Origin of the sequence: Streptomyces sp. NBC_01622, from assembly GCF_045209635.1 — a bacterium.
Classification (GTDB): domain Bacteria; phylum Actinomycetota; class Actinomycetes; order Streptomycetales; family Streptomycetaceae; genus Streptomyces.
On sequence record NZ_CP109293.1, the window covers coordinates 8,749,082 to 8,806,752 of the forward strand.

General features: G+C 71.1%; 50 protein-coding genes and 2 pseudogenes (2 of these 52 running past the window's edge). 37 read left to right on the forward strand and 15 right to left on the reverse strand.

The features are described from left to right. Window positions 1–1,068, reverse strand: the 5' portion of a protein-coding gene (locus tag OH768_RS40555; RefSeq protein ID WP_406465655.1) for a glycoside hydrolase family 15 protein. Its footprint begins 735 nt before the window's first position; 1,068 of the gene's 1,803 nt are visible here — the first part of the coding sequence; the start codon lies at window positions 1,066–1,068; its stop codon lies off the left edge, out of view. Window positions 1,069–1,526: 458 nt separating this feature from the next. Between OH768_RS40555 and OH768_RS40560 the strand changes: the two genes are divergently transcribed. The 12 genes and pseudogenes from OH768_RS40560 to OH768_RS40615 all read left to right on the forward strand — a co-directional run bounded on the left by OH768_RS40560 (window position 1,527) and on the right by OH768_RS40615 (window position 14,978). Continuing rightward, the gene (locus OH768_RS40560) at window positions 1,527–3,176 is read left to right on the forward strand and encodes a CTP synthase (RefSeq protein WP_406461353.1); all 1,650 of its coding nucleotides are present in this window, start codon (window positions 1,527–1,529) and stop codon (window positions 3,174–3,176) included. Between the two features lie 94 nt (window positions 3,177–3,270). Beyond that, complete coding sequence (locus OH768_RS40565) at window positions 3,271–3,897, forward strand: NUDIX domain-containing protein (protein ID WP_406461355.1); 627 nt, start codon at window positions 3,271–3,273, stop codon at window positions 3,895–3,897. Between the two features lie 177 nt (window positions 3,898–4,074). Further along, window positions 4,075–6,141 (forward strand): tetratricopeptide repeat protein, encoded by a 2,067-nt coding sequence (locus tag OH768_RS40570; protein ID WP_406461357.1) that lies wholly within the window; start codon window positions 4,075–4,077, stop codon window positions 6,139–6,141. 142 nt (window positions 6,142–6,283) lie between these two features. Continuing rightward, the gene (gene ald / locus OH768_RS40575; RefSeq protein WP_388106197.1) at window positions 6,284–7,399 is read left to right on the forward strand and encodes an alanine dehydrogenase; all 1,116 of its coding nucleotides are present in this window, start codon (window positions 6,284–6,286) and stop codon (window positions 7,397–7,399) included. A gap of 402 nt (window positions 7,400–7,801) precedes the next feature. Beyond that, window positions 7,802–8,938 (forward strand): ParA family protein, encoded by a 1,137-nt coding sequence (locus OH768_RS40580; RefSeq protein ID WP_406461359.1) that lies wholly within the window; start codon window positions 7,802–7,804, stop codon window positions 8,936–8,938. Then, window positions 8,923–9,477 carry a hypothetical protein gene (locus OH768_RS40585; protein WP_406461361.1) on the forward strand — a complete coding sequence of 185 codons (555 nt, stop codon included), beginning with the start codon at window positions 8,923–8,925 and terminating at the stop codon, window positions 9,475–9,477. The genes OH768_RS40580 and OH768_RS40585 overlap by 16 nt, the downstream gene beginning before the upstream one ends. Before the next feature lie 18 nt (window positions 9,478–9,495). Continuing rightward, window positions 9,496–10,479 (forward strand): segregation and condensation protein A, encoded by a 984-nt coding sequence (locus OH768_RS40590; protein WP_406461363.1) that lies wholly within the window; start codon window positions 9,496–9,498, stop codon window positions 10,477–10,479. Continuing rightward, complete coding sequence (scpB, locus tag OH768_RS40595; protein ID WP_406461365.1) at window positions 10,476–11,132, forward strand: SMC-Scp complex subunit ScpB; 657 nt, start codon at window positions 10,476–10,478, stop codon at window positions 11,130–11,132. The genes OH768_RS40590 and scpB overlap by 4 nt, the downstream gene beginning before the upstream one ends. Then, window positions 11,132–12,310 (forward strand): pseudouridine synthase, encoded by a 1,179-nt coding sequence (locus tag OH768_RS40600; RefSeq protein ID WP_406461367.1) that lies wholly within the window; start codon window positions 11,132–11,134, stop codon window positions 12,308–12,310. Before scpB ends, OH768_RS40600 begins: the two co-directional genes overlap by 1 nt. A gap of 144 nt (window positions 12,311–12,454) precedes the next feature. Beyond that, window positions 12,455–13,183: an NUDIX hydrolase gene (locus tag OH768_RS40605; protein ID WP_406461369.1), complete on the forward strand. Its 729-nt coding sequence runs from the start codon at window positions 12,455–12,457 to the stop codon at window positions 13,181–13,183. Then, on the forward strand, window positions 13,180–14,202 hold the full coding sequence (locus OH768_RS40610; protein ID WP_406461371.1) for an ADP-ribosylglycohydrolase family protein: 1,023 nt from the start codon (window positions 13,180–13,182) through the stop codon (window positions 14,200–14,202). The genes OH768_RS40605 and OH768_RS40610 overlap by 4 nt, the downstream gene beginning before the upstream one ends. Window positions 14,203–14,205: 3 nt before the next feature. Then, a pseudogene (locus OH768_RS40615) lies at window positions 14,206–14,978 on the forward strand (DNA polymerase beta superfamily protein). On the opposite strand, the gene OH768_RS40620 reads toward OH768_RS40615, so the two are convergent. The 4 genes from OH768_RS40620 to OH768_RS40635 are packed head-to-tail and all read right to left on the reverse strand — an operon-like array spanning window position 14,904 to window position 17,362. After that, window positions 14,904–15,647 (reverse strand): DNA polymerase beta superfamily protein, encoded by a 744-nt coding sequence (locus OH768_RS40620; protein ID WP_406461372.1) that lies wholly within the window; start codon window positions 15,645–15,647, stop codon window positions 14,904–14,906. The pseudogene OH768_RS40615 and the gene OH768_RS40620 overlap by 75 nt on opposite strands. Before the next feature lie 21 nt (window positions 15,648–15,668). After that, window positions 15,669–16,082 (reverse strand): Rieske (2Fe-2S) protein, encoded by a 414-nt coding sequence (locus tag OH768_RS40625; RefSeq protein ID WP_406461373.1) that lies wholly within the window; start codon window positions 16,080–16,082, stop codon window positions 15,669–15,671. Then, on the reverse strand, window positions 16,079–16,654 hold the full coding sequence (locus OH768_RS40630; protein WP_406461374.1) for a DUF6529 family protein: 576 nt from the start codon (window positions 16,652–16,654) through the stop codon (window positions 16,079–16,081). Before OH768_RS40630 ends, OH768_RS40625 begins: the two co-directional genes overlap by 4 nt. A 27-nt stretch (window positions 16,655–16,681) precedes the next feature. Then, the gene (locus OH768_RS40635) at window positions 16,682–17,362 is read right to left on the reverse strand and encodes a hypothetical protein (RefSeq protein WP_406461375.1); all 681 of its coding nucleotides are present in this window, start codon (window positions 17,360–17,362) and stop codon (window positions 16,682–16,684) included. A gap of 242 nt (window positions 17,363–17,604) precedes the next feature. On the opposite strand from OH768_RS40635, the gene aroH reads away from it, so the two are divergent. The 5 genes from aroH to der all read left to right on the forward strand — a co-directional run bounded on the left by aroH (window position 17,605) and on the right by der (window position 22,104). Then, window positions 17,605–17,973: a chorismate mutase gene (gene aroH, locus OH768_RS40640; protein ID WP_406461376.1), complete on the forward strand. Its 369-nt coding sequence runs from the start codon at window positions 17,605–17,607 to the stop codon at window positions 17,971–17,973. Next, window positions 17,970–19,055 (forward strand): prephenate dehydrogenase, encoded by a 1,086-nt coding sequence (locus OH768_RS40645; RefSeq protein ID WP_406461377.1) that lies wholly within the window; start codon window positions 17,970–17,972, stop codon window positions 19,053–19,055. The genes aroH and OH768_RS40645 overlap by 4 nt, the downstream gene beginning before the upstream one ends. A gap of 141 nt (window positions 19,056–19,196) precedes the next feature. Continuing rightward, window positions 19,197–19,892: a (d)CMP kinase gene (gene cmk, locus OH768_RS40650; protein WP_406461378.1), complete on the forward strand. Its 696-nt coding sequence runs from the start codon at window positions 19,197–19,199 to the stop codon at window positions 19,890–19,892. Continuing rightward, window positions 19,850–20,551, forward strand: coding sequence for a lysophospholipid acyltransferase family protein (locus OH768_RS40655; RefSeq protein WP_406461380.1), 702 nt, complete (start codon window positions 19,850–19,852; stop codon window positions 20,549–20,551). Before cmk ends, OH768_RS40655 begins: the two co-directional genes overlap by 43 nt. A 74-nt stretch (window positions 20,552–20,625) precedes the next feature. Further along, window positions 20,626–22,104, forward strand: coding sequence for a ribosome biogenesis GTPase Der (gene der / locus OH768_RS40660; protein WP_406461382.1), 1,479 nt, complete (start codon window positions 20,626–20,628; stop codon window positions 22,102–22,104). A 77-nt stretch (window positions 22,105–22,181) separates the two neighbouring features. Here the strand turns inward: der and OH768_RS40665 are convergent, their stop codons facing one another. Both OH768_RS40665 and OH768_RS40670 read right to left on the reverse strand, forming a co-directional pair. After that, window positions 22,182–22,577, reverse strand: a complete 396-nt coding sequence (locus tag OH768_RS40665) for a hypothetical protein (protein ID WP_406461383.1) — start codon at window positions 22,575–22,577, stop codon at window positions 22,182–22,184. A gap of 37 nt (window positions 22,578–22,614) precedes the next feature. Beyond that, complete coding sequence (locus OH768_RS40670; RefSeq protein WP_406461384.1) at window positions 22,615–23,403, reverse strand: hypothetical protein; 789 nt, start codon at window positions 23,401–23,403, stop codon at window positions 22,615–22,617. Between the two features lie 504 nt (window positions 23,404–23,907). Between OH768_RS40670 and OH768_RS40675 the strand changes: the two genes are divergently transcribed. After that, window positions 23,908–24,630 carry a transglycosylase family protein gene (locus OH768_RS40675; protein WP_406461385.1) on the forward strand — a complete coding sequence of 241 codons (723 nt, stop codon included), beginning with the start codon at window positions 23,908–23,910 and terminating at the stop codon, window positions 24,628–24,630. 58 nt (window positions 24,631–24,688) lie between these two features. On the opposite strand, the gene OH768_RS40680 is transcribed toward OH768_RS40675, so the two are convergent. The 3 genes from OH768_RS40680 to OH768_RS40690 are packed head-to-tail and all read right to left on the reverse strand — an operon-like array spanning window position 24,689 to window position 28,757. Next, window positions 24,689–25,327: an ATP-binding cassette domain-containing protein gene (locus tag OH768_RS40680; protein WP_406461386.1), complete on the reverse strand. Its 639-nt coding sequence runs from the start codon at window positions 25,325–25,327 to the stop codon at window positions 24,689–24,691. After that, window positions 25,324–28,281, reverse strand: a complete 2,958-nt coding sequence (locus OH768_RS40685; protein ID WP_406461388.1) for an ABC transporter permease subunit — start codon at window positions 28,279–28,281, stop codon at window positions 25,324–25,326. The genes OH768_RS40680 and OH768_RS40685 overlap by 4 nt, the downstream gene beginning before the upstream one ends. After that, a complete protein-coding gene (locus tag OH768_RS40690) occupies window positions 28,281–28,757 on the reverse strand; it encodes a hypothetical protein (protein WP_406461390.1) in 477 nt (158 codons plus the stop codon). The genes OH768_RS40685 and OH768_RS40690 overlap by 1 nt, the downstream gene beginning before the upstream one ends. Before the next feature lie 122 nt (window positions 28,758–28,879). On the opposite strand from OH768_RS40690, the gene OH768_RS40695 reads away from it, so the two are divergent. From OH768_RS40695 to OH768_RS40710, 4 genes are all read left to right on the forward strand, one after another. Beyond that, on the forward strand, window positions 28,880–29,437 hold the full coding sequence (locus OH768_RS40695; protein ID WP_406461392.1) for a hypothetical protein: 558 nt from the start codon (window positions 28,880–28,882) through the stop codon (window positions 29,435–29,437). Then, window positions 29,406–30,713, forward strand: coding sequence for an ABC transporter substrate-binding protein (locus OH768_RS40700; RefSeq protein WP_406461394.1), 1,308 nt, complete (start codon window positions 29,406–29,408; stop codon window positions 30,711–30,713). The genes OH768_RS40695 and OH768_RS40700 overlap by 32 nt, the downstream gene beginning before the upstream one ends. 30 nt (window positions 30,714–30,743) lie before the next feature. Then, window positions 30,744–31,745: a helix-turn-helix transcriptional regulator gene (locus OH768_RS40705; protein ID WP_406461395.1), complete on the forward strand. Its 1,002-nt coding sequence runs from the start codon at window positions 30,744–30,746 to the stop codon at window positions 31,743–31,745. Between the two features lie 285 nt (window positions 31,746–32,030). Beyond that, a complete protein-coding gene (locus tag OH768_RS40710) occupies window positions 32,031–32,246 on the forward strand; it encodes an I78 family peptidase inhibitor (protein ID WP_317888130.1) in 216 nt (71 codons plus the stop codon). A 95-nt stretch (window positions 32,247–32,341) separates the two neighbouring features. Here the strand turns inward: OH768_RS40710 and OH768_RS40715 are convergent, their stop codons facing one another. Both OH768_RS40715 and OH768_RS40720 read right to left on the reverse strand, forming a co-directional pair. Continuing rightward, window positions 32,342–33,379 (reverse strand): phosphatase PAP2 family protein, encoded by a 1,038-nt coding sequence (locus OH768_RS40715; RefSeq protein WP_406461397.1) that lies wholly within the window; start codon window positions 33,377–33,379, stop codon window positions 32,342–32,344. Window positions 33,380–33,616: 237 nt separating this feature from the next. After that, entirely contained in the window at window positions 33,617–34,759 is a 1,143-nt protein-coding gene (locus tag OH768_RS40720; RefSeq protein WP_406461398.1) for a hypothetical protein, read from the reverse strand. Between the two features lie 259 nt (window positions 34,760–35,018). On the opposite strand from OH768_RS40720, the gene OH768_RS40725 reads away from it, so the two are divergent. Both OH768_RS40725 and OH768_RS40730 read left to right on the forward strand, forming a co-directional pair. After that, window positions 35,019–36,626, forward strand: coding sequence for an MFS transporter (locus OH768_RS40725; RefSeq protein WP_406461399.1), 1,608 nt, complete (start codon window positions 35,019–35,021; stop codon window positions 36,624–36,626). Window positions 36,627–36,772: 146 nt separating this feature from the next. Next, on the forward strand, window positions 36,773–37,969 hold the full coding sequence (locus tag OH768_RS40730) for an acyl-CoA dehydrogenase family protein (protein WP_406461401.1): 1,197 nt from the start codon (window positions 36,773–36,775) through the stop codon (window positions 37,967–37,969). Window positions 37,970–38,020: 51 nt separating this feature from the next. Here OH768_RS40730 and OH768_RS40735 read toward each other — a convergent pair whose 3' ends face one another. Continuing rightward, window positions 38,021–38,461, reverse strand: a complete 441-nt coding sequence (locus OH768_RS40735) for a cell division protein SepF (protein WP_019074897.1) — start codon at window positions 38,459–38,461, stop codon at window positions 38,021–38,023. 325 nt (window positions 38,462–38,786) lie between these two features. Here OH768_RS40735 and OH768_RS40740 point away from each other — a divergent pair, with 325 nt between their 5' ends. From OH768_RS40740 to OH768_RS40795, 12 genes and pseudogenes are all read left to right on the forward strand, one after another. Next, a complete protein-coding gene (locus OH768_RS40740) occupies window positions 38,787–39,965 on the forward strand; it encodes a DUF5685 family protein (RefSeq protein WP_406465656.1) in 1,179 nt (392 codons plus the stop codon). A gap of 205 nt (window positions 39,966–40,170) precedes the next feature. Beyond that, complete coding sequence (locus tag OH768_RS40745) at window positions 40,171–42,402, forward strand: nitrate- and nitrite sensing domain-containing protein (protein ID WP_406461403.1); 2,232 nt, start codon at window positions 40,171–40,173, stop codon at window positions 42,400–42,402. Beyond that, window positions 42,399–42,827, forward strand: a complete 429-nt coding sequence (locus tag OH768_RS40750; RefSeq protein ID WP_406461404.1) for a roadblock/LC7 domain-containing protein — start codon at window positions 42,399–42,401, stop codon at window positions 42,825–42,827. Before OH768_RS40745 ends, OH768_RS40750 begins: the two co-directional genes overlap by 4 nt. Continuing rightward, window positions 42,824–43,180, forward strand: coding sequence for a DUF742 domain-containing protein (locus tag OH768_RS40755; protein WP_329246806.1), 357 nt, complete (start codon window positions 42,824–42,826; stop codon window positions 43,178–43,180). Before OH768_RS40750 ends, OH768_RS40755 begins: the two co-directional genes overlap by 4 nt. After that, window positions 43,164–43,763 carry a GTP-binding protein gene (locus tag OH768_RS40760; protein ID WP_406461406.1) on the forward strand — a complete coding sequence of 200 codons (600 nt, stop codon included), beginning with the start codon at window positions 43,164–43,166 and terminating at the stop codon, window positions 43,761–43,763. The genes OH768_RS40755 and OH768_RS40760 overlap by 17 nt, the downstream gene beginning before the upstream one ends. Window positions 43,764–44,258: 495 nt before the next feature. Next, window positions 44,259–46,040, forward strand: a complete 1,782-nt coding sequence (locus OH768_RS40765) for an FAD/NAD(P)-binding protein (protein WP_406461407.1) — start codon at window positions 44,259–44,261, stop codon at window positions 46,038–46,040. A gap of 145 nt (window positions 46,041–46,185) precedes the next feature. Beyond that, window positions 46,186–47,262: an LLM class flavin-dependent oxidoreductase gene (locus tag OH768_RS40770; RefSeq protein ID WP_406461408.1), complete on the forward strand. Its 1,077-nt coding sequence runs from the start codon at window positions 46,186–46,188 to the stop codon at window positions 47,260–47,262. Next, the gene (locus OH768_RS40775) at window positions 47,259–48,599 is read left to right on the forward strand and encodes an NtaA/DmoA family FMN-dependent monooxygenase (RefSeq protein ID WP_406461409.1); all 1,341 of its coding nucleotides are present in this window, start codon (window positions 47,259–47,261) and stop codon (window positions 48,597–48,599) included. The genes OH768_RS40770 and OH768_RS40775 overlap by 4 nt, the downstream gene beginning before the upstream one ends. 5 nt (window positions 48,600–48,604) lie before the next feature. Further along, window positions 48,605–49,383, forward strand: a pseudogene (locus tag OH768_RS40780) (DUF1684 domain-containing protein). A 252-nt stretch (window positions 49,384–49,635) separates the two neighbouring features. Beyond that, window positions 49,636–50,535 (forward strand): S1 family peptidase, encoded by a 900-nt coding sequence (locus tag OH768_RS40785; protein ID WP_406461411.1) that lies wholly within the window; start codon window positions 49,636–49,638, stop codon window positions 50,533–50,535. A gap of 158 nt (window positions 50,536–50,693) precedes the next feature. Continuing rightward, window positions 50,694–51,596 carry a slipin family protein gene (locus tag OH768_RS40790; RefSeq protein WP_406465658.1) on the forward strand — a complete coding sequence of 301 codons (903 nt, stop codon included), beginning with the start codon at window positions 50,694–50,696 and terminating at the stop codon, window positions 51,594–51,596. 230 nt (window positions 51,597–51,826) lie between these two features. Next, window positions 51,827–52,909: a S1 family peptidase gene (locus OH768_RS40795; protein ID WP_406461413.1), complete on the forward strand. Its 1,083-nt coding sequence runs from the start codon at window positions 51,827–51,829 to the stop codon at window positions 52,907–52,909. A 72-nt stretch (window positions 52,910–52,981) separates the two neighbouring features. Here the strand turns inward: OH768_RS40795 and OH768_RS40800 are convergent, their stop codons facing one another. Further along, on the reverse strand, window positions 52,982–54,181 hold the full coding sequence (locus OH768_RS40800; protein WP_406461414.1) for an AAA family ATPase: 1,200 nt from the start codon (window positions 54,179–54,181) through the stop codon (window positions 52,982–52,984). Then, window positions 54,178–55,248, reverse strand: coding sequence for a DUF3533 domain-containing protein (locus tag OH768_RS40805; RefSeq protein WP_406461416.1), 1,071 nt, complete (start codon window positions 55,246–55,248; stop codon window positions 54,178–54,180). The genes OH768_RS40800 and OH768_RS40805 overlap by 4 nt, the downstream gene beginning before the upstream one ends. Window positions 55,249–55,526: 278 nt before the next feature. On the opposite strand from OH768_RS40805, the gene OH768_RS40810 reads away from it, so the two are divergent. Then, window positions 55,527–57,671 carry the 5' portion of a DNA polymerase III subunit alpha gene (locus tag OH768_RS40810; RefSeq protein ID WP_406461418.1) on the forward strand. The gene runs 1,308 nt beyond the window's last position, so only the first 2,145 of its 3,453 coding nucleotides appear in the window; the start codon lies at window positions 55,527–55,529; its stop codon lies off the right edge, out of view.

The following is a 57,671-nucleotide window of genomic DNA, read 5'->3' on the forward strand; positions in this document are numbered from 1 at the left end:
CAGGGCCTCGGTGACCTCGCCGTAGACGTCGAGCTGGAGCTGGTGCGCGGCGCCGTTGCCGACCCGGACCGGGCCGGAGTTCTCGTAGCCGGGCAGCCAGTCGAGCTCCGCCTCGCCGAGCTCGCGCTCGCCGGCGATGCCGTACATGATCTGCAGGTTCTCCGGGTCGCCGGCGACCGCGCGCAGCAGCCACTCGCGCCAGGCGCGGGCCTCCTCGCGATAGCCGGTGCGCAGGAGGGAGGAGAGGGTGATGGCCGCGTCGCGGAGCCAGGTGTAGCGGTAGTCCCAGTTGCGGACGCCGCCGATCTCCTCCGGGAGGGAGGTGGTGGGCGCGGCGACGATGCCGCCGGTCGGGGCGTACGTGAGGGCCTTGAGGGTGATCAGGGAGCGGACGACGGCCTCGCGGTACGGGCCGTGGTACGTGCACTGGTCGACCCAGTCGCGCCAGAAGTCCTCCGTGGCCTCCAGCGACTGCTCCGGCTCCGGGAGCGGCGGCGGCTGCTTGTGCGAGGGCTCCCAGGAGATCGTGAACGCGATGCGGTCACCGGGCGCGACGGTGAAGTCGGCGTACGTCGTGAGCTGCTTGCCGTAGGTCTCCGCGGATGTGTCGAACCACACGGAGTCGGGGCCCGCGACGGCGACCGTGCGGCCCTCGTGCTTGTGCACCCAGGGGACGACCCGGCCGTAGGAGAAACGCATCCGGAGGGCCGAGCGCATCGGGACGCGGCCCGAGATGCCTTCCACGATGCGGATCAGCTGGGGGGCGCCGTCGCGAGGGGGCATGAAATCGGTCACGCGGACCGTGCCTCGCGGGGTGTCCCACTCCGACTCCAGGATCAGCGAGTCGCCGCGGTAGCCGCGCCGGGCCGCGGTGGGCGGCGGCGCGTCGGAGGCGTGGGCCGGGCCCAGCCGCCAGAAGCCGTGTTCCTCGGTGCCCAGCAGACCGGCGAAGATGGCATGGGAGTCGAATCGGGGCAGGCACAGCCAGTCCACCGTGCCGTCCCGGCAGACCAGGGCAGCGGTCTGCATGTCTCCGATGAGTGCGTAATCTTCGATGCGCCCGGCCACGTGCAACTCCAGTCGAACGGCCACGTCGCCCCACGGAAAGGGGGCGGTCGCTGTGTGCGGTCAAGGGATCGTTTGTAGTGCGTCGTTGAGCCATGAAGCAAATGGGGGTCGTTGCCCAAGGGGCTGACGAGCTCTCGTTGTTCCGGGATGTACGGGCGGGGGTGGTGCCGTGTTCCGGACCGGCTCGGCAGCGAGTGTCCGAGCAGGATACGACGCACGTAGATGATCTGTGTGCCGCTCTCGCCAACGGACCTGGGCCGAACGGGTGAGCAACGGGTGAGAAGCAGGTAACCAGGGCGCGTCTGTGTCGACGCGAGTGACCTGTGTGGCGAGGCGAGTGCGGAGGGTGGCCGGAAGCCATCTCGTCCGGGCGCTGATACCCTGGTAGCCCGTGGACCGGTGGGCACAAAACCCCCGACCGCAACTCGAACCGCGACCACGGGAGCCCCCTCTTGGCCATGCCGCCCAAATCCACGACGACCAAGCACATCTTCGTCACCGGGGGTGTCGCCTCCTCACTCGGCAAGGGCCTCACCGCCTCCAGCCTCGGCATGCTCCTCAAGGCGCGGGGCCTGCGCGTCGTGATGCAGAAGCTCGACCCGTATCTGAACGTCGACCCCGGCACGATGAACCCCTTCCAGCACGGTGAGGTGTTCGTCACCAACGACGGCGCCGAGACCGACCTGGACATCGGCCACTACGAGCGTTTCCTCGACCGCGACCTGGACGGCAGCGCCAACGTCACCACCGGCCAGGTCTACTCGACGGTCATCGCCAAGGAGCGTCGCGGCGAGTACCTGGGCGACACCGTGCAGGTCATCCCGCACATCACCAACGAGATCAAGCACCGCATCCGGCGGATGGCGACCGACGAGGTCGACGTCGTCATCACCGAGGTCGGCGGCACGGTCGGCGACATCGAGTCGCTGCCGTTCCTGGAGACGGTCCGCCAGGTCCGCCACGAGGTCGGCCGGGACAACGTGTTCGTTGTGCACATCTCGCTCCTGCCGTACATCGGCCCCTCGGGAGAGCTGAAGACGAAACCGACCCAGCACTCGGTTGCGGCCCTGCGGAACATCGGTATCCAGCCGGACGCGATCGTGCTGCGCTCGGACCGTGAGGTGCCGACCGCGATCAAGCGCAAGATCTCGCTGATGTGCGACGTCGACGAGGCCGCCGTGGTCGCCTGCCCCGACGCCCGCTCGATCTACGACATCCCCAAGACCGTGCACAGCGAGGGCCTGGACGCCTATGTCGTCCGCAAGCTGGACCTGCCGTTCCGTGATGTGGACTGGCGGACCTGGGACGACCTGCTCGACCGCGTCCACAACCCGCTGCACGAGATCAACCTCGCGTTGGTCGGCAAGTACATCGACCTGCCCGACGCCTACCTCTCGGTCACCGAGGCCCTGCGCGCCGGCGGCTTCGCCAACAAGGCCCGCGTGAAGATCAAATGGGTCACCTCGGACGACTGCAAGACCCCGGCCGGCGCCGCCAAGCAGCTCGCCGACGTCGACGCGATCTGCATCCCCGGCGGCTTCGGCGACCGCGGTGTCTCCGGCAAGGTCGGCGCCATCCAGTACGCCCGCGAGCACAAGATCCCGCTGCTCGGCCTCTGCCTGGGCCTGCAGTGCATCGTCATCGAGGCCGCGCGCAACCTGGCCGGCATCGCGGACGCCAACTCCACCGAGTTCGACGCGGCCACCGGCCACCCCGTCATCTCCACCATGGCCGAGCAGCTCGACATCGTCGCCGGCGAGGGCGACATGGGCGGCACCATGCGCCTGGGCATGTACCCGGCCAAGCTCGCCGAGGGCTCGATCGTGCGCGAGGTGTACGACGGCAAGGAGTACGTCGAGGAGCGGCACCGTCACCGCTACGAGGTCAACAACGCCTACCGCGCCGAGCTGGAGAAGAAGGCCGGGCTCCAGTTCTCCGGCACCTCCCCGGACGGCAAGCTCGTCGAGTACGTCGAGTACCCGCGCGAGGCGCACCCCTACCTCGTCGCCACCCAGGCCCACCCCGAGCTCCGCTCCCGCCCGACCCGGCCGCACCCGCTCTTCGCGGGCCTGGTCAAGGCGGCCGTGGCACGCAAGACGGGCAAGTAGTACGAGGGTTGTACGGTGACCGGGGTGCGCGCCTTCAAGAGGTGTGCACCCCGGTTTCTTTTGTAATGCAGGCACGTGCGCGGGAGGACAGGGCATGACCATCAAGGACACCCCGGAGGAGTGGGAGATCCGGGCGACCGCGACCCCCTTCGTCGGCAACAAGACCTCTGTGCGCACCGACGAGGTGGTCATGCCCGGCGGCGCGGTCGTGCACCGCGACTACCAGGTCCACCCCGGCTCCGTGGGCGTCCTCGCCCTCGACGAGGAGGACCGGGTGCTGCTCATCAAGCAGTACCGCCACCCCGTGCGGCAGAAGCTGTGGGAGATCCCGGCCGGACTGCTCGACGTCTCCGGGGAGAACCCGCTGCACGCCGCACAGCGCGAGCTGTACGAGGAGGCGCACGTCAAGGCCGGGGACTGGCGGGTGCTGACCGACGTCTACACCACGCCCGGCGGCTGCGACGAGGCCATCCGCATCTTCCTCGCCCGCGATCTCTCCGAGGCCGATGGACAGCGCTTCGAGGTCGAGGACGAGGAGGCCGACATGGAGCACGCGCGCGTGCCCCTCGACGAGTTGGTCCGCGGGGTGCTCGCGGGCGACCTGCACAACAACTGCCTCGTCGTCGGCGTCCTCTCCCTGGTCGCCGCCCGGCACGGCGACGGCGTCGACGCCCTCCGCCCCGCCGAGGCGCCGTGGCCCGCGCGTCCTTTCGAGTCCTGAAGCCAATCCAACCCTCTTCTCCCTTCGGCCCTTTGGTGTGACGATCGGCTGATCCGATCGGGGGATGCGCCCGCCGCGCTCCGCACGGTTCGTCGCAGAGCGTGAACTAGGCTCTGGAATTGCCCGATCCGGAGTCCCGGCGGGCTATGCGCGTGCAGTGGGACGGGAGTGTGGCCCGTGACGGATCAGGCGGTGGACACAGATGGCGTGAAGCTGTCCGAGGACACTTCTGCCGAGGGCCAATTCCTGGGCCGCGCAAGAGAGTTGAAGGAGCTGCGGGCCGACATCGAGCGCGCGGGCCTGGACACCATCGCCGGCCGGAAGGCGCCCCGCGCGCGCGTCCTGCTCATCGCGGGCAAGCCCGGCTCAGGACGTACCGCCCTCGCCCGTGAACTCGTCCGGCAGGTCGCTGACCGTTACGACCACGGTGTGCTCCGGGCCCGGCTCAGCGAGCCCGACGGCACCCCTGTCCCCACCGAGCGCACCGCCCGCGAACTGCTCACCGCCCTGGAACTGCCCACCCCGGCCGGCGCCTCCGAGGACGACCTCTCGGACATCCTGCGCGCCGCCCTCGCCGACCGGCGGGCGCTGCTCCTGCTCGACGACGCGGCCGACGCCGAACAGGTCGACGCGCTCCTTCCGGACACCCCGGACTGCCTGGTCGTCGCCGTCTCCGGCGGCCCGCTCACCGGCATCGCCGACGTCCGCCCCTGCACCCTGGGCGGCCTCGACATCAAGTCCGCCCTGGAACTGCTCACCCGCTACACCGGCGCGGTCCGCATCACCGTCGACCCGCTCGCGGCCGAGGGCCTGGTCGAGGTCTGCCGGGCCCAGCCCGCCGCGCTGACCCTGGCAGGCGGCTGGCTCGCCGCCCGCCCGCAGGCCGCCGTGGCGGACCTCGCCAAGCACCTGCACGCCGAGAGCGACGAGGGCACCCCGCTGAGCCGCGTCTTCCGGCTCGTCTACGGCTCGCTGCCCAACCCCGCCGCCCGGATACTGCGACTGCTCTCCCTCGCCCCGGCCGGCCTGGTCGACCCGCAGACCGCCTCCGCGCTCGCCGGCTGCTCCGTCAACGGCGCCCGCGCCGCCCTGGACGACTTCGTCACCGCGGGCCTGCTGCGCGCCCTGGACTCCCCGCTGCCGCAGTACGAGGTCCCCGGCTGCCTCCAGCCCCTGCTGCGCGCCCTCGCCGAGACCCAGGACCGCCCGGCCGAACTCCAGCTCGCCCGCGCCCGCATGCTGGAGCGGACCGTACGGCTGCTCCAGTCCTGCCGTGCCATCACCGAGACCGACAGCCCCCAGGCCCGCGAAAAACTCCTCGGCATGCCCAGCGCGCTGCGCTTCCCGACCCCCAGGGCCGCCGCCGACTGGCTGCGCGTCCGCCGGCCCGCCCTGCTGGCCTCCGCCCGGCTCGCGGTCGCCGACGGCGAACTGGACACGCTGGCCCGCCGGTTGATGTCCCAGCTGGTGCGGGCGATGGTCGCCCACTTCGGCACGCAGGCCGCCGCCCCCGAGCTCTACGGCATCCACCGCCTCGTCCTCGACGTGGCCGAGCGGCGCGACCTGCCCCGAGAGAAGGCCGCCGCGCTGCTGAACCTCGCCGATCTGGACGCGCAGACCGGCCGTACGACCGAGGCGCTGGCCCGCTACCGGGCCGCGCTGGACGCCGGACGGGAAGCAAATGACCCGTATGCGACCGGCCGCGCGATGGAATCCGTAGGCGGCGCGCACCAGGAGCTCGGCGACTACGACCGGGCCGCCGACTGGTTCGGCCGCGCGCTGGCCCAGCGGCTCGCCCGGGACGAGCGCGCGGAGGCCGCCCGGCTGTACGGCCGGATCGCCGCCGCGCACACCTACGCGGGCCGCTACGGCGAGGCGCTGAGGAACTGGCGGGCGGCCGTCGCCGGGTACCGCAAGAACGGCGATGTGCCCGCCCAGGCACGGACGTTGAGCGAGCTGGCGCGGGTCCAGGAGTACGCGGGCCGCCCCGAGGAGTCGCTGCTCACCTGCCACGAGGCCGTCGAGTGGGCGCGCCGCGCCGAGGACGTACGGCTGCAGGCGGCGCTGCAGCTGCGGCTGGCCGACACCCTCGACCGGCTGGGGGACCCGGCGTCCGCCGCGCTGCACCGCGGCACGGCCGAACGGATGCTCGGCGAGGAGCTCCCGGAGGGTGATCCCGCCCCCGAATCCCTGGAACATGACGCTAACGCCTGCGAAATCCGTAGTACATCCGCTGAAGATTGATGCATTGAAAGGCTAGACACCGAGAACGCCTTCATTAAACTGGCTCTGCCGCACCTTCTCCTGCGGTCTCCCGGTGCGCTCACGCATGTCCGGGTATGAGATGCATTGCCCCACACCCTCTGAGCCAAGGACCGTGATCGACGTGAAGGTCGGCATCCCCCGCGAGGTCAAGAACAACGAGTTCCGGGTGGCCATCACACCCGCCGGCGTGCACGAGCTGGTGCGCCACGGCCACCAGGTCCTCATCGAGCAGAACGCCGGCGTCGGCTCCTCGATCCCGGACGACGAGTACGTGGCGGCGGGTGCGAAGATCCTCGCCACCGCCGACGAGGTCTGGGCCACCGCCGACCTGCTGCTCAAGGTCAAGGAGCCCATCGCCGAGGAGTACCACCGCCTCCGCAAGGACCAGACGCTCTTCACCTACCTGCACCTGGCCGCCTCCAAGGAGTGCACCGACGCGCTCATTGAGTCCGGCACCACCGCGATCGCCTACGAGACCGTCGAGCTGCCCGGCCGCGCTCTCCCGCTGCTCGCCCCGATGTCCGAGGTCGCGGGCCGCCTCGCCCCGCAGGTCGGCGCCTACCACCTGATGCGCTCGGTCGGCGGCCGTGGCGTGCTCCCCGGCGGCGTCCCCGGCACACAGCCCGCGCGGGCCGTCGTCATCGGCGGCGGTGTCTCCGGCTGGAACGCCACGCAGATCGCCGTCGGCATGGGCTTCCACGTCACGCTGCTCGACCGCGACATCAACAAGCTCCGCGAGGCCGACAAGGTCTTCGGTACCAAGGTCCGGGCGATCATGTCCAACTCCTTCGAGCTGGAGAAGGCCGTCCTGGACGCCGACCTCGTCATCGGCGCGGTGCTCATCCCGGGCGCCAAGGCCCCGAAACTGGTCACCAACGAACTCGTGTCGCGCATGAAGCCCGGAAGTGTGCTTGTCGACATCGCGATCGACCAGGGCGGCTGCTTCGAGGACTCGCGTCCGACCACCCACGCCGAGCCGACCTTCCCGGTCCACAACTCGGTCTTCTACTGCGTCGCCAACATGCCCGGCGCGGTGCCGAACACGTCCACCTACGCGCTCACCAACGCCACGCTCCCGTACATCGTGGAGCTCGCCAACCGCGGCTGGGTCGAGGCGCTGCGACGTGATCCTGCTCTCGCCAAGGGCCTCAACACCCATGACGGCAAGGTGATTTACCGCGAGGTCGCGGAGGCGCACGGACTGGAGCATGTCGAGCTGGAATCGCTGCTCGGCTGACTCTGTCGACTAAGTCACCGTTCAGCAAAAGGCGATACCTCAACACAGGTCGTCAACACCGCACGCCCGGCCGGACCTTGCTCGACAGGTCCGGCCGGAAGTGTGTGTATGGTCACTTTGCGGCACTCGGTCAACTCGCGCTGAACGTAACCCTTGAACCGATTCGTGCACCGGTGAAACCTGTCGTGCGACTGCCGTACGCCCTTGACAGAGGGATGTTTCATTGCCGACACATCGGGCCGGGTCCGGCGGATTGTGTTGCTGCGAACACCCGACACGCCATAGAGTCGCCGAACGTCGGCATGGTGCCACGCTGACCTATCGAGAAATTCCCTGGTCACCAAGGAGGTAAGACGACTTGTGAATGAGTCGACATTTTCTCCCGGGGGTGGTCAACCAGGAATGCCTGCAAAGGGCCAGGAGCCCGCGGGGTTCGAGGCTGTCGGCTCCGTCGCGGTGCGTACCTTCGCAGCCCACCAGGGTCACCACAAGTCAGGGGTGACCCAGCCAGCACACCAGAGCATGGATGGCCATCACGTGAACGCCACGGCCGGCGACGGAAGGGGCGCGCCCCGCAACCAGTTCGCCGACTTCGACGAACTGCCCGACGGGCACTTCTACGACCCCGACGCCGAGTACGAGCCCGATCCCGAGTACGCGGCCACACTCGCGCCCGACGCCGCCCGCCAGCGCCGTGAGCGCGTGGGCCCGACCGGACGCCCACTGCCCTACTTCCCGATCCCGGGTCCGCTGACCAGTCACGGCCCCGCGACGATCGTCGCGATGTGCAACCAGAAGGGCGGCGTCGGCAAGACCACGTCGACCATCAACCTGGGTGCCGCGCTCGCGGAGTACGGCCGGCGCGTGCTGCTCGTCGACTTCGACCCGCAGGGCGCGCTGTCGGTCGGACTGGGCGTCAATCCCATGGAGTTGGACCTCACCGTCTACAACCTGCTCATGGAGCGGGGCATGTCGGCCGACGAGGTGCTTCTCAAGACAGCTGTCCCGAACATGGACTTGCTGCCCAGCAACATCGACTTGTCGGCCGCCGAAGTGCAGTTGGTTAGCGAGGTCGCGCGCGAGTCCACCCTGCAGCGGGCGTTGAAGCCGCTGATGGCCGACTACGACTACATCGTGATCGACTGCCAGCCCTCACTCGGCCTGCTCACCGTGAACGCCCTGACGGCGGCTCACAAGGTGATAGTGCCGCTGGAGTGCGAGTTCTTCGCGCTGCGTGGTGTCGCGCTGCTGACGGAGACCATCGAGAAGGTCCAGGAGCGGCTCAACCCGGAGTTGGAACTCGACGGCATCCTCGCCACGATGTACGACTCCCGCACCGTGCACAGCCGTGAGGTGCTCGCCCGAGTGGTCGAGGCGTTCGACGATCACGTCTACCACACGGTCATCGGGCGCACGGTGCGCTTCCCGGAGACCACGGTCGCCGGTGAGCCGATCACCACGTACGCCTCCAACTCCGTCGGTGCCGCCGCCTATCGCCAGCTCGCCAGGGAGGTGCTCGCCCGGTGTCACGCCGAGTGAGTCTGCCGGGGGCCGACGAACTGTTCCGTACGACAGGGGGGATGGCGCTCCAGGCGTCCAGCCCCAGGCGCCAGTCCAACGGCGAGGCACGGGTGCCGGCTCCGGCGGGGGAGAGCGACGGTACCGCCGCCGGGGAGGACGCCCCGCAGTCCGTACCCGCGCAGGGCGGTGACGGCGAGGGCGCGGAGCATGTCGCGGCCGACGCCGACGCGGGCGAGTCCCGCAGCCGGGCCGTGGACGGCTCCGTACGACGTCAGGAGGCGCAGGAAGGTTCTGCCGCCGGACAGCCCCGCAAACGCGGCCGACAGCCCGCCCAGCGGCGTCCCAGCGGGCGGGAGCGGCACGACGAGAAAATCACCGTGTACGTCTCCGCCGAGGAACTGATGGACCTGGAGCACGCCCGTCTGGTGCTCCGGGGCGAGCACGGCCTCGCGATCGACCGCGGCCGGATCGTCCGCGAGGCGGTCGCCGTCGTCCTGGCCGATCTGGAGTCCCGGGGGGACGCGAGCATTCTCGTCCGCCGGCTTCGCGGGCGGTAGCGGTAGCCTGCGGGGGCCATGACCTCGAACGACGCTCCCGCCGCCGGCGCACCCGCCGGACGTCGGCGTGCGCTCGGGAAAGGGCCGGGTGCGGCTCCGGAGCCGGAGCCCGAGGTCGTCGTAGCAGAAGTGATTGTCGACGAAGTCGCGGACGAAGTCGCTGAAGAACCCGACGACGGGGTCTTCAAGGTGCGGCTCGCCAACTTCGAGGGGCCCTTCGATCTGCTGCTCCAGCTGATCTCGAAGCACAAGCTCGATGTCACCGAGGTGGCGCTGTCCAAGGTCACCGACGAGTTCATGGCGCACATCAGGGCGATGGGGCCTGATTGGGATCTCGATCAGACGACAGAGTTCCTTGTCGTCGCGGCGACCCTGCTGGACCTGAAGGCGGCCCGGCTGCTGCCCGCCGCCGAGGTCGAGGACGAGGCCGACCTGGCGCTGCTGGAGGCCCGGGACCTGCTGTTCGCGCGGCTGCTGCAGTACCGGGCGTACAAGCAGATCGCCGAGATCTTCAACCGGCGCCTCGACGAGGAGGCCCGGCGCTACCCCCGTACCGTCGGGCTCGAACCGCACCACGCCGAGCTGCTGCCCGAGGTGGTCATCAGGATCGGCCCGGAGGGCTTCGCCAGGCTCGCCGTGAAGGCGATGCAGCCCAAGCCCAAGCCGCAGGTTTACGTCGACCACATCCATGCGCCGCTGGTCAGCGTGCAGGAGCAGGCCGGGATCGTGGTGGCTCGGCTGCGGGAGCTCGGCGAGGCCAGCTTCAGCGTGCTCGTCGACGACACCGACGACACCCTGACCGTCGTGGCGAGGTTCCTGGCGCTGCTGGAGCTGTACCGGGAGAAGGCCGTCGCCCTCGACCAGGAGACCGCGCTCGGTGATCTGATCGTGCGCTGGACGGGCGGGGAGGGGGAGGCCGAGCCCGTGGTCACGGACGAGTTCGACCGGCCGCCCGAGGTGCCCAAGGAGACCCCCAAGGAGACCAAGGAGGAGTCGGCGTGAGCGAGGAGACCACGGGAGTACCGGCGAGCCCGTCCGCCGTCGCGGATCTCGACCTCAAGCCCGCCCTGGAGGCCGTCCTGATGGTCGTGGACGAGCCCGCGACCGTGGAGCACCTCGCGAAAATACTCCAGCGGCCCAAACGGCGGATCGCGGACGCGTTGCGCGAGCTGGCCGACGAGTACACCGTCCAGGGGCGCGGTTTCGAGCTGCGGCTGATCGCCGGGGGCTGGCGTTTCTACTCCCGGCCGGAGTACGCGCCGGCCGTAGAGGGCTTCGTCCTGGACGGCCAGCAGGCCCGGCTCACCCAGGCGGCGCTGGAGACCCTGGCGGTCGTCGCGTACCGCCAGCCGGTCAGCCGCAGCAGGGTCTCGATGGTCCGCGGAGTCAACTGCGACGGTGTGATGCGCACCCTGTTGCAGCGGGGTCTGGTCGAGGAGGCGGGCACGGAACCCGAAACAGGTGCGATCCTGTACACGACGACGAACTACTTTCTGGAGCGGATGGGCCTGCGAGGCCTGGACGAGCTCCCGGAGCTCGCGCCCTTCCTCCCTGAGGCCGAGGCGATCGAGGCGGAGACGCTGGAAGGGGTCCCGTCGTTCGATCCGGATGCACCGGATGCAGATGCAGACGACACGACGACGACGGAACTTTGATGCGAAGCAGTGGCAGTGGCAGCGGTAGTGGCAGGAACAGCGGGCGCGGCAACCCCCGCGGGACCGGTGGGGGCGGCAATCCCCGGGGTTCCGGCGCGGGTGGCAGCTCCCGGGGTTCCGGTGCGGGCAGCTCCCGTGGGGGCGGCTCCCAGCCGAGGGGCGCGGGCGGCGCGGGAGGCCGCGACGACAAGCCGAAGCGCGCCGGCAAGCCGCGTCCTGAGGAGCGGCGCTACGACGTAGGCCCCACGGGGTCCCACGAAGGCCCCAAGTCAGGGCGCGGTGCCGCCGCGCGCGGCGGTGCCAAGGGCGGCCCCAAGCAGGGCCAGAGCACCGGGCGCGGGCGCTGGGCGCCGGCGACCTCGCGTGAGTACGACGCGCGGGCCGAGGAGCGCAACCGGGAGCGGTACGCGGGCAAGAAGGACGTGAAGCTGCCCAAGACCTTCCCGGGCGCCGAGCAGGAGGGCGAGCGGCTGCAGAAGGTCCTCGCGCGCGCGGGCTACGGCTCCCGGCGCTCCTGCGAGGAGCTGATCGAGCAGTCCCGCGTCGAGGTCAACGGCGAGATCGTGGTCGAGCAGGGGCTGCGGGTCGATCCCGAGCACGACGAGATCAAGGTCGACGGGCTGACGGTGGCGACGCAGTCGTACCAGTTCTTCTCGCTGAACAAGCCCGCCGGTGTCGTCGCGACGATGGAGGACCCCGAGGGCCGGCAGTGCCTCGGCGACTACGTCACCAACCGGGAGACGCGCCTCTTCCACGTCGGGCGGCTCGACACCGAGACCGAGGGTGTGATCCTGCTCACCAACCACGGCGAGCTGGCGCACCGGCTGACCCACCCCAAGTACGGCGTGAAGAAGACCTACCTCGCGCACATCGTGGGCCCGATCCCGCGCGATCTGGGCAAGCAGCTGAAGGACGGCATCCAGCTGGAGGACGGGTACGCGCGTGCGGACCACTTCCGGGTCGTCGAGCAGACCGGCAAGAACTACCTGGTCGAGGTGACCCTCCACGAGGGCCGCAAGCACATCGTCCGCCGCATGCTCGCCGAGGCCGGCTTCCCGGTCGACAAGCTGGTGCGGGTCTCCTTCGGCCCGATCACCCTGGGCGACCAGAAGTCGGGCTGGCTGCGACGGCTGTCGAACACCGAGGTCGGCATGCTGATGCAGGAAGTCGATCTGTAGAGCGTGGGTCGAGTGCGGCCGGTTCCGGGTTCTCCGGGGCCGGCCGTTCCGTTTTCCTCGTCTCGTTTTCGTGGGGTGCGGGGGGTTGTGCGGGGCGACGATCGCTCTTTATAGTCGAACTGACTATTAACGGGGTGGATCACCATGACCGCAACACCGGCCTACGACAAGTACGCCTTCGAACCCTTCGCCGTCACCGCCGACCTCGCCGTCCTCACGATCCGCGCGGGCGCCCTGCACGTCCTGCTCGTCGAGCGCGGACAGGAGCCCTACGCCGGACACTGGGCGCTGCCCGGTGGCTTTGTGGCGCCCGACGAGTCCGCCGAGACGGCCGCCCGGCGTGAACTCGCCGAGGAGACCGGCCTGTCGGACGTCTCCGGGCTGCATCTGGAGCAGCTGCGCACCTACAGCGAGCCCGACCGCGACCCCCGGATGCGGGTCGTCACCGTCGCCTTCGCCGCACTGCTGCCCGACCCGCCCGAGCCGCGTGCGGGCAGCGACGCGGCGCAGGCCCGCTGGCTGCCGTACGACTCGCTCGGGCCGCTCGCCTTCGACCACGACCGGATCCTGGCCGACGCGCACGAACGGGTGGGCGCCAAGCTGGAGTACAGCTCCCTCGCCACCGCCTTCTGCCCGCCCGAGTTCACGCTCGGGGAGCTGCAGCAGGTCTACGAGACCGTGTGGGGCGCCGAGTTGGACCGCCCCAACTTCCGCCGCAAGGTGCTCGCCACGCCCGGTTTCGTCGAACCGGTGCCGGGCGGCGCCAAGTTGACCGGCGGTCGCGGCAAGCCGGCCGCGCTGTACCGCGCCGGGACCGCCACCACCCTGTACCCGCCGCTGCTCCGCCCGACCCGGGAAGGAAACCCCGCATGACCACGACCAGTGTCCGCAAGCGTGCCGCCACCGGAGCCCTGACGGGCCTCGCTCTCGGGGACGCGCTCGGCTTCCCGACCGAGTTCAACGCCGTACCCGAGATCCTCGCCAAGTGCGGTCCCTGGCGGCAGATGGAACTGCCGAGGCCGGCGATCGTCACCGACGACACGCAGATGACCCTGGCGTTGGGGCGCGGGCTGCGAACCGCCATGGACCGGGGGCTGCTTGGGCCCAAGCGGATGGAACGGCCGGTGCGCGAGGAGTTCGTGGACTGGTACCTGTCGCCGGACAACAACCGTGCCCCCGGCCGGACTTGCCTCGTCGCCTGCAACCTGCTGAAGGCCGAGGACCGGCTCTGGCAGGACGCCAGCCAGATCGGTTCGAAGGGCTGCGGGGCCAACATGCGCGTCGCGCCGGTCGGGCTCGTCCCGGGGCTGAGCGACGAACAGCGGTCCGGCGCCGCCCAGTTGCAGTCCGCGCTCACCCACGGCCACCCGACCGCACTCGCCGCCTCCGACCTCACCGCGCACGCCGTACGGCTGCTCGCGCAGGGCGCCGAGCCGACCGGACTGGTCGGGCTGCTGCGGTCGTACGCCCTGGAGAACCGCACCCGCTACCACCACCGCTGGCTCGGCGACCTGTGGACCCGGAGCCAGGACCCCACGCCCGAGCGCTTCATCGCGCGCGGCTGGGACGACTGCCTGGAGATCCTGGACCGCCTCCAGGACGCCGTACGCGCCAACTCCCCGGAGACCGACCCGTGTCTGGCCACCGGCGCGGGCTGGATCGCCGAAGAGGCCCTGGCGACCGGCCTGTTGTGCTTCCTCCTCTTCGTCGAGGAGCCCGTGACAGCCCTGCGCCGGGCCGCCTGCACCTCTGGCGACTCCGACTCGATCGCCTGTCTCACAGGGGCCTTCGCGGGCGCGCACCTCGGCGCGGACGCCTGGCCCGGGGAGTGGGCGGAGCGGATCGAGTACCGGGGCGACCTGCTGGCACTCGGGGCGCTCTGGGACGCTTGACCGGTGATCGACGTTCTGGACATCGACCTCAAACCCGTGGTGGCGGAGCAGCCCGGCCCGCTGCTCTTCGCCACGGTCTCCGGCGCGCACCTCTACGGCTTCCCGTCCCGCGACTCGGACGTGGACCTCAGGGGTGTGCACCTGCTGCCGACCGCCGAACTCGTCGGTCTGCGCGAGCCGGACGAGACCCGGTCGAAGATGTGGCTGCGGGACGGCGTCGGGATGGACCTCGTCACCCACGACCTGCGCAAGTTCGTACGGCTGATGCTGCGGCGCAACGGCTATGTGCTGGAGCAGCTGTTGTCGCCGCTCGTCGTGCACACCACCGACGCCCACCGGGAGCTGGCGGCGCTCGCGCCGGGTGTCCTCACCAGTCATCACGCCCATCACTACCGGGCCCGCCGCGGAGCGGCTGATGTCAACGCGCCACCACCCAGTGGCGGCGCTTCGAGAAGACCGGCGAACTCAAGCCGCTGCTCTACACGTTCCGGGTACTGCTCACCGGCATCCATCTGATGCGCAGCGGCGAGGTGCAGGCCCATCTGCCCACGCTCGTCGGGGAGGTCGAGGCTCCGTCGTATGTGACGGAGCTGATCGCGGTGAAGGCCGAGCGTGAGCACGGGGCCGCCGAGGTCGACCACGCGCGGGTGCGGGCCGACATCGAGCGTCTGCACGGCGAACTGGACGCGGCCCAGGGGGCGTCAGCGCTCCCGGACGCCCCGAGTACGTACGACGCCCTGCACGAGTTCGTCGTCCGGGTCCGGCTGGAGGGCTGAGGCGCGGCGGACCCGGATCAGGAAGTCCTCCACCCGGCGCCGGTCCGGTTCCGGTGGGAGGGGGGTGCGGGCCGCCGCCTCGTCCGTCTCCGTCGCCAGCCGGGTCATCCACGACTCGACCTCCGGCCACGGGAGTTCGCCGCGTTTGACGGCCAGCAGGGGGTCGCGCTGGTCGCCCACATCGATCGTGAGGTTGCCCGTGCGGAGCAGGTCGCGGGCGCTCATCAGCAGGCGCAGCAGATGCATCGCGTGTTTCCAGCGGGGCGCGCCGTGCAGGCGGATGTCCGCCTCCAGCTTCCTGCGCTGGCCCAACGCATAGCGCGTGAAGGTCTCGTGGACCCGACGGGAGAGGAACGCGCCGCGCAGGGCGAGGAGTTCACGGCCCGTGTCGTCGACGTGCTCGACGTGCGGGGAGTGGAGGCACTCCAGGACGTTGGGGTTCGCGCGCAGGGCCAGTTCGCAGAAGCGCTCCAGCTCCCAGCTGAACTGCTCCTCCGCCGGGCCCTCCACATGCGTCGGCGGCTTCTCGAAGCGCCAGAACAGGGGAGTGGGGGCGAGGAACACGCCCCGGCGGTCGGTGTCGCTGCCCTCCGTCGCCAGGCCGAAGGCGCGCGACCCCATCACGCAGGCGTAGATCGTGTGGTCGCGGACCAGGGACTCGGGGTGCATTCCGGGAGCGTACGCGGCAGGTCAGGCCAGGCGGATCGAATTTCCCTCCAGCGTGATCTGCTCCGCCGGCAGCGGCTTCGGTGCCGGGCCGCCCGCGACCGAACCGTCCGCGATGTCGAACTTGCTGCCGTGGCAGGGGCAGTCGATGGTGCCGTTCGCGATGGCGCTCACCGTGCAGCCCTGGTGGGTGCAGATCGCCGAGAAGGCCTTGAACTCGTCCTTCTTCGGCTGGGTCACCACGACCTTCTGGGCCTTGAGGATCTTGCCGCCGCCGACCGGGATGTCGGAGGTTTTCGCCAACTCCTGGCCGCCGGAGGCTTTTACGGACGACGAGCCCGAGGAGTTGTTGCTGTCGCCGTACTTGCTGCATCCGGCGGCGAGCGTGGCGGCCGCACCCGTCACGAGAACCGTGCGGCGCGTTGAGCTGTCGGTCATGTACTCACTCCGAAGGTGCGGAAGAACCAGAGGGCGGATGTCAGCCAGAGCAGGGTGAGGCCGGTGAAGACCAGCCCGCCGACGAGCGGCAGCAGCCAGCCGGGGAGGCGCTCCGAGCGGAGCAGCAGCATCTTGGCACTGAAGGCACCGAAGAACAGGCACCCCAGGGCGGAATGCCACATCACGCGTGTCGAGTACGTCTGGTAGCCGAACGCGTAGAGGCAGTGCACCGCGACCGGCACCGCCACGAGGAACGCGATCCGCCCCGACCAGCGGTGCAGGGTCGCCGACCAGCTGGGGCCGGGCAGTTTGCCGTAGACCATGAAGGCCGAGACGACCTGGACGAGGGCGAAGAAGAACGCGGTCGTCGCGAGCCAGGACTTCACCGCGCCCGTGCTGCTGAAGCCGGCGAGGTTGAAGGCGGTGCCGGCCGGGTCGTGGACCTTGCCGTAGACGCCGAGTCCGACGGCCACGGCCGCGGCCACCAGGGCCGGGACCAGATAGCGCGCGGGGCTGTCGCGACGGTGCGGCGGTGGGAAGGCCTGGGTGGCGGCGTTCGGGTCGGCGGTCATGATCGGCTCCCTGAGGCGGATGGTGGGTCAGGGGGTGACGGGTTCTGCCGTGAGCTGCTGTCCGTCGACCGTGACCGCGCCGGTCTCCGGGTCGATACGGGGTGCGGCGGCGGCCTTGCCGTCGCGGGTGACGATGCCGGTCTGGCGGCCGTTGGGCAGGACGATCCAGCCGCCGTCGATCTTGGCGCCGCGCACCTTGGCCGTGGCACGCCACAGTCCGGACGGCTTGACGGCCTTGTCGGCGGTGAACGCGTACTTCCGGCCCTCGTCCTTGACGGTGCCGCGGATCTTCGTGCCCTGCTGGAGCTTTCCGTCGAGTACGGCGCCGTTCGGTGCGGTGAGTTTCATCGTGCCGTCGTCCGCGACCGGGCCGCGCAGCCAGGCCTCCTTGTAGCGGCCGTCGCAGAAGTACGCGACCGCCTTGCCGTCGCGGATCGTCACGGCGACCGAGGCGGCGTCGTCGTCGGTGCGGCCGGCGTAACTGGCGTTCGGCACGGCCGACTTGGACGGTGTCGGGCTGGGCGTGACGGTCGGAGTCGGCGTCGGTGACGCGGGCGCCGATTTCTTCGTGGACGGCGACGCCGACGGCGATGCCTCGCTGTACGAGGACGACGCGGTCTTCGTTCCCGACGTCGCGTTGAGTGTGAGCATGAACAGGCCCAGCACCAGGCCCGCCAGAAGTGTGAGCAGTGGTCCAGGACGCTTCATTACTGTCCTCCCCCGAGGCGAGCTACCTGCCCATGAGAGCGGACTCGGGGCCGTGGGTAAAGAGGCATACCGGGATGATCTCACCCCAAGTAGCGGAACAGAATGATTCAGGTGACATTGGCAGGGTTCGCGAGGCCCGCTCCGGCCCGTCTCAGGGGGCGGGCGCCGGGCACCCGTACCGGACGGGCTGACTAGGCTGGATGTGCGGAGAGCCGGGTTGTACATCAGCGAGGAGCAGAGCAGTGGCGGTACGAGCGGTCCGGGGCGCCGTCCAACTGGACAGGGACGAGGCCGGCCACATGGACGAGCGGGTCGGCGAGCTGCTCACCGCCGTCCTGGAGCGCAACGGCCTCACCGCCGACGACCTGATCAGCGTCTGGTTCACGGCCACGCCCGACCTGCACAGCGACTTCCCGGCCGCCGCCGCCCGCAAGCTCGGCAGCGCCTTCGCCGACGTACCGCTGATCTGCGCGCAGGAACTCGACATCGCGGGTGCCATGCCCCGCGTGGTCCGCGTACTCGCGCACATCGAGTCCGACAAGCCCCGCGCCGGCATCGCGCACGTCTACCTCGGTGCCGCCGCCGCCCTCCGCAAGGACATCGCCCAGTGAGAACCGCGCTCGTCATCGGCACCGGCCTCATCGGCACCTCCGCCGCGCTCGCCCTCGCCTCCCGGGGCGTCGTCGTCCACCTCGCCGACCACGACCCTGAGCAGGCCCGTACGGCCGCCGCGCTCGGCGCCGGCACCGACGAGGCGCCGGAGGGACCCGTCGACCTCGCGATCGTCGCCGCCCCGCCCGCGCTGGTGGCCGGGGTGCTCGCCGACGCGATGCGCCGGGGCGTGGCCCGCGGCTACCTCGACGTGGCCAGCGTCAAGGGCGGCCCGCGCCGCGAACTGGAGGCGCTCGGCCTCGACCTGTCGTCGTACATCGGCTCGCACCCCATGTCCGGCCGCGAGAAGTCCGGCCCGCTGGCCGCGACCGCCGACCTCTTCGAGGGCCGCCCCTGGGTGCTGACGCCCACCCGCGACACCGACACCGAGGTGCTGAACCTCGCCCTGGAACTGGTCTCGCACTGCCGTGCCGTGCCGGTCGTCATGGACGCCGACGCCCACGACCGTGCCGTGGCGCTGGTCTCCCACATGCCCCACCTGGTGTCCAGCATGGTCGCCGCAAGGCTGGAGAACGCCGAGGAGGCCGCCGTACGGCTGTGCGGGCAGGGCATCCGGGACGTGACCCGGATCGCCGCCTCCGACCCCCGCATGTGGATCGACATCCTCTCCGCGAACCCGGGGCCGGTCGCCGACCTGCTCACCGATGTCGCCGGGGACCTGGAGGAGACGGTGCGGGCACTGCGCTCCCTGCAGTCCGCCGACGAGGACAAGCGCCGCGAGGGCGTCGACGGCATCGAGGACGTGCTGCGGCGCGGCAACGCGGGGCAGGTCCGCGTCCCCGGCAAGCACGGGTCCGCTCCGCGGGTGTACGAGGTCGTGGCCGTGCTGATCGACGACCAGCCGGGTCAGCTGGCCCGGATCTTCGCGGACGCGGGGATGGCGGGGGTCAACATCGAGGACGTCCGCATCGAGCACGCGACCGGGCAGCAGGCGGGTTACGTGCAGCTGATGGTGGAGCCGAAGGCGGCACCCGTGCTCAGCGCTGCGCTGCGTGAGCGGGGCTGGGCGATCCGGCAGTAGGGGGTGCCCGGTGGATGGTGGGGGCCTGCGTCAAAGCAGTGACCGTCCGGCCGGACGAGTGACGCGCACCCAGTAACCTTGTGCGGGGCGCACTCGCGTGCCCATCCCGCCCACCACCCTTCACCAGGAAGGTGTCCTCCCGTGGAAAACGGCGCCGCCCGGACCGCCCCGGCAGTGATTGTCGCCATCGACGGCCCCTCCGGCACGGGCAAGTCGAGCACGTCGAAGGCCGTGGCCGCGCAGCTCGGGCTGAGCTATCTGGACACCGGCGCCCAGTACCGGGCGATCACCTGGTGGATGGTGAACAACGGGATCGACCTCAACGACCCCACCGCGATCGCCGACGCGGCGGGCAAGGCGGAGATCGTCTCGGGCACCGACCCGGCGCACCCGACGATCAGCGTCGACGGCGTGGACGTGGCCGGCCCGATCCGCACCCAGGAGGTCACCTCCAAGGTCAGCGCGGTCAGCGCGGTGCCCGAGGTGCGGGCCCGGATCACCGAGCTGCAGCGGTCGCTGGCCGCCGACGCGGAGCACGGGATCGTGGTGGAGGGGCGGGACATCGGTACGACCGTGCTGCCCGACGCCGACCTGAAGATCTTCCTCACCGCCTCCCCGGAGGCACGTGCCGCCCGCCGCAGCGGTGAGCTGAAGGGCGCCGACGTACAGGCCACCCGCGAGGCGCTGCTGAAGCGGGACGCGGCCGACTCCTCGCGCAAGACCTCGCCGCTCGCGAAGGCGGACGACGCGATCGAGGTGGACACCTCCGGCCTCACGCTCCAGCAGGTCATCGAGTGCGTGGTCACCCTGGTCGGGGAGAAGCGGGCCGCCAAGTGACAGCTCCAACAGCTCCAACCGCCGCATCGGAGCGGGGCGCCGAGGTCGGGCGGCGCATCGGCGTCGGCCTGATGTACGGGCTGTGGAAGCCGCGCGTGCTGGGCTCCTGGAAGGTGCCCGCCACCGGCCCGGTGATCCTCGCCGTCAACCACTCCCACGGCGTCGACGGCCCCATGGTCATGGGCGTGGCACCCCGGCCGACACACTTCCTGATCAAGAAGGAGGCGTTCGTCGGCCCGCTGGACCCCTTCCTGCTGCGCATCGGCCAGCTGAAGGTGGATCGTTCGGTCGCCGACCGCACGGCGATCACCGGGGCGCTGGACGTCCTGGCGGCCGGCGGCGTCCTCGGGATCTTCCCCGAGGGCACCCGGGGCGAGGGCGACTTCGCCTCGCTGCGCGCGGGGCTCGCCTACTTCGCGGTCCGCAGCGGCGCCCCGATCGTGCCGGTGGCCGTACTGGGCACCGCCGAGAAGAGCGGACGACTGATAAAGGCGCTGCCTCCGCTGCGCTCCCGCGTCGACGTCGTCTTCGGCGACCCGTTCGACGCGGGCGACGGCTCCGGCCGCCGTACGCGCAAGGCACTGGACGAGGCGACCGAGCGGATCCAGAAGCAGCTGGCCGCCCACCTGGACGATGCCAGGCGCCTCACCGGGCGCTAAGAGACACTTGAGTAGTGGATCACCCGAAATCCGGGGGCTCCACCGATCACCACGATGAACGAGGTACCGACTTCATGAACGACCAGATCCAGCCCGACGGCTCCGGCGAGGAGCACGAGCACGGGGCGCTCGGCGACGCCGAGTACGCGGAGTTCATGGAGCTCGCCGCCGTAGAGGGCTTCGACATCGAGGACGTCGAGGGCGCCATCGGCGAGGCCGGTCACGGACCGCTGCCCGTCCTCGCCGTCGTCGGCCGGCCGAATGTCGGCAAGTCGACTCTCGTCAACCGCATCATCGGGCGGCGGGAAGCTGTCGTAGAGGACAAGCCGGGCGTCACCCGCGACCGCGTGACCTACGAGGCCGAGTGGGCGGGCCGCCGCTTCAAGGTCGTCGACACCGGCGGCTGGGAGCAGGACGTCCTCGGCATCGACGCCTCCGTGGCAGCCCAGGCCGAGTACGCGATCGAGGCCGCCGACGCGGTCGTCTTCGTCGTCGACGCGAAGGTCGGCGCCACCGACACCGACGAGGCGGTCGTACGACTGCTGCGCAAGGCCGGCAAGCCCGTCGTGCTGGCCGCCAACAAGGTCGACGGCCTCAGCGGCGAGTCCGACGCGTCCTACCTGTGGTCCCTGGGCCTCGGCGAGCCGCACCCCGTCTCCGCGCTGCACGGCCGCGGCACCGGCGACATGCTGGACGCCGTCCTGGAGGCCCTGCCGGAGGCGCCCGAGCAGACCTTCGGCGTCGCGGTCGGCGGTCCCCGTCGGATCGCCCTGATCGGCCGCCCGAACGTCGGCAAGTCCTCGCTGCTGAACAAGGTCGCGGGCGAGGAGCGCGTCGTCGTCAACGAGATCGCCGGCACCACCCGCGACCCGGTCGACGAGCTCATCGAACTCGGCGGCGTCACCTGGAAGTTCGTCGACACCGCCGGTATCCGCAAGCGCGTCCACCTCCAGCAGGGCGCCGACTACTACGCCTCGCTCCGCACCGCCGCCGCCGTCGAGAAGGCGGAGGTCGCGGTCATCCTGATCGACGCCTCCGAGTCCATCTCGGTGCAGGACCAGCGCATCGTCACCATGGCCGTCGAGGCGGGCCGCGCGATCGTCCTCGCCTTCAACAAGTGGGACACCCTCGACGAGGAGCGCCGCTACTACCTGGAGCGCGAGATCGAGACCGAGCTCGCCCAGGTCGCGTGGGCGCCCCGGGTGAACATCTCGGCGCGCACCGGCCGCCACATGGAGAAGCTGGTCCCGGGCATCGAGACCGCCCTCGCCGGCTGGGAGACCCGCGTCCCGACGGGCCGGCTGAACGCCTTCCTCGGCGAGCTGGTCGCCGCCCACCCGCACCCGGTCCGCGGCGGCAAGCAGCCCCGCATCCTCTTCGGCACCCAGGCCGGCACCAAGCCCCCGCGCTTCGTGCTCTTCGCCTCCGGCTTCATCGAGGCGGGCTACCGCCGCTTCATCGAACGCCGTCTGCGCGAGGAGTTCAGCTTCGACGGCACCCCGATCCACATCTCGGTACGGGTGCGCGAGAAGCGCGGTAACAAGAAGAAGTAGCAGCCGTACGGCAGTTGTACGACGAGGAGGGCGGCCCCTGTTGAAACAGGGGCCGCCCTCCTCGTGTGCGTGCCGCGTCAGATGCCTTGGCGTGGGCCGGGCGGCAGGGCCGGGATGTGGTGCATCCCGGTGTGGCCCTGCTGCTGGCCGACGTGACCGAGCTGTCCCACGCGCTGCCACTGCGACTGCTGCCGGGCGCTGTAGGCCCCCGCGCTGTACGCGCTGTACGAACTCCCGCCGAACGAACCGCCGCCGAACGAGCCCGTGCTGTGCGGACTGTGCCCGAAGGCCGTGAAGCCCAGCTCCTCCTCGCCGCTGCGGTCACCCGGCAGCGAGCGGAAGTTCTTGACCCACTCCGAGTAGAGCCGGTCGTAGATCGGCGTGGCCGACGGGCCGCCGGGGCTGTCCCGGTCCGATCGCGAGGACGGGATCGGCTGGTAGGTCCGGCTGCGGGGAACATCGTATGCGTGCACGTATGTCCAAACGACGCGTGACCTGAAGGGATGCGGCTCAGGTGCCCGCGAGCGGGAGCGTGGAGCCGACCAGCTTGCCGTTCGCCGCCGCCCTGTCGAGCGCGCTGCGCAGCAGGTCCTCGCGGGGCTGGCGGCCGATCGAGCCCACCGGCGCCGCGAACATCAGCACCTGCTGGTGCTTGTTGGCGGCGGCGCGCCAGCTGTCGGTGACCTGGAGCGGCTGGTGCGCCTGCCACCAGGCCACCGGGGAACCGCCGTTGCTGCTCGGCTGGAGCACCGCGTGCAGCTGGCCCGCGGCGAGCAGCACCGACCAGCCGTGCAGCACCGGCGGCACGGTGGTGATCTCGCTGAGCGGCATGAAGCCCTGCTCGATCAGCAGCGGCAGGAAGTCGTCGCCGGTACCGGTCGAGCCGGGCCGCACGATGGCCGCGGTCGGCTCCACCACCAGGGCGGGGTGCAACTCCCCGGAGATCAGGACGAGTCCGCTGGTCACGCCGAGCACGGCCTGCTCGGGTACGGCCTTCTCCGGTTCGCCGGCCGGGGCGTGCGCGTTGCCGCTGATGGAGCGGACGGCGCCCTGCAACTGCTCCTCGGTGACCTGGACGATCTGGGAGGGCAGGCAGGTGGCGTGGGCGAAGGCGAGGACGGCGGTCTCGTCGCCGATGAACAGGACGGTGCTGGTGCGCTCCTGATCGGAGTCGCCCTGGGTGCGGCACGACGTGCAGTCGTAACTGCCCGGGGCGTTGTCTCCGGCGAGCAGCCGGTCGGCTTCTTCGTCGCCGATCTCGGCGCGTACGTCGTCGCTGACGTCGAGCATGCGCGGCACGGGTGGCTCCCTCGGAATGCGGTGCCCGGTGGGTCCCGGGCTCATGAAGAAGACAACGGACGATCTGTGGCGGGAGTCACGCTCCAGAGCGAACCGAATCCAACCAACCTAAGCACAGCGTCACACCGGGTACGGAATCGGACACTCCCTGTCAACTGCGTGGAAATGCAAGGGAGTTGGTTGCGTGAACCGAGTCACAGATCGGTAAGACCGTTGGTCGAAAAATCAGTAAATGGGGGAATGTAGTGGGTGTCCGGAAAATGCCGCTACCTTCGGTAACAGTCAACTGGCCTGGCACAACGGGCCCTTGGTCGACACCGGCTCGTCCACGTCCGTACATTCCTCCGCCGTGTGCAACGAGCACCGCTCGGGAACGTCCGCAGGCCGATCAAGCCAGTTCAACAGCACAGCCGCCGGCGGACGGGGAGGAGCGCGAGGACCGCGTCGATGCGTGGGAGCCGCGAACCGCCTTGGGGGACCCCGGGTTGTTGGAGAGGGAACTACATGTCCGAATGTGCCGATACCACTCGCGACAACACGCCTGAGACCCACCGCAAGGGTCAGGCGCGGACGACGGCGGTCCTCGCCGGAGCGGCCCTGCTCGCCCCCCTGGGCGTGCTGGCGGCCACCGGCAACGCCGCAGCGGCCGACAGTGGAGTGTGGGACCGCATCGCCCAGTGCGAGAGCGGCGGCAACTGGCACATCAACACCGGCAACGGCTACTACGGAGGACTCCAGTTCTCCGCCGGCACCTGGCGCGCCTACGGCGGCTCGGCCTACGCGGCCACCGCCGACCAGGCCTCCCGGTCCGCGCAGATCACCGTGGCCACCAAGGTCCAGCACGCCCAGGGCTGGGGCGCCTGGCCGGTCTGTTCGGTACGGGCCGGAGCGAGCGGCAGCGCACCCGCGGCCTCCTCCGGCAAGGTCACCGAGCAGTCGACCAAGGCGAAGACGCCGAAGACGACCAAGAAGTCGTCCACCGAGTCGACGGTCAAGTCGGCCAAGAAGGCGGCCCCGTCGAAGCCGGCGGCGAAGACGCCGGACCGCGGCACGAACAACGTCTCGCGCGGCACGTCCCGCGGCGACTACACCGTCCGCAAGGGCGACACCCTCAGCGGCATCGCCGCCGAGCACGGGACCACCTGGCGGAAGATCTACGCCGCCAACAAGGCCGTCATCGGCGGCGACCCCGACCTGATCGTCCCCGGCCAGCAGCTCGACCTCTGAGCCGGACCGCTCCCGCCGCGCCCCCGCCAGGTCCGTCGACCGGGCGGGGGCCCGCCCTTTACGCCAGTTCGGCCGCCTCGCCGCTGAACACGACCGCGCCGCGCCGCAGTTCGTACACGAGCGCGGCGGCCCGGCCGCGCAGCACGGGCGGCAGCCGCTGCTCGGCGACGACCACGCAGGCGTCCAGCCCGCCCAGCAGTTCGTACGTGCGGTCCGCGACCGCCGGTGACATGCCCTGCGCCGGTTCGTCGACGAGCACCACGCGCGCGTGTGCCAGCAGGGCACGGGACAGGGCCAGCATGCGCTGCTCGCCCCCGGAGAGGGTGCCGGCCCGGCGGGGGAGCAGCGGGCTCAGCTGTGGGTACGCGTCAAGGGCCACGGAGTAGTCCCACGCCGCGAGTTCGAGGTTCTCGTGGACGGTGAGGGACCCGAACACGGCCCGCCGCTCCGGCACCAGACACAGTCCCCGGCGAGCTCGTTCGTAGGCCGGCATACGGGTCACATCGGCGCCGTCCCACACCACCGCGCCGCCCGACAGCGCGACCGTACCGGCGAGGGCGCGCAGCGCGGTCGTACGGCCGGAGCCGTTGCGGCCGAGCAGGACGGTGAGCCCGTGGGCCGGGGCGGCGAGGGTGACGCCGTGCAGGGCTTCGAGGGGGCCGTAGCGCACGCGCGCGTGGCGCAGGGAGATGGTCATGCCGGGGTCTCCCAGGTGCCGGGTGCGTCGAGGACACGGTCCGGCGGTCCGGAGGCGACGACGCGGCCCGCCGTCATCACATGGACCACGTCGGCGAGGTCGGCGACCAGATCGAGGTCGTGCTCCACGACGAGCAGCGCGGTGCCCTCGGCGGCCAGCGCCCGCAACACCAGGGTCAGCGCGGCCACTTCGGCGGTGTCGAGTCCGGCGGCGGGCTCGTCGAGCAGCAGCACGCGCGGGCCGCCCGCGAACGCCCTCGCCAGTTCGACCCGGCGCAGCGTCCCGGTGGGCAGCCCGGCGGCGGGCAGCGACTGCAGGTCCCCGTCGAGCCCGAAGAGCCGCAACGCCCGCTCCACGGAACCGGGTTCGGGGGCCCGCCCCTGCTCGGCGCCCACGCGCACGTTCTCGGCGACGGTCAACGAGGGGAAGACGGCGAGCTGTTGAAAGGTCCGCGCGACCCCGAGCCGGGTCCGGGCGTGCGCGGCCAGCCGGGTGACGTCCCGCCCACCGAGCCGGACCCGCCCGCGCACGGGCCGCAGGGTCCCGGCCAGACAGTGGAACAGGGTGCTTTTTCCAGCCCCGTTGGGCCCGACGACGGCGGTCACCTGACCCGCCCGCACGACGAGATCGACTCCGTCGAGCGCGGTGAAGCTGCCGTAACGGGCGTACAGGGCATGGGCGGTGAGGGCGGGCGGGGTCCGCGTCGGGGCCGTGCGTCTCCGCGGGGCCCGGGGCCTGGGCGTCCGTCCGGGGTCGGCTTCCGCTGGGCGTGCAGCGCGCCTGCGGGTGGCTGCTGTTGGGCTGATCTCGCTCCTGCGGGGAGCTGCCGTCGAGCCTGTTCCGCCCGGCTGCGCCGCTCCGGCGTCGCGGCCTCGCGGATCCTGTGCGCCGCCGGATGTCCGCTCGGTGTCGGCTTCCGCTGGGCGTGCAACGTCCCTGCGGGTTGCCGCCGTTGAGCCCGTCCCGCCCTGCTGTCCGGGTCCGGCGTCGCGACCTCGCAGGTCCCGGGTGCCGCCCGACACTCGTCCGGAACCGAGTTCCGCGCGGCGTGCGACAGCCGCGTGCCCGGCTGCCGTTGAGCCCGCCCGTACCGGTACGCCCACCATCCGCAACCTCCGCCGCACGCCCAGCCCCAACGGTGTGAGCCGCGCCCGGCGTTGGGGCCGCAGGCGTCCGACCGCCGTCCGCAGCGCCTCGTACGGGCCCCCGGGAAACCGCCCCACGCACACCGCCAGCACCCCGATCAGTGCCGCCGCCACCCCGCCGCGCGCGCCCGCGTCGAGGCCCACCAGGAGGGCCGCGGCCGTCAGTGCGCCCAGTGTGCTGTCGGCGCCCAGGACGACCACCGCGGCGAACCACAACAGGCCCCGGACGGGGTCGTAGGCCGAGGGGTCGAAGGCGCGCAGGCCCATGCCGAGCATGCCGCCGCCGAGGGCGGCCAGCGCGGCGCCCGCGACGAAGGCCAGGAGTTTCAGGGAGGGAACCCGGACGCCCGCGGCCGACGCGCCCGCCTCGTGGTCGCGCATCGCGGCGAGGGCACGGCCCGTGCGGCCCCGGCGCAAGGCGTGGGTCGCCAGCAACGCGCCCGTCAGGAGGGCGAGTTCGAGGACGTAGTAGGCGCGGTCCCCGTCGAAGCCGGACGGGCGGCCCAGCGACAGGCCCGACGTGGCGTACGGCTGGGCGAAGACGAAGCGGCTGACCCCGACGCCGACCGCGAAGGTCGCGAGGGCCAGGGACAGGCCGTGGCGGCCGATCGCGGGCCAGCCGGTGAGCAGGCCCAGGGGAGCGACCAGGAGGACGGCGACCGCCAGCGCGGCCAGTTCGGGCAGGCGGGGCAGTCCCGGGAAGCGGCCCGCCGCCAGCAGCGCCGTGAACAGGGCGCCCAGGCCCGCGTACGCGGCCTGCCCCAGCGAGAGCTGGCCGCCGCGGCCGGTGACCACCACCAGGGACAGCAACACCACGCCCAGCGCCGGGACTTGGACCGAGGTGTGCAGGTCCGAGCCCGCGAAGCCGAGGGGGAGCAGGAACAGCACCGCGGCCACGATCCAGGCACCGGGAGGCGTCGCGACCCGTGCCGTCGCCGTACGGGGGAGCGCGTCCCTCGCACCAAGACCCGGCAGGACCAGCGCCGCGACCAACAGGGCGGCCACGAACAGGTTCGCGCCCACCGCCTGCACCAACTGCCCGCCCCAGCCGGACAGATGGACCCTGGTCAACTGGCTCTGCCCGACCCCGATCCCCAGCGCCACCACCACGGCGACCGGCAGACTCCGCATCCGCGCGGCCACCGCGACCGCCACCACCTCCATGACGAGCAGGGGCAGGCCGTACGGGTCCAGGCGCACGTAGGGGGCGAGGAGCACGCCCGTCAGCCCCGCCGTGAAGGACCCGAACGCCCAGCCCGCCGCCGCCACCCGGTCCGCGTCCACGCCGCCCAGCACCGCGAGCTGCCGGTCGTCCACCACGGCCCGCAGTTCCCGCCCGAAACGTGTCCAGCGAATCACCGACCCGACGCCCGCCGCGAGCACGAGCACCACCGCCAACTGCCCCCAGGGATCGGCCGAGACCAGCTCCGGCGCGTCGTCCCGGGCGCCCTGCCCCCACACCAGCGCCGCCCCGCCGACCAGCAGCACGAACACGCCGATGGACGCGACCAGGGTCTGCGCCGGATCGCCGCCCAGGACCGACAGCGGCCGGAAGACGAAGCGTTCCAGCGCGACTCCAATGGCGGGCGCGAGGAACAACAACGTCACCACCGCACCCAGCCACAACGGCCGGCCCCACCCCACCACGCACTGCCGCAGCGCGTACGCGCAGACCATCGCGACCGCACCGTGCGCGAGGTTGAGGACGCCGGTCGCCCGGTACGTCACGATCAGGCCGATCCCGGTGAGCGCGGCGGCGCTGCCGACGGACAGTCCGGCGAGGATGAGGTCGTAGCTCAGCGAGGACATCAGTCGTCGGCTTCGGCGGGTTCGCAGATCGGGCAGGGGCTCAACTCGCCGTTCGCCACCAACTTCGCGTCGACCGGCACCGCTTCCGGCTTCCCGGCGACCAACGGGCAGTCCGCGCGGTGCCACAAGGTGCCGCCCGGCACCATCAACAGGTCCCCGCTGACCGCCAGGGGCGCGGCGGCGGCCTCCGCCGACTCCCCGGCGTCGTCGGCCTCCGCGGCCACGAGAAGGGCGTACAGCTCCTCCACGCGCGCGGTGGCGAGGGCGCCGCGGCCATGGGTGAGCAGGATCGCTCCGGCGACGATCAGCGCGGCGCCGGGGATCGTGCAGGAGGCCAGGTAGGGGAGTTGCCGTTCGGCGTAGCGCTCGCCGGAGACGCCGTACCAGCCGAGCACGCACAGCACCGCACCCGCGGCGAGCGCGGCCCAGGCGGCCCACAGGACGGGACGCACGGTCCGCAGTCGGGCTGTCCGCATTTACGGCTCCCACATGTCATGTGTCTGTCCATGCCGGCCAATGGCTTGCACTATGCCTTCTGACACCCGACCTGAAAACACCGGGCGCGCACGGCCCGGACCGACACCCGGCGGTGAGCCAGATGGTTCTCGGGAGCGACCTCAGGCGAAGGAACACAAGGCGTGGACGGGGCACGGCAGTTACGGCCGCCGCCCTGGTGCTCGCGCTCGGCCCCGCGCTGGCGGCCTGCAGCGACGACAGCGGGGGCGGCAGCGGCGCGCCACCGCCCACCCCGTCCGTCGAGCGGACCACGACCGCACCGGCGACCGCGCCCGCCGACCCGACCGCTGCCACCACCCAGATCAAGGCCAACTGGAAGAAGTTCTTCGACCCGGCCACCTCCACCCAGGACAAACAGGCCGTCCTGGAGAACGGCGACAAGATGGGCCCGGTCCTGAAGGCCTTCAACGGCGACAAACGCGGCGGGCAGGTACAGGCGGAGGTCACCAAGGTCGAGTTCACCAAGGCGGACAAGGCGACCGTGACCTACACGCTGACCCTCAACGGCGCCACCGCCCTCCCGGACGCCTCCGGGACCTCCGTCGAGCAGGGCGGCACCTGGAAGGTGTCCGTCAACACCCTGTGCGCGCTGGTGGCGTTGAGCGGCGATGCCTCGCCGTCGCCCGGGTCGGGCTGCTGAGGCCGCTGCCGCGGTACTGCTGCTCCTCCTCGGGAGCACGGCCTGCGGCAGCCGTCTCCCGGAGAGCGACTTCGAGCACGGCGACACCCGTACGCCCGCGGCGAGCACCGGCACGCCGATCCGGGTCGGGATCATCACCAGCGCGACCAGCCCAGTAGGCGGCGACACCTTCACCGGTCCCCGCGACGGCGCCGAGGCGTACTTCGACCGCGTCAACGCGCGCGGGGGCATCGCCGGGCGCCGGGTCGAGGTGCGGCTGTGCGACGACGGCGGCAGCGGGGTCGGCAACAACGAGTGCGTGCACAAGCTGATCGACGGGGCCGATGGGGACGCCGTCGTCGCCCTGGTCGCCACCACCGCCCTCGACTACGCGGGCGCCTCCCGCGTCTCCCACGCGCGCGTGCCCGACATCGGCGGCCAGCCCATCGGCGCCGCCTACGACACCTGGCCGCACCTGTACGGCATCTACGGCAGCCTCGCACCGCGCGCGGGCACCCCGGGCTGGGGCGGCAAGCTGTACGGCGGCACGGAGGTCTACCGCTACTTCAAGCGCGAGCAGGGCGCCCGTACCGCCGCCGTCGTCTCGTACAACCAGGCCGCGTCCGCCGCCTACGCCCGGCTCGTCGAGCAGGGGCTGAAGGCCGAGGGCTACAAGGTCGTCCCCGAGCAGGTCGACTTCGCGCTGCCCAACTTCCGCGCCGCCGCGGCCGATCTGAAGCAGCAGGGCGCCGACCTCGTCTTCGACGCCCTCGACACGCACGGGAACGCCCAGTTGTGCGCGGCGATGGACCAGGTCGGCGCGCATGTCGTCGCCAAGGTGACGAACGTACAGAATTGGACAACCACCGTCCCGGAGGACTACAAGAACTCCCCGCGCTGCCGCAACGCCCTGTGGGCGACCGGGTCCAGCCGGGACTTCGACGACGTGTCGCAGCCGGCCGTGCGGGAGTTCCGGGAGGCGACCAAAGGGCTGAAGACGCATTCCCAGTGGCAGTTGGAGGGCTGGGCGGCGGCGATGTGGTTCACGGACGCGGCGAAGGGATGCGCGAAAACGGGCGTCACGCGCGCGTGCGTCGACGGGTTCATGAACCGGAGCGAGCACTACACCGCCGACGGCCTCCTGGTTCCCGTCTCCTTCGAGCGGCTCGCCGCACCGCCGAGGACACGCAGGACGTGTCTGTCGGTGGCCCGCTGGCAGGACGGCAAGGGGTGGGTTCCGCAAGGGGACATGAACAGCACCTGTTTCGAGGTGCCGCAACTGCCGTACAGCCCTTGATCCGGACCACCCTTGATACAGACTTCGACCATGTTGGAGACTTCGGCACGACTCCTGCGGCTGCTCTCGCTGCTCCAGGCCCACCGCGAGTGGTCCGGCGCCGACCTGGCCGACCGGCTCGGGGTCACCCCGCGTACCGTGCGCCGGGATGTCGACCGGCTGCGCGAGCTGGGCTACCCCGTCAACGCCAGCCGCGGCACGGGAGGCGGCTACCAGCTGGGCGCGGGCGCCGAGTTGCCGCCGCTGCTCCTGGACGACGACGAGGCGGTGGCCGTGGCGGTCGGCCTGCGCACGGCCGCCGGGCAGGGCATCGAGGGCATCGGCGAGACCTCCGTACGCGCCCTCACCAAGCTGGAACAGGTCCTCCCGAACCGGCTGCGCCGCCGGGTGGGCGCCCTCAACGCCTTCACCGTGCCGATGCTGCGCAACACCCTGCCGTCCGCCGTGGACCCCGCCGTGCTGACCGAGCTGGCCGCCCTCTGCCGGGACGCCGAGCGGCTGCGCTTCGAGTACCGGAGCCACGACGGCGCCCCCACCCGCCGTACCGTCGAACCGCACCGCCTGGTGTGCACCGAGCGCCGCTGGTACCTGGTCGCCTGGGACCTGGACCGCGAGGACTGGCGCACCTTCCGCGTCGACCGCGTCACGCCCAGGCCGCCGCACGGGCCGCGCTTCACCCCGCGCGAGCCACCGGCGGAGGACCTCGCCGCGTATGTCTCGAAAGGGGTCTCCACGCGCGCGTACGCCTCGCAGGCCGTTGTCCGGCTGCTCGTGCCCTTGGAGCGGGCCGCCGAGCGGATCTCACCGTCCGCCGGGACGCTGGAGGCCGACGGGCCGGACGCCTGCCTTCTGCGCACCGGGGCCCCGAACCTCGATGTGATGGTGATCCACGTGATGATGACGGGCTTCGAGTTCGAGGTCCTGGAGCCTGGGGAGCTGACCGAGACGATCAGGACGGCGCGGGACCGGCTGACCCGCGCGCTGGACCGGGACGGCCGGGGGCCGCACGGCGATTCTGTGCCGGAACGGTGAAACTCTTATGTGGCATCAGCTCCCGCCGTACGGCACGGAAGCGGAATGGAATGGGGCGCCCGGCCGGTTCTCGCGGAACTTTCCGCCGGGCTATTCGACGGGCCGCACCGACACGCGGGAATTACGTTCGAATACCCGCGTAAGGCGTCCGGAACCGCTCATACGAGTGAGGCCCGCTGCGGCAGCAGCTGGTGTTAGGGGGAACAAAACACACGTCCTGATCCTGTGACAGAAGTGTGACCGGAGAGGGTCATGGAGAGCTGGAGAGGGGCTAGCGTGGCGCGCATGGCACCCATTCCGACTCCACCGGCGGAGCCCCAGGACAGCCCCAACACCTACGTCGGCCTCGACGCGCCAGAGGCCGAGCGGCTCGCGCGGGAACGGGGGTGGTCGACCGTGCGGTCGCTGCCGCCGGGGGCGATCATCACCATGGAGTACCGCGCGGGCCGGCTCAACTTCGAGGTGAAGGACGGCACGGTGGCGCGCGCCTGGAAGGGCTGAACGCGCACGTCACGAAGGCCCCGGTTCCGCAGGAGGAACCGGGGCCTTCGTCGTGCGGGGATGGGTTGTGCGTACCGGCCCCGCGGTTCGGTGGGTCAGCCGCCCGCCGCCGGACGGGCCGTCGCCGCGGTGGTGCCACGTGCCACCCGGTCCGGGTGCGGCGGGCGGCGGCTGCCGATCGGGGTGACCGGGGTGCGCTCCGAGCGGGTCGTGTGCGGGCTCGGCGCGAGATGGGCGGGAGGCCGCGCCGCACGGCTCGCGGTGACCGTCTCGCGGGCCGCCGGGACCTCGTCGCCCGAGGCGGAGGCGCGTGGCTTGAGCAGCACGGGCGCGGTGACCGGGGACGCAGGCGCGGGGGCCGGCGCCGTACGGCCGCGGCGGGCGCGCCAGCGGTCGCGGTAGTCGAAGATGCGGGTCTCGGCCAGCGCGATCAGCGGCTCGCACCACGGGAGGGCGAGCAGCACCAGCAGACCGGCGGCCCAGCCGAGCAGTACGTCGCTCAGCCAGTGCGTACCGAGGTAGACCGTGGCGAGACCGACGCCGAGCGAGGTCACGGCGGACGCGGCGGACAACCAGCGGCGGGCTCTCGGCGTGGAGGCCAGATACGCCAGAATCCCCCAGGTCACGACCGCGTTGGCGGTGTGGCCGCTGGGAAATATATCGCCGCCGAGGCCCATCTCGTTCGAGCCGATGACGGTGGCGTAGTGCGGGCCGAGACGGCCCATGCCGAGCTTGGCGGCGCCGACCGTGATGTTCAGCAGCAGCAGCAGGGTGCCCAGGGTCAGCAGCGGGCGCAGCGTGTGCTGCCGCCACGAGCGCCAGCCCAGCCAGGCCGCGACCATCACCGCGGTCGGGCCGCGCTGGCCCAGCACCACGTAGTAGTCGACGAACCAGTGGATGCCGGCCCACTGCTGGTACGGCCGGAAGAACATGACCTGCCAGTCGAACCGGACCAGCCAGGAGGTGGTCACGACAAGCCACACGATCGCCAGATAGAAGGCCAGGGTCGCCGCGAACAGCACGACCCTGTGCCGGCTCATCTTCGGCACATCGATGTTGGCCGGCCGTTCCGGTTCCCGGTCCAGCCTCGCGAACACCCGGTCCAGACGGGTGAGGTTTCGTTCGGTACGCACCCAATCGACGTTACAGCGAGTGAGTGTGGATGCCTGTCGAATCAGCGGCTTTGTGATGACGATGTGATGTGGGAAAGCTCTCAGGGGCAGGTTTATTTTCGAGGATTCCGCAATCCCCGACGGCTCCGTCCTTCAATTCCTTTGATCATGCCGGGCCCCAGTTTTATGGCACTTATGAATTAGTTCACCAAATGCTGGGGTGAAATTAGCCGAGCGCTCACCGCTCCCCGGGGTGGATCATGGCGGACCGGTGCCGTTCAGCCAGAACGCCCCGTACACGGCCGACGCCACCGCGACACCGCCCACCACCCACGCTGACCTGGAGATACGCAGCCGCGCCAGGGCGAGCGCGAGGGGGAACAACAGAGGGAATGCGGGAATCAGCAGGCGCGGTTTCGAGCCGAAGTAGCTCGACGCGCACAGCGCGAGCGCGGTGACGACCCCGGTGTACACCAGGAGCGGCAGCGGCTGGCCCTGCCGGATGCCCACGACGTACAGCCAGACCACCAGCCCGACCCCGACGATCAGCCCGACCCCGGCCAGGGCCGACGGGAACGAGGTGAACTTCTCGCCGACGAAACGGGCGAAGGCGGCGCCGCCGTCGAAACCGTTGCGCCAGCCCGCCTGTACGTCGAGATAGCCCAGCGGACCCTTGCCGGTGCGGTGGCCGACCCACAGGACGTATCCGGCGGCGCCGAGGGGCGCGAGCACCAGACCGAGGGCGCATCGCCAATTCCGCGCGCCGTGCGCGGGCGCCGTGCTGCGGTCCTGCACGAAAGAGGCGATCCCCGCGACCCACACCGCGGCGACCACCGCGAGCCCCACAGGCCGCGTCAGACCGGCCAACAGGGCCAGCGTGCCCGCCGTCAGCCAGCGGCCGGTCGACGCGGCGTACAGCGACCAGGCGGCGAGCGCCGTGAACAGCGACTCGCTGTACGCCATCGACTGCACGATCCCCACCGGCAGCATGGCCCACAGCAGCACGGCACACAGGGCCGCCCTACGGCCGTACACATGCTCCGCGACCGCGAAGATCCCCCAGGCCGCCGCGAGCGAGGCGAGCAGGCTCACCGCGAGGCCGCCGTCGGCGTACGACAGGGGGGAGACCGCGTGCATGAACCGTTCCAGCCAGGGCAGCAGTGGGAAGAAGGCGAGGTTCGAGTGGACGTCGCCGTTCGGGAGCCGTACCTCGTAGCCGTAGCCGAGGTCGGCGACCCGGGTGTACCAGAGGGCGTCCCACCGGGCTGTCAGCAAGGTGTGGGCGCTCTTGCCGCGCGCCGCGCTCCACACCGCGAGCACCACCAGGCCCAGGGCGCGGACGGCGGCGTACCCGAGGAGGGCCGGGGCCGCCCGGCGCAGGGGTGCTTCAAGATCGGTCACGGACCCGATTATCGAGGGCGCGCGGAACCGGCAGGCCCGCCGGGGCGTGGTCCACAGGAGGGGGAGTGGTGTACGCCACACTTGTTGTCCGGGGAGTGTGAGAGGTCCGCCACGTGGCATTGGCGTGAACTCGCGTACGCTAACGGCTCACTCGCCTTCGTTGCGCGGGTCGGAGACACCGCTCCTCTCCGGCCGCAGTCACGGGGAGTCCCCACCCCGTGAGCCCGCCGAACGCGAGGGAACATCTGGGAGGTAGTACATGTCCGGGACGACCACGGCCGCCGCAGCGCTGCGCCGTCGGGCGGCCGGGGCCGGTGCCAACCGCTGGGTCGTCCTCGTCGTCCTCTGCGTCAGCCTGCTGCTCGTCGCGCTCGACGCCACCGTGCTCCATGTCGCGGTGCCCGCCGTCACCGAGGACCTCAAACCCGGCGCGATAGAGCTGCTCTGGATCGTCGACGTCTATCCGCTGGTCTGCGCCTCGCTCCTCATCCTCTTCGGCACGCTCGGCGACCGCGTCGGCCGCAGAAGGATCCTGCTCCTCGGCTACGGCCTCTTCGGCATCGCCTCCGGCCTGGCCGCCTGCGCCCATGACGCCCAGGTCCTGATCCTCGCGCGGGCACTGCTCGGCGTCGGCGGCGCGATGATCATGCCGGCCACGCTGTCGATCCTCCGCCAGGTCTTCCCCGACCGGCGCGAGCGCGCGGTGGCGATCGGTGTGTGGAGCGCGGTGGCGGCGGTGGGCGCGGCGGTGGGCCCGCTGCTCGGCGGGTTCCTCCTCGAACACTTCTGGTGGGGCTCGGTCTTCCTGGTCAACATCCCCCTGATGCTGATCAGTCTGCCGATCGGCCGCCTCCTGCTCCCCGAGTCCCGCGGCGACCGCAACGGCCCGTGGGACGTCGTCGGCGCGCTGATGGCCGCCGGCGGCCTCTTCGGAGTCGTCCTGGGCGTCAAGCGGCTCGGCGGCGGGGAGCCGGTCGAGAGCGTGTGGACCGTGGCCCCGCTGATCGTGGGCGCGGTGCTGATGGTTCTTTTCGTACGACGGCAACGGCGCCGTACCCATCCGCTGGTGGACCTGAGCATGTTCCGCAGGCCGGCGTTCAGCACGTCGGTCGGCTGCATCGTGCTGGCGATGCTGGCCCTGGTGGGCCTGGAACTGATCGCCGCCCAGTACCTGCAACTGGTGCTGGGCCTGTCGCCCCTCCAGACGGGTCTACGGCTGCTGCCGCTGACGTTCGCGGCGATGGCGGCGGGGCTGTTCGGGGCGCGGATGCTCCGGCGTTTCGGCCCGCGCCGGATGGTGTGCTCGGGCTTCTGCCTGACCGCGGTCTCGGTGCTGACGCTGACCGCGATGGGCGGCCGGGACAACACCGGGCTGCTGCTCTTCGGGTTCCTGCTGCTCGGGTTCGGCCTGGAGATGACGCTCTTCGGGGCGTACGAGTCGATGCTCAGCGAGGCACCGCCGGCTCAGGCGGGCGGTGCGGCGGCGATCGGCGAGACCTCCTACCAGCTCGGCGCCGGCATCGGCATCGCGCTCCTCGGCAGCGTCATGAACGCGGCGTACGCGCCCGGGCTGCGGTCCGTACCCGGGGTACCGACCTCCGCGGCGGCCTCGGCGGGCCATTCACTGGGCGAGGCCTACGACGTCGCCGAGCGTCTGGGCGGGGTGCGTGGTGCCGCCCTGCGCGACGCGGCTCGGCACGCCTTCGTGCACGGCCTGCACGTCACCCTGCTCGTCAGCGCGGGCCTGCTGCTGCTGGGCGCGGTGATGGCGTTGCGGTTGCCCCGCATCATGCAGTGCGAGGTGCCTGCGGCGGCTGTAGCGGTGCCTGCCCCTCGCGAAGTCACACAGTCCCGCGTCTCCGCCTGAACCACATCTCCCACCCACCCACCCACCGCCCGTTACGGGCACTTGAAGGGTGGGCGTTACCTGTGGGGGTGCCTCGCCGCTGGCGGCTACCCGTCCGCGCTATCGTAACTAGCAGTGGTAGTTTTCCTAGATTTCGGAGGCTGTGCATGGCTGCGTCCTCGTCCTCGAAGTTGCCCCCCTTCGACCCCGCCGACCCCCTCGGCATCGACGACCTGCTCGACCCCGAGGACCTGGCGATCCGCGACACCGTTCGCGCATGGGCCGCCGACAAGGTGCTGCCGTACGTCGCCGAGTGGTACGAGAAGGGCGAGTTGCCCGGGATCCGGGAGCTCGCGCGGGAGTTGGGCGGTATCGGGGCGCTCGGGATGTCGCTCGACGGGTACGGGTGTGCCGGTGCCTCCGCAGTGCAATACGGGCTCGCCTGCCTGGAGTTGGAGGCGGCCGACTCGGGGATCCGGTCGCTCGTGTCGGTGCAGGGATCGCTCGCCATGTACGCCATCCACCGCTTCGGTAGCGAGGAGCAGAAGCAGGCCTGGCTGCTGCGCATGGCCTCCGGTGAGGTCATCGGCTGCTTCGGGCTGACCGAGCCCGACCACGGCTCCGACCCGGGCGCGATGCGGACGTACGCCAAGCGCGACGGCGTCGACTGGGTGCTCAACGGGCGGAAGATGTGGATCACCAACGGGTCGGTGGCCGGGGTCGCCGTCGTGTGGGCGCAGACCGACGACGGCATCCGCGGGTTCGTCGTGCCCACCGACAGCGCAGGCTTCTCCGCGCCCGAGATCAAGCACAAGTGGTCGCTGCGTGCGTCCGTCACCAGTGAACTCGTCCTCGACGACGTACGGTTGCCGGCCGACGCCGTGCTGCCGGCGGTCGTCGGGCTGAAGGGGCCGCTGAGCTGTCTGTCGCACGCTCGTTACGGAATCGTGTGGGGTGCGATGGGCGCGGCGCGCGCTTCCTTCGAGTCCGCCGTCGAATACGCGAAGACCCGGGAGCAGTTCGGGCGGCCCATCGGCGGCTTCCAGCTCACCCAGGCCAAGCTCGCCGACATGGCGGTCGAACTGCACAAGGGGATTCTGCTCGCCCATCACCTGGGGCGGCGCATGGACGCCGGGCGCCTGCGTCCCGAGCAGGTCAGCTTCGGCAAGCTCAACAACGTACGGGAGGCCATCGAGATCTGCCGTACGGCACGGACCATCCTCGGTGCCAACGGGATCTCGCTGGAGTACCCCGTGATGCGGCACGCGACGAACCTGGAGTCGGTGCTCACCTACGAGGGCACCGTCGAGATGCACCAGCTCGTGCTGGGCAAGGCGCTCACCGGGCTCGACGCCTTCCGGTAGGAAGGCCCCTGTTCAACCCTGCGGGAGGCAGGGCCGGTAAGCGGCCCTGCCTCAGCTCTGGTTGAAGAAGCCGTCCTCGCGGCGCGCGACCGGGTCGCCGCTGACGATCTCGGTGTTGGCGGGGGTCAGCAGGAAGACACGGTTCGCGACCCGCTCGATCGTGCCGCGCAGGCCGAAGGTCAGGCCGGCCGCGAAGTCGACCACGCGCTTGGCGTCGGTCGCCTCCATCGCCGTGAGGTTCACGATCACCGGAACCCCTTCCCGGAACAGCTCACCGATGGCGCGGGCGTCCCGGAAGCTGTCCGGGGTGACCGTGCCGATGCGCCGGCCCTTCACCTCGGCGACGTCCGAGGCCACCTTCACTCGCGGGTCCGTCACCCAGGCATCCCCGGGCTGCTCGGTCCCTTCGGAGTAGTCGTCGTCGTAGTAGCGCTCGTCATCGTTGTCGTCAACGAGCCCAAGCCAGGCACTCGCCTTGCGTACCGATCCCATGGACGCCTCCTCTCACAGCGGTCTTTATTGCTATCCGCATCCCTATGGTCATCCATGATGCGGATCGCGCGCCAAGTGGATAGACGCCGCGCGGGGGGTTTGTGACGCTACTGGTGCACAGCCAATACGTCGAGAGCCCCCGTGTATCAAGGGTGTTGCCGCATACGGCTGCTGACTGAGAGTGAAATATGATTCTTCCCGGCGTCCGGGTGATGGCTGGTGCGTACGGGTGAACAGATGGTCGATACGATGCGGCCGCTCGGCGACCCTCCGGGGGTCGTAGCGAACGCCACGTCAGATGTCGTACACGCCACGGGGGATCGTCGTGTTCGGAATGGTCAGGCCCTGCAGTCATCGGCTCGGAGAGAGCCTCAAGGCCCAGTGGATGGCGCACTTGTGCGGGTTGTGTCTCGCGCTGCGTGGAGACCACGGGCAGCTCGCGCGCGTTGTCACCAACTACGACGGGCTGCTGCTCTCGGTCCTGACGGAGGCTCAGGTCGAGCGGGAGGACGGTGGCCGGCGGCGTACGGCCGGGCCCTGTCCGCTGCGCGGGATGCGGACCGCGTCCGTCGCACAGGGCGAGGGGGCGCGCCTCGCGGCGGCCGTCTCGCTCGTGCTCGCCTCCGCCAAGGTGCGTGACCATGTCGCCGACGGGGACGGGCTGCTGGCCCGCCGGCCGGTGGCGCTGGCCGCGCGGCGCGTCGCCGGGAGCTGGGGGCGGGCCGGGGCGCGGACCGGTTCCGACATCGGGTTCGACGCGGCCGTCCTGGTCGACGCCGTGGACCGGCAGTTCGGCATCGAGGCCCTCGCCGGGCCCGGCACACCGATCCTGACCGTCACCGAACCGACCGAGACGGCCACCGCGGCCGCCTTCGCCCACACCGCGCTCCTGGCCGGACGCCCCGGCAACGCCGTACCGCTGGCCGAGGCCGGGCGCCTCTTCGGCCGGCTCGCGCATCTGCTGGACGCCGTGGAGGACAGGGAGTCCGACGCGGCGTCGGGTGCCTGGAACCCCCTCACCGCGACCGGCACCCCGCTCACCGAGGCCCGGCGACTGGCCGACGACGCGCTGCACGGGATACGGCTCGCGCTGCGGGAGACCGAGTTCACGGACGGCAAGTTGGCGCATCTGCTGCTCGCGCACGAACTCGGGCGCTCGGTGGACCGGGCCTTCGGGACACAGTCGTGCGGGCATGGACCCGAGGCGGCGTTCGGGCCGCCGCAGACTCCCTACCTGCCGGGAGATTCGCGCCACGACGGCAATCCCTACGGCGGCAACCCCTTCGGCGGTGAGCCCCCGCGGCCCGACAAGCGCGGTTTCTGGGCCGGGTGCGCCGCCGCGCTCGGGCTGTGCTGCACCTGCAAGGTGTGCTGTGCCGACGAGTTCGAGGGGCCGTGGTCGCGGCGGCGGCGCGAGGGGTGCTGCTCCAACTGCGACTGCGACTGCTGCGACGCCTGCGAATGCTGCGAGTGCTGTGAATGTCTTTCGTGCTGCGACTGCTGACCGTGACGGGCAGTCACCATCGTTGTATACGACTGCCTCGCGGGCCATTGTCGAACTGCGAGGCCGGACGGCCCGTGTTTCGGTGCGGTAAAACAAAAACATGATCCGGTGACCGGTGTGCCGTGAGGGTCGTTGGGCGGGAGCAGAACCATTTCTGCCTCAGGTTCGACTCTTGATCAACTCGCCACCCACTTAAGGCACTTCAGTGGACGTCACAACAAAAGCGACCACCAGCATCCGCGCCAGGCTGCTGAGGATTCTGATCCTCGCCCTCGCGGTTCTGCTCGCCCTGCTCGGCATCGCGGCCACCGAGCAGATCTCCGCCTACCGCAACGCCTCCGCGACCGCCGACAACGCCCGCCTGGAGATCACCCTCCAGGGACTCGTGCACGAACTGCAGAAGGAGCGCGGGCTCACCACCGGATACGTGGGCGGCGTCCAGCAGTTCAGCGCCAAGCTGCCCGCGCAGCGCAAGGCGACCGATGCTGCGCGCCAGCAGCTGGACGTGGCACTGAAGGGGCGCGAGGACTCGGCCGCCGGTTCCGTGCGCGAGTCCCTCGGCCGGCTCGACGGCCTGGCCGGAATCCGCAAGGACGCCGACGACGGCACCGGCGTGGTGAAGGACACCTTCGACTACTTCACCACCACCATCACCGTCCTCGACCGGCTCGACCTCGGCCTCGAAGACGTCCACGACGCCACCCTGCGCGACGCCTACCAGGCGCTCCAAGTCCTCGGCAACGCCAAGGAGTTCACCGGCGAGGAGCGGGCTATCGTGCTCGGCTCGGTACGCGCCGGGAAGTTCCGCGGCGACGACTACGGCCGGTTCATGGAGATCCGTGCCGGACGCCTCGCCGCGCTCGACGCCTTCCCGCGGTCGGCCACCGCCGTGCAGGAACGGCGGCTGGACACCGCCCTGACCACGCCCGACGCCGAGCGCGCGCTGTCGTACGAGAGCAAGGCGGTGCACGGCACCGGGAAGCTGAAGTCGAGCGCCATTCCGCCCATGGCCTGGTGGGATTCGATGACCTCCACCATCAACGGGCTGCGTGACGTACAGATCAGCCTCGGTACCGATGTCGAGAACCGGGCCGCGCAGCTGGAGAGTTCGGCCCAGCGCGACCTGCTGCTGTTCCTGCTGCTCGCGCTCGGCACGGTCGCCGCGCTCGGTGCGCTGGCCCTCGACTGTGTCCGGTCCGTCTCCTCGCCGCTGGTCGAACTCGCCCAGCAGGCAAGGGAGGTGGCCGGGAGCCGACTGCCGCAGGCCGTGGCCGCCGTACAGGACGGCTCGTCCGGGGCGGCGCCGCAGCCGCCCGCCCGGCTGGTCGTCGCCGACCGGGCCGGGGCCGAAGTCCGGGAGGTGGCCGAGGCGTTCGACCGGGTGCAGCGGTCCGCCTTCGATCTCGCCACCGAGCAGGCCGTGTTGCGGCGCAACGCCACCGACTCGCTGGTGAGCCTGGGCCGTCGCAACCAGAACCTGGTGCGCCGTCAGATCAGCTTCATCAACAAGCTGGAGCACGAGGACGCCGACCCCGCGACCCTCGCCAACCTCTTCGAACTCGACCACCTGGCCACCCGTATGCGCCGCAACGCCGAAAGCCTCCTCGTGCTCGCCGGAGAGTCCAGCCCCCGCCCCTGGTCCACCCCGCTGGCCGTCAACGACGTGCTGCGCGCCGCGCTGTCCGAGGTCGAGGAGTACCGCCGGGTCACCCTGCGGCGGATCGAGCCCGCGTTCGTCACCGGCTCCGTCGTCGTCGAAATCGCCCACCTGCTGGCCGAGTTGGTGGAGAACGCGCTGAGCTTCTCGCCGCCGGACTCCGACGTGGAGATCGAGGGACGGCGCACCAGCGCCGGCTATCTGATCGCGATCGTCGACCACGGCCTCGGCATGGACAACCAGGCCCTCGCCGAGGCCAACGTACGGCTCTCCGGAACCGCCAGCTTCATGGCCGAACCCACCCGGTTCCTGGGCCACTTCGTGGTCGGCGCGCTCGCCCGCAAGTGCGGTATCGAGGTACGGCTCGGCGAGGCGCCGGCGGCCGGTGTGGTCGCCCGGGTGCTGATCCCCGCGGCGCTGCTGACGGAGAAGGCGGTCGAGGCGAAGCCCTCGGTCCCGGCACCGAGGAAGGCGGAGACGGACATGGAGCCGAAGCCCGAACCGGCGGTCGCCCCGGTGGCCGCCAAGGGCGGTTCGTCCGCCGCACGCACCCGCAACGGCCTGGTCAAGCGGCCGCAGCGCAGTGGTATCGCGGCAGCGGTGAGTGAGACCGACCGGACGGACCGCACCACCCCCACCGCACCGCCCAACCCGGAACGGACCCCCGAACAGGTCTCCGGGATGCTCTCCACCCTGCGCAGCGCCCACATGCGGGGCGGGATCAGCGTCGAGAAGGAGAAGCAGCAGAACGCCGAGACGAACGAGGGTGCCGCCAAGTGACCACCGTCGACACCCAGCACGACTCGCAGACCTTCAACTGGCTGCTCGCCAACTTCGTCAAGAGCACCGACGGCGTACGGGACGCGGTCGCCGTCTCCTCCGACGGGCTGCTGATCGCCGTGTCGGACGGGCTCGGGCGGACCGAGGCCGACCATCTCGCCGCGATCGTCTCGGGGTTGAGCAGCCTGGCCCGCAGCGCGTCCAAGCGATACAGCTTCGACGGGGTCAAGCTGATCATGATCGAGATGGGCCGGGGTTTCCTGCTCGTCTCGGCGATCCGGGACGGCAGCTGTCTCGGCGTCCTCGCCGACAGCAGCGGTGAACTGGGCCTCGTCGGCTACGAGATGGCGGTGCTCGCGGAGCGGGCGGGTGATCTGCTCAACCCGACGCTCATCGCCGATCTGCGGCAGGCGTTGCCACGGTGAACGGTGAACAGCCCAGGGACGTAGAACCTGACGAGGACGCGACGTTCGTCCGGCCGTTCATCATCACCGGCGGCCGGTCCGAGCCCCTCCAGGCCGATCTGCGGCTGGAGACGCTGGTCGTCGCCGTCGGCGTGCCGGATCCGTCGCTCGCTTTCGAGCGGCGCCACATCGTCGCGGTGTGCGAGCGGCCGACGACCGTCGCCGAGGTGGCGCACCGGGTCGGTGTGCCTCTTGGAGTGGCGAAGGTGCTGATCTCCGACCTCGTCGTCGCCGGGCAACTCGCCTGTCGGCAACCCGCGGAGCTGCCGCTCCAGATGCTCGAAAGGATCAGGGACCATGTCCGGGCGCTCTGACAAGATCGTGCCGCTGGCCGTGAAGATCGTGGTCAGCGGCGGCCTCGGGGTCGGCAAGACCACGTTCATCGGGGCCATTTCGGAGATCGAACCCCTCGACACCGAGGCGGCGATCACCCAAGTCTCGGTGGGTGTCGACTCGTTGGTGGGCGTCGAGGCGAAGACCACCACGACCGTCGCTCTCGACTTCGGACGGATCACGCTCGATCCGACGATGACGCTGTATCTGTTCGGGACGCCCGGACAGGACCGGTTCTCGTTCCTCTGGGACGACCTGGTGGAGGGCGCGCTCGGCACGGTGGTCCTCGTGGACACCCGGCGGATCGAGGACTGCTTCCCGGCAGTCGACTACTTCGAGTCGCAGGGCGCGCCCTTCGTCCTCGCCGTGAACCGCTTCGACGGCGCCGACCGGTTCGACGTGGAGGAGGTCCGGGAGGCGCTCGGGCTGAGCGCGGACGTGCCCGTGCTGGAGTGCGACGCGCGGAACCGGGACTCCGTACGGGATGTGCTCGGTGCGCTGATGGACCGGGTGATCGGGGTCCGGGCGACACCACGACGGCGTACGGCCGCGCTGACGCGGTAGTGGGGGGCGGCAAGGGGGTCGGTCCGATGACCGGCCCCCTGCGCTTCGTGGAGCAGGAGTGAGCAGAACCCGAGGGGAAGGGTGTGTGAAGGCGAAGCGGGGGAGAACGTGAGAAGCGCCCGATCAGGCGGGAAACCCGGGGGATCAGGACGTGCAGGGGGTCAGCTCAACAGGAGGAGGACCACACTCGACCGAAGTCGATGTGGGAGCGCCTGACCAGCCACTGCTGTGGATGCATGGGGTAAGTGGAACAGGCATCCGGTTGGGCGTCAACCGACTTGAGACGTAGCGCTCACAGTATGGACAACCTTGACAGCAGGGGGAAACGGCGCCGTACTCTCGGTGGACGGCCCTGCTGAGGGGCTCGGCCGTACCGCGCCGCGCTGCGCCCCGTGTGAAGGCACCACCCGCGTTCGACCTACGCGTCACGGAGCCTCGCATGCCTTCCGCCACCCTCGTCAGAATCTCCGCACCGGACCTGCCGGAGCGCACCCGATGAAGCCGACGCTCGTGATCGTCGGAGCCGGGCCGCGGGGGACCGGTCTCATCGAGCGCATCGCCGCCAACGCGCCCGAGCTGTACGCCGGTTCGGGCGCAGAGGGTGCCGTGGGCGTCGATGGTTTCGACATCCACCTCGTCGACCCCCATCCGCCGGGCGCCGGACGCATCTGGCGCGCCGCCCAGTCGCCGCTGCTGTGGATGAACTCGCACGCCGAGGACGTCACCATGTTCACCGACGAGACGGTGGTCATGGACGGCCCGGTGCGCCCCGGCCCCACGCTGCACGAATGGGCGGACATCGAGGGCTCCACCTTCGCCGACCGGCAGCTCCAGGGCGCCTATCTGCGCTGGGTGCACGAGGAGGCCGTGGCCGCGCTGCCGCCGGGCGTCACCGTCCACCACCACCCGCGGCGCGCGCTGCGGGTGAGCGGCCCGCGCGAGGGACGTCAGCAGGTGTGGCTGGAGGGCCGCCCGCGCCCGCTCCTCGCCGACCTCGTCGTCCTCGCGATCGGCCACCTCGACGCCGAACTCGATGACGAGCAGCGCGAGTTGGCGGCCTACGCCCGCGCCCACGACCTGGTCCACCTGCCGCCCGACTTCACCGCCGACAGCGACCTGACCTCCCTCGCGCCCGGCGAGAGCGTCATCGTCCGTGGCTTCGGGCTCGCCTTCGTCGACCTGATGGTGCTGCTCACCGAGGGGCGTGGCGGACGTTACGACGGCGACACCTACGTCCCCTCGGGGCAGGAGCCGGTGCTGTACGTCGGCTCGCGGCGCGGGGTGCCGTACCACTCGAAGATCGGTTACGAGTGGACCGGTGAACGGCCGCCGCTGCCACGGTTCTTCGGGCCCGCCGAGGTGGACGTGCTGCTCGCACGGCCGGACGGCTTCGACTTCCGGCGGGATGTATGGCCGCTGGTCGAGAAGGAGTTGGGGTTCGCGCACTACCACCGGCTGTTCGGTGTGCACCCCGAGCGGACGGCGATCGCCTGGACCGACTTCGAGGAGAAGTACGCGGCCGGGGAGGCGGCGGAGCGCGAGGCGCTCGTGGCGTCCGCCGTGCCCGACCCCGCCGACCGGCTCGACCTCGCGGCGCTGGACCGTCCGCTGGACGGGGTGCGGTATCCGTCGCGGGAGGCGTTCCAGGAGGGCCTGCGGGCGTATGTCGAGGCCGATCTGAGGCGCAGTCACGATCCCGCCCACAGCCCGGACTTGGCGGTCTTCCTCGGACTGCTCTCCGTCTACGGGCAGTTGATCCGGCTCGGTGACATCGGGCCCTGGTGGCACGGCTTCTTCAGCTATCTCGCCTCCGGGCCGCCCGGCCCCCGGCTGCGCCAGCTGCTCGCGCTGTCCCGGGCCGGCGTCGTGCGGTTCGTCGGCGCGGACATGGCCGTGACCGCCGAGGACGGGGTGTTCCGGGCGTCCAGTCCGACCGTGCCGGGCGTCACCGTCGAGGCGCGGGCACTCGTCGAGGCGCGGCTGCCCGAGCCCACCGTCGGACGCGCCCTCGACCCGCTGCTGCGCGAACTGCACGCCGACGGAGCCGTGGAGACCCCGGAGGGGCTGCTGCGGGTGGACCGCACCGACGGCCGGATCCTCGACGCGGCCGGGCGCCCGCACCCCCGGCGCTTCGCGCTCGGCCCCTACACCGACGTACGGACCCCCGGCGCCTTCACCCGGCCGCGCACCGGCGGCCCCGCCTTCCGGCAGAACGACGCCACGGCGCGGGCCGTACTGGCGTTCTTTCGGGACCTCGCGTGTCGGGCCGCCGCCTAGGGGGTGTCGTCTGGATCGCCGCGGCCTGATCCGAGGCGATCCAAACGACACCCCCTGCCCCCGACCTTGTCGGTGAAGTCCCGGGCTTCATCGAGGACTTGGCCCTCTCCGAGGTGCTCCCGAACGACAGGAAGGCTTCCCTCCCATGACCTCCTCGCACGGCCGGGGCCTGCATCTGGCCGCCGCCGTCGACCAGCGGTCGGCCTATGACGCCGGCTCCTACGTCGAGTTGGCGCGGCTCGCCGAGAGCGGCGGCCTCGACTTCGTGACGCTCGACGACACCTTCGCGCGCCCCGGCCCCGACGCCCTCGCCGTCCTGTCCCGGGTCGCCCCGGCGACCGGCCGGATCGGCCTGGTGCCCACCGTGACCGTCACCCACACCGAGCCCTTCCACGTCCAGGCGGCGGTCGCGACCCTCGACTGGGTCAGCCGGGGCCGGGCCGGCTGGCGGATCGACGTGTCGACCACCGAGGGCGAGGCCCGGCTCTTCGGCCGCCGCCATGCCGCGCCCGCCGACGCGCTGTGGCAGGAGGCGGGCGAAGTCGCCGAGGTGGCCGCCGAGTTGTGGGACAGCTGGGAGGACGACGCCGAGATACGGGACACCGCCACCGGCCGCTTCGTCGACCGCGACAAGCTGCACTACGTCGACTTCCAGGGTACCGAGTTCTCCGTCAAGGGCCCCTCGATCGTGCCCAGGCCCCCGCAGGGCCACCCGGTCCGCGTGGTCGACGCCACCGAGGGCCAGGCCCGGCGGACGGCCGCCCGGTACGCCGATGTGGCCCTCGTCCGCGCGGCGAGTTCCGCGCAGGCCGGTGCCGTACGGGCCGAACTGCGGGCGTCCGCCGAGAAGTTCGGGCGCGATCCCGACACCCTGCGGGTCCTGGTGAGCCTGGTCGTCGACCTCGGCGACGGCGAGCACGCGGCCGAGCCGGGCCACGGCGGGGGCGGTCCCCGGCAGACCGCGCACGGCCCGCTGTACCGGGGCGGCCCGGTCGACCTCGCCGAACTGATCGCGGCCTGGCACGGCGACCGTACCGTCGACGGCTTCCACCTCACGCCCGTCGAACCCCGCCGCGACCTGGAACGGCTGGTCAACGGCACGGTGGCGCTGCTCCAACACCGGGGCCTGTTCCGTACGTTCTACCCGGGCAGCACGCTCCGCGAGCACCTGGGCCTGGCCCGGCCCGCCAACCGGTACGCCGCGACCGGGGGAGCGTCATGACCGTACGCCCGCGCAAGCAGATCCATCTGGCGGCGCATTTCCCCGGCGTCAACAGCACGACCGTGTGGGCCGATCCGCGGTCGAGGTCACAGATCGCCTTCTCGTCCTTCGAGCACCTCGCCCGTTCTGCCGAACGCGGCCTGTTCGACTTCTTCTTCCTCGCCGAGGGGCTGCGACTGCGCGAACACAAGGGCCGTATCCACGACTTGGACGTGGTGGGACGTCCGGAGTCCCTCACGGTCCTGAACGCGCTCGCCGCCGTCACCGAGCGGATCGGGCTGGCCGCCATGGTCAACGCGACCTTCAACGAGCCCTATGAACTCGCCCGCAGACTCGCCACGTTGGACCATCTCAGCGGCGGCCGGGCGGCCTGGAACGTGGTGACCTCCTCCGACGCCTTCACCGGCGAGAACTTCCGGCGCGGCGGCTATCTCGACCGTGCGGACCTCCCCCACTCTCGGCTGCGCTCGAGCGGGGGGACCCCCATCACGCGAGCGGCCGAATTCCTGGATGTGGCAAGGGAGTTGTGGGACTCCTGGACCCCGGACGGACTCTCCCGTCCCTTCGCCCACCGGGACCAACACTTCGACATCGCGGGCGAGTTCACCGTGCCGCGCTCACCCCAGGGGCACCCCGTCGTCATCCAGGCCGGGGGCTCGGGGGAGGGCCGGGAGTTCGCGGCGCGGGCGGCCGACGTCGTCTTCACCCGGCACGGCACGCTGGAGGACGGCCGCGCCTGCTACGCCGACGTGAAGGCACGCCTCGCCAAGTACGGCCGTAGCGCGGACGATCTCAAGATCATGCCCGGTGTCACCGTCGTCCTCGGCGACACGGCGGCCGAGGCGCAGGAGCGGGCCGCCGAGATCCGGCGACAGCAGGTCTCCCCGCAGAACGCGATCCTCGCCGTGGAGCAGATCTGGGGCACGGACCTCTCCTCCTACGACCCCGACGGACCGTTCCCCGACTTCGACCCGGAGCCGGACCCCTCGCTCACCCAGGGGTGGACCCGGCGGGGCGACAGCGTCGCGACGGCCGAGAAGTGGCGGGCGCTGTCACGGCAGAAGGGGCTGTCCATCCGGCAGACCGTGATCGAGGCGAGCGGCCGGCAGTCCTTCGTCGGCACCCCGGAGGCGGTCGCCGCCGAACTGGAGACATTCGTTCGGCAGGACGCAGCCGACGGCTTCATCCTCGTACCGCATCTCACGCCGGGCGGGCTCGACGAGTTCGTGGACCGGGTGGTGCCGCTGCTCCAGGAACGCGGCGCGTTCCGCACGGAATACCGGGACGCCACCCTGCGCTCACACCTCGGGCTCGCCGAGCCGGGAGACAAGGGGTGACGAGGATGCCGTCGGACGCGGTCGTCGAGTGGAAGCAGTGGCACGAGCACCGCGTCGAGTCGGTGTCCGCGCCCTACGGCCCGCTCGCACTGACCGGTACGCACTGGCTGGAGGACCATCCGGACGGGCGCCTTCCGGGCGTTCCCGGGGTGTGGCTCCTCGACGGTGACGCGGTCGTCCTCACCGCGCCGGCGGACGAACGGACAGGACTGACCCTCGACGGGGAACCCTTCACCGGCCCGGTCCGCCTCGGCGCCGACATCGGCCCGGTGGGCGCGGCCCGGGTCGGCCTCGGCGGGCGCCGGCTGGTCGTCCTGATCCGCGAGGGCAACTGGGGCGTGCGCGACTACGACCCCGACTCGGCCGCGCGCCGCGCGTTCCGGGGCATCGAGACCACGCCCTACGATCCGCGCTTCTCGGCGCCGGGGCGCTTCACGCCGTACGACACCTGGCGCGTCGACGCGGCGGACGGTGTCCGGCGCGGGCTCGGGCTCTCGGGTGAACTCGCCTTCCGGCTCGACGGGGCGGAGTGACGCTCCAGGTGGCGGTGCAGGACGACGGCAGGTTGTGGGCGGTGTTCGCCGACTCCACGAGCGGGGACAGCAGTTACCGGTTCCGCTTCCTGTATCCGGACGCGCCCGATGCCGAGGGGCGCACGACGGTCGACCTCAACCGCGCGGTGCTCCCGCCGTGCGCGTTCACCGACCATTTCATCCGCCCTTTCCCGCCGCCGGGGAATACGCTCGGCGTCGCGATCGAGGCGGGGGAGCGCACCCTTCGATAGACGGGGCATCGGCCCTGGTGGGCGGGGATGTGGCTGTCGGCGGCGGGGTGATCAACTCGCGTAGATCGTGGGCAAGTTGAAGGCTGCACGGCCGAAAGGCGCCCTTGCGCCCGTCGGTCACGCGGTCGAATACTCCCCCACAGCGCTTGTCAGGGGCACGGCGTGTTCGAAAACCGGACGCCCGCCCCCGACTGCGCCTCACGGGCCCCGACCCCACGCGGGCCCCCGAATTCCCCTAGGAGGGAACGAAACGTGAGGATCAAGCGCACCACCCCCCGCAGCGGAATCGCGAGACGGACCGGGCTGATCGCCGTGGCCACCGGATTCGTCGCCGCTGCAGCGTTCGCCGTCCCCACCGCGAACGCGAGCGAAGCCCAGACGTTCAGCGCGACCCAGCTCTCCGCGGCCAACTCGTCCGTGCTCAAGGCCGATGTCCCCGGCACCGCCTGGGCGGTCGACAGCAAGACGAACCGTGTCGTCGTCACCGTCGACAGCACGGTCTCCCAGGCCGAGATCGCGAAGATCAAGTCGCAGGCGGGCAGTACCGCGGGCGCGCTCACCATCAAGCACACGGCCGGCCAGTTCAAGAGGCTGATCACCGGTGGCGACGCCATCTACGGCGGTGCCTACCGCTGCTCGCTCGGCTTCAACGTGCACAGCGGGAGCACGTACTACTTCCTGACCGCCGGCCACTGCGGTGAGGTCGCCTCCACCTGGTACTCCAACTCCGGGCACACCACGGTGCTGGGCACGAACGTCGGCTACAGCTTCCCGACCAACGACTTCGCGCTGGTCAGGTACACCAACACGGCGATCGCCCACCCGAGCGCGGTCGGCACGCAGACCATCTCCAGCGCGGCCACCCCGGCCGTGGGCACCACCGTCTACCGGCGTGGCTCCACCACCGGCACGCACAGCGGCCGGGTCACCGCCCTGAACGCCACCGTCAACTACGGCAGCGGCGACATCGTTTACCAGATGATCCAGACCACCGTCTGCGCCGAAGGCGGCGACAGTGGCGGTCCGCTGTACGGCGGCACCGTGGCCTACGGTCTGACCTCGGGCGGCAGCGGCGACTGCACCTCCGGCGGCACGACCTTCTTCCAGCCGGTCACCGAGGCGCTGAGCTACTACGGCGTGAGTGTCGGCTGACGTCCGCCTGATCTCTTCCGCTCCGGACTGCAGCCGGCAGCGGGTGAGCCCCCGTACGCAACTGGCGTGCGGGGGCTCGCTCTTGTGCGGAGCGCGGAGTTACCGTCGTGGTATCGGAGAAAGCACCTGATGCGCCACGTCGGACCCTGGGGGCCGTGATGGTCGAGGAGCTGGTGACGGCGGGAGTGACACTCGCGTCCGTCGGAGCGGTGTACGCGATGGCGGCGGCGAGGGTCGTCAAACAGTACGAGCGGGGCGTGGTGTTCCGGCTCGGCAGGCTCAGGCCCGAAGTGCGCGGGGCCGGCTTCACGATGGTCGTCCCGTTCGTGGACAAGCTCCGCAAGGTCAACATGCAGATCGTGACGATGCCCGTGCCCGCGCAGGAGGGCATCACGCGTGACAACGTCACCGTGCGCGTGGACGCGGTCGTCTACTTCAAAGTCGTCGATGCGGCCGACGCGTTGGTACAGGTCGAGGACTACCGGTTCGCCGTCTCGCAGATGGCCCAGACGTCCCTGCGCTCGATCATCGGCAAGAGCGACCTCGACGACCTCCTCTCCAACCGCGAAAAGCTCAACCAGGGGCTGGAGTTGATGATCGACAGCCCGTCCGTCGGGTGGGGTGTGCAGATCGACCGAGTGGAGATCAAGGACGTCTCCCTGCCCGAGACGATGAAACGCTCGATGGCCCGCCAGGCCGAGGCCGACCGCGAACGCCGGGCCCGGATCATCAACGCGGACGCCGAGTTGCAGGCCTCGAAGAAACTCGCCGAGGCCGCCGGGGTGATGTCCGAACAGCCCGCCGCACTCCAACTCCGCCTGCTGCAAACGGTGGTGGCGGTCGCGGCGGAGAAGAACTCGACGCTGGTGCTGCCCTTCCCGGTGGAGCTGCTGCGGTTCCTGGAGCGAGCCGCTCCGGCCGCGCCCGCAGCGCCCGCAGCGCCCGCAGCGCCCGTGACACCCGTTGCCCCTGTGGCGCCGCAACCGGTGCAGGAGCAACTCCCGCCCGCCGAGCCCCACTCGGATCCGGATCCTGGGGGGTCGATTTCCGGACAGGACTAGTCCTCACCGGTTGATGGCCGTTGCTCGCACGCGGTGTTTGCGGTGCGAACGGCCTGGGATGACCGTGGACATTCAAATTGAGGGGGCGTGCGGTCCCGTTACCCGCACGACCTGAAGTCGACCTTGTGCGCTCCCTGTGCGATTCGGAAGAGTAGGCGCTCGTCAACCTACCTTTCGGCCTGTCGGGCGCTCATGACCCGCCGGGCCGACCCCCCACAGGAGGACACGAGTTGAAGCACCGACGCATACCCAGGCGACGGGCGGCCGTGGCGGGCGCGGGCATAGCCGCACTGGTCGTCGCGGGAGTCACCTTGCAGAGTGCGAACGCCAGCGAGACATCGAAGCCGGCCGCACTCCGCACCCTCTCGGCCCCGGCGGCCGGAAAGCTCGCCTCGACGCTCGGCAAGGACCTCGGCGCCGACGCGGCCGGCACGTTCTACGACGCGAAGACCAAGAGCCTCGTGGTCAACGTGCTCGACCGGGCCGCCGCCGACACCGTCGAGGCGGCCGGCGCCAAGGCGAGAATCGTCGAGCACTCCCTCGCCGAGCTGACGAGCGCCCGTACGACCCTCAAGCAGGACGCCACCATCCCCGGCACCTCATGGGCGACCGACCCCACCACCAACAAGGTTGTCGTGACCGCCGACCGCACGGTCTCCGACACCGAGTGGGCCAAGCTCAGCAAGGTCGTCGACGGACTCGGCAGCAAGGCCGAACTCCAGCGCACCAAGGGGGAGTTCAAGCCCTTCATCGCTGGTGGCGACGCCATCTCCGGCTCAGGCGGGCGCTGTTCGCTCGGCTTCAACGTGGTCAAGGGCGGCGCGCCTTACTTCATCACCGCCGGGCACTGCACCGAGGCCATCTCCACCTGGTCCGACTCCAGTGGCAACGTGATCGGCCAGAACGAGCAGTCCAGCTTCCCGGACAACGACTTCGGCCTGGTCAAGTACACCTCGGACGTCGCCCACCCGAGCGCGGTCGACCTCTACAACGGCTCCTCGCAGGCCATCACCCATGCCGCCGACGCCACCGTCGGCGAGAAGGTGACCCGCAGCGGCTCGACGACCCAGGTGCACACCGGCACGGTCACCGGCCTGGACGCCACCGTGAACTACGGCAACGGCGACATCGTCAACGGCCTCATCCAGACCGACGTCTGCGCCGAGCCCGGCGACAGCGGCGGCTCCCTCTTCGACGGCGACGCGGCGATCGGCCTCACCTCGGGCGGCAGCGGTGACTGCACCTCGGGCGGCGAGACCTTCTTCCAGCCGGTCACCGAGGCGCTGTCGACGTTCGGCGCGCAGATCGGCTGATCTGTCGTACGAGGCCGTGAAGTCCCGTCCCCGCGCGCGAGGGGACGGGACTTCCGGGTCCGTACGGTCGGCTCAGCGCTTGGGCCAGTACCACAGCGGTTCGTCGAGCGGGCCCTCGCGACCCGCCACCGTCGTCTGCCCGAACTCCTTCACCAGCTCTATGGAGTTGACGTCGAGACGGTGACGTATCGCGCCCTTCTGCAGCGCGTCCGCGAGCGGTCTGGCGTGAGTGACCACGACGATCTGGGTGTCCTTGCCGGCGGTGAGGATCAGATCGGCGAGCGGCGGGATCAGGTCCGGGTGGAGACTCGTCTCCGGCTCGTTCAGCACGAGTAGCGATGGGGGCCGGGGTGTCAACAGCGCCGCCGCCCACAGGAGATAGCGCAGGGTGCCGTCCGACAGTTCGGCGGCGGTGAGCGGGCGCAGCAGCCCGTGCTGGCGCAGGGCGAGCCGGAAGCGTCCGCCGAGATCGGCGATGTGGACCTGGCTGCCGGGGAAGGCCGCGTCCACGGCCGCGTCCAGCGCCTCGCCGTCACCGACCTCGCGGATCGTCTGCAGGGCGGCGGCCAGATCGGAGCCGTCACCGCTGAGCACGGGCGTCCGGGTGCCGATCCGGTCGGCCCGGGCCGGCGCGTGCGCGTCGGTGCGGACATGGTCGTAGAACCGCCAGGACCTGATGAACTCCCGCACCGCCAGCACATCGGGTGCGTGCTGGGGGTCGGCCAGCTCGCCGAGCATGCTGTCGTACGGGCGCAGGGTGCCGTGTGCCCGGGACCAGCCGCCGCCCGCGCCGCGGAGTTTGACGGCGGCTCCCGCGCGGTCGGACAGGACCGAGGCCGGGCGCAGTACGGGGCCGCTCCAGATGCACTCGCGCTTGATCTCCGGGTCGAGGTTGAACATGGAGGGGCCGCTGCCCGCACCGGGGGCGGGGCTCGGATGCCCGAAGTCGACCGCGTACCCGAACTCGTCGCCCGCGAAGCCCAGTTGCAGACTGACCGGGCCCGAGCGGACCGTGCCCTGCACGGGATGTCTGCCCTCGCGCACCGCGCGGCCGATCTTCTCCGGGCCCGCCCACAGGACCGACGGCAGCCCGCCCTCCTGCGCCAGCGCGGCGACGGCGCCGCCGCGCGCGGACTCGGCGAGCAGGCGCAGCGCGCGGTACAGGCTCGACTTGCCCGTGCCGTTCGCCCCCGTGATCACGTTCAGTCCGGTCAGCGGGACGATCAGGCGGCGCAGGGAGCGGTAGTTCTCGACGGCGAGGGTGCTGATCATTCGTCCAGGGTTGCAGACGGGTCTGACAACGCCGGGCGATCGGGGGAGCGGCGCAGTGTCGCCGCCAGCAGGGTGACCAGGATCCCGGCGAGCGCCCACGCGGACAGCACCAGCAGCGGGCCGGTCACGGCGTTGCCCTCGAAGTAGGCGATCGAGCGCGCCACCCAGGTCCCGGCGCCCGGCGGCAGCGCGGGCCCGATCGCGTTCCAGAACGGCGGCAGCAGCGGCAGCGGGAAGGCACCGCCCGCGCTCGGGTTGCCCGCGATCACCACCAGCAGGATCGCCAGACCGATGCCCACGACCCCGAAGACCCCCTGCAGGGCGAGGGTCGCCGCCCCGACGGCGAAGGTGATCAGCGCGCCGAGCCCCCAGAACGCCGGCACGCTGCCGGGCAGCGCGCCCAGGATGGGCCCGACGATCACCGCGCCGCCGAGCCCGCCGACGATCGCGACCAGCGCCATCACGATCAGCCGGATCACCGCGCGGCGCGGGTTGGCGGGCCGGGCGCCGGTGCTGATCGCCAGGATCGAGGCGCACAGATAGCCGCCGACGCACCAGCCCACGACCAGGTAGAAGGACGACAGCCCGTCGAAGTCCTGGGCGGAGGCCGGGGCCACGTCCACCACCCTGACCGTGCGCTGCTCGGCCTTCTCCAGGGTGACGGTGATCGTCTCCAGAGTGGTGGCGAGGACCGTGCCGCCGCCGGTCGCGACCAGGAGCGTGTCCTTGATGCCGCGCGAGTCGATGACGAGAGCGCCGTCGATGTCCCGGTTCAGGATCTGCTTCCGCGCGCTCGCCGCGTCCGGCACCGCGCGCGGGTCCAGCGGCGAGCCGGGCAGCTGCTTCAGCCGGGCCACCGTCTGCTCGGCCGTGACCCCGGGAGCGACAACCCCGAAAGCCACATCCCTGGGCTTCGGGTTGTGGAGCGCGCCCACATAGGAGGCGATGAAAAGCAGCTGAAGGGCGACCACACCGATGACGAGGAGGGTGGCCCGCAGGCTGACCGCGTCCTTCACCTCACCGGGGAAGGACGTACGGGACGTACCGGCACCGGGGGGCTCTGTCATGTCCCCACGGTCTCGATGGCCGGGTGTTCGCGCAGGCGGGAAGGGGCCGAACGGATGTCGTACTGGTGTTCGGGGATGATTTTTTCCCAACTGCCCGGCCCGGGCGGGGAGCTGACGGAGTGGTGTCTGTTTCGGACACCGCACACCTCCCCAAGGAATCGTTTACGCGTCCGAATGTGGTCGCTGACCGGGGCTGATGGGGTTAGGGTAATCGAACGGGCGTACGATGAACATATCGGACGGATGGCTGAAAAGGGGTGGAGCGATGGAGGTGCGGCATGGCGGGCTTCGCCCATCTGCACGTCGCGTCCGGTTACTCCGCCCGCTACGGCGCCTCCCACCCCGAGCAGCTCGCGAAGCGGTCGGCCGAACGGGGCGTGACGTCGCTCGCGCTCACCGACCGGGACACGGTCACCGGTGCCGTCCGCTTCGCGCAGGCATGCGCCAAGGAGGGGGTCCGGCCGGTCTTCGGCATCGACCTGGCGGTGGAGGCGCTGGCGCCCCCGCCGCCCGCACAGCGCCCGCGCACCCCCGCACGCGGTGGCGCGCATGTGATCGAGCCGCCGCTGCGGTTCGTGCTGCTCGCCCAGGACCGGGAGGGATGGGCGCGGCTGTGCCGCATCACGTCGGCGGCCCACGAGGGTGCCCTGTCCGGTACGGCGCCGGTGGTGCCGTGGGAGGCGCTGCGCGAGTACGGCGGCCCCGGGCTGACCGTCCTGCTCGGGCCGCTCTCGGAGCCGGTGCGGGCGCTGTCGGTGGGCCGGGAGGACGTCGCGATGAAGCTGCTGGCGCCCTGGCGGGAGGTCTTCGGGCGGGGGGTCCGGCTGGAGGCCGTTGCGCAGAAACGTTTCGGCACAGGTCCGGGCTCCCTCCGCCTGGCCGCCCGCACCCTGGCTCTGGCCGACCGCACTCGCACCACCGCCGTGCTCTCCAACGCCGTCCGCTACGCCGACCCCGACCAGCACCGCCTCGCCGACGTCCTGGACGCGGCCCGGCTGCTGCGCCCGATCGACCGGCGCCGCCTCGACAGCGGGCAGCGCTGGCTCAAGGGCGAGAAGGAGATGACGGTCGTGGCGCGGATGACCGCCGAGTGCGCCGGAGCGGACACCCGCCGGGCGCGCCGTCTGATGGCGGACACCGTGGCCACGGCGGCCGGGTGCGCCGTCGACCCGGCCGCCGACCTCGGCCTCGGCACACCGCACTTCCCGGAACCCTCTCTCTTCGGCGCCGGACCGGAGACGGGCGGCGCGGCCGGACTGCTGCGCCTGAGGTCCGAGGAGGGCCTGGTCCGACGCGGCCTCGACCGCGACCGGGCGGCCCTCGACCGGCTGGAGGAGGAACTCGCCGTCATCTCCCACTGGAACTACGACGCGTACTTCCTCGCCGTCGGCCAGGTCGTCGCCGACATCCGGGCCAAGGGCATCCGGGTCGCCGCCCGCGGCTCCGGCGCCGGCTCGCTGGTCTGCCACGCGCTGGACATCGCCACCGCCAACCCGCTCGACCACAGCCTGCTGTTCGAACGCTTCCTGAGTACGCGCCGGGAGTCACTGCCCGACATCGACATCGACGTGGAATCCGCCCGCCGCCTGGAGTGCTACGACACGATCTTCGAACGCTTCGGGAAGGAGCGCGTCGCGGTCACCGCGATGCCCGAGACCTACCGGGCCCGCAGGGCGCTGCGCGACACCGGCCTCGCGCTGGGGATCGCCCCGGCCGACGTCGACCGGATCGCCAAGAGCTTCCCGCACCTGCGCGCCTCCGACATCACGAGCGCGCTCGCCGAACTGCCCGAACTACGGCAGCTGGCAGGCGAGATGGGCCGGTACGGGCCGTTGTGGGAACTCGCCGAAGGACTCGACTCCCTGGTCCACGGCATGGCCATGCACCCCTGCGGTGTGGTCATCAGCGACGCGACCCTCCTGGACCGGCTGCCCGTGCAGCCCACCCCGCAGGGCGACTACCCCATGGCCATGGCCGCGAAGGAGGAGATCGAGGCACTGGGCAACATCAAACTCGACGTCCTGGGCGTCCGTATGCAGTCCGCGATGGCCCACGCCGTCACCGAGATCGAACGCACCACCGGCAACCGCATCGACCTCGACGACCCCGGACAGGTGCCGCTCGACGACGTCTTCGCCTTCAAGCTCATCCAGGAGAGCCAGACGCTGGGCCTGTTCCAGCTGGAGTCGCCGGGTCAGCAGGATCTGCTGTCCCGGCTCCAACCCCGTGACGTGCAGGACGTCATCGCCGACATCAGCCTCTTCCGCCCGGGCCCGGTCGCCGGCGGCATGCCCGAGCGGTACATCGCCGCCCGCCACGGCGGCACCCCGTCGTACGCGCACGAAGACCTCGAACCGGTGCTCGCCGACACCTACGGCGTGACCATCTGGCACGAGCAGATCATCGAGACCCTCCGGGTACTG

Bases quoted from the DNA above. Each gene is read 5' to 3' on its own strand.
- OH768_RS40560 (WP_406461353.1), top strand. From the start codon at position 1,527: ATGCCGCCCAAATCCACGACGACCAAGCACATCTTCGTCACCGGGGGT.
- OH768_RS40565 (WP_406461355.1), top strand. From the start codon at position 3,271: ATGACCATCAAGGACACCCCGGAGGAGTGGGAGATCCGGGCGACCGCG.
- OH768_RS40580 (WP_406461359.1), top strand. From the start codon at position 7,802: ATGCCTGCAAAGGGCCAGGAGCCCGCGGGGTTCGAGGCTGTCGGCTCC.
- OH768_RS40590 (WP_406461363.1), top strand. From the start codon at position 9,496: ATGACCTCGAACGACGCTCCCGCCGCCGGCGCACCCGCCGGACGTCGG.
- OH768_RS40600 (WP_406461367.1), top strand. From the start codon at position 11,132: ATGCGAAGCAGTGGCAGTGGCAGCGGTAGTGGCAGGAACAGCGGGCGC.
- OH768_RS40605 (WP_406461369.1), top strand. From the start codon at position 12,455: ATGACCGCAACACCGGCCTACGACAAGTACGCCTTCGAACCCTTCGCC.
- OH768_RS40610 (WP_406461371.1), top strand. From the start codon at position 13,180: ATGACCACGACCAGTGTCCGCAAGCGTGCCGCCACCGGAGCCCTGACG.
- OH768_RS40620 (WP_406461372.1), bottom strand. From the start codon at position 15,647: ATGCACCCCGAGTCCCTGGTCCGCGACCACACGATCTACGCCTGCGTG.
- OH768_RS40625 (WP_406461373.1), bottom strand. From the start codon at position 16,082: ATGACCGACAGCTCAACGCGCCGCACGGTTCTCGTGACGGGTGCGGCC.
- OH768_RS40630 (WP_406461374.1), bottom strand. From the start codon at position 16,654: ATGACCGCCGACCCGAACGCCGCCACCCAGGCCTTCCCACCGCCGCAC.
- OH768_RS40635 (WP_406461375.1), bottom strand. From the start codon at position 17,362: ATGAAGCGTCCTGGACCACTGCTCACACTTCTGGCGGGCCTGGTGCTG.
- der (WP_406461382.1), top strand. From the start codon at position 20,626: ATGAACGACCAGATCCAGCCCGACGGCTCCGGCGAGGAGCACGAGCAC.
- OH768_RS40675 (WP_406461385.1), top strand. From the start codon at position 23,908: ATGTCCGAATGTGCCGATACCACTCGCGACAACACGCCTGAGACCCAC.
- OH768_RS40680 (WP_406461386.1), bottom strand. From the start codon at position 25,327: ATGACCATCTCCCTGCGCCACGCGCGCGTGCGCTACGGCCCCCTCGAA.
- OH768_RS40685 (WP_406461388.1), bottom strand. From the start codon at position 28,281: ATGTCCTCGCTGAGCTACGACCTCATCCTCGCCGGACTGTCCGTCGGC.
- OH768_RS40690 (WP_406461390.1), bottom strand. From the start codon at position 28,757: ATGCGGACAGCCCGACTGCGGACCGTGCGTCCCGTCCTGTGGGCCGCC.
- OH768_RS40695 (WP_406461392.1), top strand. From the start codon at position 28,880: ATGGTTCTCGGGAGCGACCTCAGGCGAAGGAACACAAGGCGTGGACGG.
- OH768_RS40700 (WP_406461394.1), top strand. From the start codon at position 29,406: ATGCCTCGCCGTCGCCCGGGTCGGGCTGCTGAGGCCGCTGCCGCGGTA.
- OH768_RS40705 (WP_406461395.1), top strand. From the start codon at position 30,744: ATGTTGGAGACTTCGGCACGACTCCTGCGGCTGCTCTCGCTGCTCCAG.
- OH768_RS40710 (WP_317888130.1), top strand. From the start codon at position 32,031: ATGGCACCCATTCCGACTCCACCGGCGGAGCCCCAGGACAGCCCCAAC.
- OH768_RS40725 (WP_406461399.1), top strand. From the start codon at position 35,019: ATGTCCGGGACGACCACGGCCGCCGCAGCGCTGCGCCGTCGGGCGGCC.
- OH768_RS40730 (WP_406461401.1), top strand. From the start codon at position 36,773: ATGGCTGCGTCCTCGTCCTCGAAGTTGCCCCCCTTCGACCCCGCCGAC.
- OH768_RS40735 (WP_019074897.1), bottom strand. From the start codon at position 38,461: ATGGGATCGGTACGCAAGGCGAGTGCCTGGCTTGGGCTCGTTGACGAC.
- OH768_RS40760 (WP_406461406.1), top strand. From the start codon at position 43,164: ATGTCCGGGCGCTCTGACAAGATCGTGCCGCTGGCCGTGAAGATCGTG.
- OH768_RS40765 (WP_406461407.1), top strand. From the start codon at position 44,259: ATGAAGCCGACGCTCGTGATCGTCGGAGCCGGGCCGCGGGGGACCGGT.
- OH768_RS40770 (WP_406461408.1), top strand. From the start codon at position 46,186: ATGACCTCCTCGCACGGCCGGGGCCTGCATCTGGCCGCCGCCGTCGAC.
- OH768_RS40775 (WP_406461409.1), top strand. From the start codon at position 47,259: ATGACCGTACGCCCGCGCAAGCAGATCCATCTGGCGGCGCATTTCCCC.
- OH768_RS40790 (WP_406465658.1), top strand. From the start codon at position 50,694: ATGGTCGAGGAGCTGGTGACGGCGGGAGTGACACTCGCGTCCGTCGGA.
- OH768_RS40800 (WP_406461414.1), bottom strand. From the start codon at position 54,181: ATGATCAGCACCCTCGCCGTCGAGAACTACCGCTCCCTGCGCCGCCTG.
- OH768_RS40805 (WP_406461416.1), bottom strand. From the start codon at position 55,248: ATGACAGAGCCCCCCGGTGCCGGTACGTCCCGTACGTCCTTCCCCGGT.